Below are 54388 nucleotides of genomic sequence, written 5' to 3' on the forward strand. Positions count from 1 at the left end.
CTGGCAGGGCACCCCCCCCCCTAGCCCGGGGCCCCAAACCCCCCCCCCCCCACCCGCGGGGCCCCGCGCCCCCCCGCCACCGGCCTCAAAACCCGGGGCCCCGGGTTTGCGCGGGGGCCCAGAAGGGGGTGAATACCGAAAAGGGCGCGACGGCCGGATAGTGGCGGGCGAACCGGGTGGCCCGCCCGCCCGCGCGGATCAGCCCATCGGCATGTCGACGCAGATCAGCTTGCCCAGCACGTAGAAGCAGCCCGGCGGGAGCGGATCGTCGAACGCCAGGGCGACCGAGGGCGCGAGGGCCGACAGCGCGAACAGCGCGGCAACTGCGATCTTCTTCTTCATCGATGCACTCCTCCGATTGGTGGAGCGATCAGGCTATCGGCTGCGGGGGCCGGCTCAAGCGGCCGGGGCCGATACCGACAGGTTTATTGGCACCGAAACGGGGGCGGCGCGGGCCGGAGCCCTGCGCCGCCTTTTCGGGACTTAGAAGTGCGCGATCACGCCGGCCATCGGGCGGAAGCTCTTGGCGTCGCCGAAGGTGTTGATCTCCATGCGCAGGCGCACGCCGCTATTGCCGGTGAGGCCGCCCAGGCCGATGTCCTTGGGGCCGACCTCGACGCCGGCGCCATAGGTCATCGCGTGGAAATCGCGGCTATTGTCGCCGAGCGCGGCGAAATTGACCCATTGATAGCCGACCTTGCCATAAATCATGCCGCTCTCGCCCGCGCGCAGGCCGAAGCGGCCGGCGGCGCCATATTCCCAGTCGATATCGCCCTTGAAGCCCTTCACGACATTGCCTTCGGCGCCGATGAAGACCGGGCCAAGCGGCACGTTGATGCCGGCGACGCCCTGGACGAGGCCGCCGTCATAGGCCTTGCCATCGGCCGGGAGCGGGATGCCGGCATTGGCCTGCTCGTCGAACCGCTCATAGCCGCCAAGGATGCCGACATAGGGCTCGATCCCGAAGGCGCGGGTGCCGTCGGGCGCGGTCTCGGCGACGCTGGTGGTGGTGGCGGTGCTGTCCGTGTCCTGCGCCTGGGCGGCGGGGACGGCGAAGGGCAGCGCGGCGAATGCCGCGGCGGCGAGGATGTTACGCATGTTGGGGGAAACCTCGTGATTACTTCAGACACACGCCCCGCCAATGCCGCCCTGGATACGCGGGCGCTGGCGGCGGGGCTGTATGGGAAATGCGCGAGGAGTCAGTAGGTTGCGGGGTGGGTTTGATTGCGGTGGGGGTGTTGCTTGGGGGACACGGTTGGAAATACCAGCCATCACAACCCAAACATATTGCCACCCGTATTATTCACCACCTAGCCCCCGAAGGATATCATCAAGCGCTTTATCGGCACCAACAGCCTTCCTCCGAGCTGACCGGCGGAGAACAGACATCAACTGATAGTAATTAGCAATACCCTCGTAACCATCAACCATATCTGTTATATCTGTGTCGTTAAAACTATCCACAATCTGATCAGAACTATCTTTTAGCTCCAATATCTCAAGGGGCTCACCATCCGCATCCCTAGTATATTTCAGATATACGTATCTACCAGAAAGCGTACAATATAGATCGTTATTAAAACCAATTTCCCAATCAACATCACCAGACATCGTCTTTTCAAAAAGACGGCGCACGAGAGTTTGATATTTTTCCTTGAGCGTGGCCATCATCCAATATCCTTTTCAAGGATAATCTTAATCGCCGACAAGGTCTCGTAATTAGACCTAATTGTAGAAGCGACCTTCACTGCGTTAGGAAACGCGCCCTTGCCAGCAAGGGCTGCATCAACCTTATTACAAAACGAAGTAGTATGCTCAGATATCTGGCGTATCTGATCCATCATACCTTCAGACAATCCTAAAGATGCATGTTGAACCCGAATCATAGCCTTCCTCGCAAGGTCGTAGCTATCCGATGCATGCCTCCAACTTTCAGCTTCCAAGTGCCGCTTACAGGCATCCATGGCGAATTCCGCCTCGGATATATCTCGATAAGCGCTGTACCTATCCAATTTAAACCGGAACGATTGAACAGCGTCTTTCGCCGCATCTGCCGCTGTGGTTGCTTGGTCTGCTGATCGCTTTGCATCTTTCGCCTGCAAATACGTTAGCCTTAGCCCCCACACGGTTAGTCCGAAGCCAAGAATTCCCAGAGCCAAGCCGACAAGGCCAAGTGATGCCGAACCGGCTGGGCTTATTAGCCAGTTCCACATCGAATTCGCCTCGTCTTCCCTTTACTCCGCCGCAACCCCGGACCCCGAGAACATGTCCGGCCCGCCTTCGGCCGCGTCCTCATTGGCCACCGGGGTGGCCTTGGCCTTCTGGCGCTTGTCGAACGAATCCCAGACCTCGCCCCAGTTGCCGCGGGTCGCTGCCTTTGAATATTCGGTGGCGCGGGTCTCGAAGAAGTTGGCGTGCTCGACGCCGTTGAGCAGCGGGGCGAGCCAGGGGAGCGGGTGCTCCTCGACCATGTAGATCGGCTTCATGCCGAGCTGGCCCAGGCGCCAGTCCGCGATGTAGCGGACATACTTCTTGATCTCCTTGGGCGTCATGCCGTTGACCGGGCCCATCTCGAAGACGAGGTCGATGAACGCGTCCTCGATGCGCACCGTCTTCTGGCACATGTCGAGGATGTCGTCGCGGACCGCGGGGGTGAGGCAGTTGCGCTCCTTGCAGAAGGCGTGGAACAGCTTGATGATGCCTTCGCAGTGCAGGCTCTCGTCGCGGACCGACCAGCTGACGATCTGGCCCATGCCCTTCATCTTGTTGAAGCGCGGGAAGTTCATCAGCATCGCGAAGCTGGCGAAGAGCTGCAGCCCTTCCGTGAAGCCGCCGAACATGGCGAGCGTCTTGGCGATATCCTCGTCGCTGTCGACGCCGAAGGTGCTGAGATAGTCATGCTTGTCCTTCATCTCCTTGTACTGGAGGAAGGCGGCATATTCGGTCTCGGGCATGCCGATCGTGTCGAGCAGGTGCGAATAGGCGGCGATGTGGACCGTCTCCATGTTGCTGAACGCGGTCAGCATCATCTTGATCTCGGTCGGCTTGAACACGCGGCCGTATTTCTCGTGGTAGCAATCCTGCACCTCGACATCGGCTTGGGTGAAGAAGCGGAAGATCTGGGTGAGCAGGTTGCGCTCGTGATCGGTGAGCTTCTGCGCCCAGTCGCGGCAATCCTCGCCCAGCGGCACTTCCTCGGGCAGCCAGTGGATCTGCTGCTGGCGCTTCCAGAAATCGAACGCCCAGGGATATTCGAAGGGCTTGTAGGTCTTGCGGGCTTCGAGAAGCGGCATGGGAGTTACTCCGGGATGAACTTGGGAAAGGAAGGAAGGGCGGGCGCGAGCGGGGCGGTCATGCCGCGCCTCCCGCCAGGGTGAAGACGGCGGCGAAACCGCCGAGGAACAGGCCGAGCGCGAGCAGCATCATGCCGGCGATGCGCAGGGCGTAGGTGGTGGCCTCCGCCTCGGGCAGGCCGAGCGCGGCGCGCGCCGTGGCGGGCCTCACCAGCGTGGTGAGGCCGGCGGCGCCCGCGGCTCCGGCGATGCCGGCCATCAAGGCGAGGCTGCGGGTCATTCGTGGTCGATCACCGTGGTGTCGCCGCGGCGGACGGTGCGGTCGCGGTAGACGACCCTGGTCACCCGGGTGCCGCGATTGGCGCCGACGCCGAACACGCAGATGCCGAGGAAATAGCCGAAATCATACCAGCCGCCATTGTTGGGCACGGCATAGACCGCGACGTCGGGCACGATCAGCGAGAGGAACCACGCCACCGGGAAGATGAAGCCGTGCCAGAGGCCGAGCAGGAAGCCCGGCGCCTCGGGCTGGACGGCCGTGGGTATCTGCTTCGCGCAGGCGGCGAGCAGCAGGAAGGCGGCGACGGACAGAGTGCGGAACGGCTTCATGCAATCCCCCGAACGGGTGAGTGACAGGCTGCACGCGCGGCTGCATCGTTTCCCCGCCGCGCGCGTTGAGCGTGCGAAACCGTCCCCCAAGGAGAATGGCGATGACCGACGTGAGTGCAATCAAGGAGCATATGGAAGTGATCGGCGCCGACGGCGTCCATGTCGGTACCGTCGACCATGTCGAAGGCGAGCGCATCAAGCTCACCAAGAAGGATAGCGGGGCCGAGATCGAGGGCGCCGAGGGCTCGCATGCCGGGCACCACCACTACATCTCGCTCGGCCTGGTCGCCGGCGTGGAAGGCGATCAGGTCCGCCTGAGCGCGAACGCCGATGTGGCGGTCGAGATCTTCGAGGAAGAAGCCTGAGCTCAAAACCCCTCTCCCTTTGGGAGAGGGGCAAGCCGCGAAGCGGCGCGGGGTGAGGGTGAGCGCGATGCAGCTTGCGATTGGCGACCCTCACCCTTCCCACTCGGCTTCGCCGAGCGGGCCCCTTCCCTCTCCCAAAGGGAGAGGGAAATTTGGGCGATCACGCCGTCGGCGTTTTCCAGCACATCGTTGTTCCAGAACCGCAGCACGCGATAACCCTCGGACTCGATAAAGCGCGTGCGGCGCGCATCATATTCGACGGCCTCCGCATGCTGGCCGCCATCCACCTCGATCACCAGACGCTCGGCGAAGCAGAGGAAATCGACGCGATATGGCCCGACCGGGGCCTGAAACCGCCACTTCCTGTCGGGAAAGGCAGTGCGCAGCGCGCGAAGCAACCTCTTCTCAGCTTCCGTGGCACCCCGCCGCAACTCTCGAAGCTGCGGCACCGTGCCTGACGGTTGATCCTGATAGAGGCGCACTCGCCCTCACCCTTCCGCCGCTTCGCGGCTCCCTCCCTCTCCCAGAGGGAGAGGGATTATTGCCTCACTGGCACGCCAGGCATTCGTCGTAATCGGTCGACTCGCCCAGGTTGAACTGCGGCTTGTCGATCGTGTTGTCGGCTTCCACGCCGCCCGCGAAGCCGGCGCGCTGCACCGACTTGGAACGCAGATAATAGAGCGACTTGATGCCGAGCTCCCAGGCGCGGAAGTGGAGCATCAGCAGGTCCCACTTCTCGACATCGGCCGGGATGAACAGGTTCAGCGACTGCGCCTGGTCGATATAGGGCGTGCGGTCGCCGGCGAGTTCGAGCAGCCAGCGCTGATCGATCTCGAAGCTCGTCTTGTAGACGTCCTTCTCTTCCGGCGTGAGAAAGTCGAGGTGCTGGACCGAGCCGCCCTGCTCGAGGATCGAGTTCCACACCGCATCCGAGTTCTTGCTCTTCTCCGAGAGCAGCTTCTCCAGATACGGGTTCTTGACCGAGAAGGAGCCCGACAGCGTCTTGTGCGTGTAGATGTTGGCCGGGATCGGCTCGATGCAGGCCGAGGTGCCGCCGCAGATGATCGAGATCGACGCGGTCGGCGCGATCGCCATCTTGCACGAGAAACGCTCCATCACGCCCATGTCGGCCGCGTCCGGGCACGGGCCGCGCTCGACGGCGAGCGCCATCGAGGCCTGATCGACCTGCGCCTTGATGTGCTTGAACATCCGCAGGTTCCAGCTCTTGGCCATGGCGCCTTCGAACGGGATGCCGCGTGCCTGGAGGAAGGAGTGGAAGCCCATCACGCCGAGGCCGACGCTACGCTCGCGGCTGGCCGAATAGGCGGCCTTCTCCATGCCGGGCTCGGCGCGGTCGATATAATCCTGCAGGACGTTGTCGAGGAAGCGCATCACGTCCTCGATCAGGTTCTTGTCGTCCTTCCACTGATCCCAGGTTTCCATGTTGAGCGACGAGAGGCAGCACACGGCGGTGCGCTCATTGCCCAGATGGTCCTTGCCCGTCGGCAGCGTGATTTCCGAACAGAGGTTCGAGGTCGAGACCTTGAGGCCCAGATCACGGTGATGCTTGGGCATGTTCGAGTTCACGTGATCGCTGAACACGATGTACGGCTCGCCGGTGGCGAGACGGGTCTCGACCAGCTTCTGGAACAGAGCGCGCGCATCGACCTTGCCGCGCTCGGACTGGTCCTTGGGCGAACGCAGCACCCACTCCTCGCCGTTGCGCACCGCTTCCATGAACGCGTCGGGGATCAGCACGCCGTGGTGCAGGTTCAGCGCCTTGCGGTTGAAGTCGCCCGACGGCTTGCGGATCTCGAGGAACTCCTCGATCTCCGGGTGCGAGATGTCGAGATAGCAGGCGGCCGAACCGCGGCGCAGCGAGCCCTGCGAGATCGCCAGCGTCAGCGAATCCATCACGCGGACGAACGGGATGATGCCCGAGGTCTTGCCGTTGAGGCCGACCGGCTCGCCGATGCCACGCACCGAACCCCAATAGGTGCCGATGCCGCCGCCGCGCGAGGCCAGCCAGACATTCTCGTTCCAGGTGTCGACGATGCCGTTCAGGCTGTCCGGCACCGAATTGAGGAAGCAGGAGATCGGCAGGCCGCGGCCGGTGCCGCCGTTCGACAGAACGGGAGTGGCGGGCATGAACCACAGCTTCGAGATATAGTCGTAGATGCGCTGGGCGTGCGCCTGATTGTCGGCATAGGCCGAGGCGACGCGCACGAACAGGTCCTGGAAATTCTCGCCAGGCAGCAGATAGCGGTCGCGCAGCGTTTCCTTGCCGAACTCGGTGAGCAGCGCGTCACGCGAATGATCGACCTCGACATCATACGCACGCGGCGCGACGGTCTTGGAATCGGTCTTCTTGCGCAGCTTGGGCGCGGCCTTCTCGGCAGCGGCCTTGGCTGCCGCATCCGTGGCGGCCTTGACGGCAGCGGTGGGGGCTTCGGCGACGGTATCGTTCACGCTGTTTTCCGTGTCCCTGAATTCCATGACAACACCCCTGATAAAGCTTCACGCGCCTCTCGCATTGGAGAGACATCAAATCCCGACTCAAGGGGCGCCGATACTATCACCGGCTCGGTCGATCGCGAAGAACAAAACATGTCCATCACACCTCGTCCCAGGCACGAGTCGACCCCTTCCGCATATGGGTATGCGGCGGAGAGTCCACCAGTGCTTGAGCTTGCCCCTCAGTGCAACCACAACAGATTGTGCCAAACCGAGTCCGGGCACAAGAGCCGAAATGGTTAATATCCACAACGCTTCGTCGCTAAAATGACTCGCTTCACAGCAGCTGCGCAACTGCTGCAATGCCGCGACGCGCGGACTTTCCTAGGGTTTCCGAAAGGCAAGGGAACGAACGCGGAACGTAAATTTTTTTAACGTGGAGGACTCATGGCGACCACAAGGGCTTGTGGTTGACCGTTCGGAAGCACCGCAGATGGTGGCTGTCCGATTGTTCCCGGCGAAAGCCGAAGCCCGGGGTCACACGCAGCATGGCAAAGAAACCCTGGGCCCCGGCTTTCGCCGGGGAACCGGGTGCCCGGATGCCCGCTCACCCCAATGAGCGACGGCGTACTACACCGCGCGGCAATTGCTGATTGCGCCGCAGCCATGCGACTATACCAAGGTGCGCTTGCGGATCGTTCCGCCGCATGCGGAATTATATCGGGATGGCAACGAACGGGGCAGAAGCGGAGGATCGGGACGCCTGGCAACCGGCGCCGCACGAACGCTCGCCCATCCCCGGATCGCCGCCCACCCCCTGGCACCCGCTGTCGCGGCGCATCGCCTATTTCTCGGTAGCGGTGCTGGTGGTGATTTCGGGCTCGCTGGGCAATGCGATCGTCACCGCCAACCTGACCACGCTGCAGGGATCGCTGGGGCTCTATTCGGCCGAGATCCAGTGGCTGCCGACCGCCTATGTGATGACCAATGTCTGCGCCAACATGGTGCTCATCAAGTTCCGCCAGCAATTCGGCATAAGGCTGTTCACCCAGATCTTCCTGATCGCCTTCGCGCTGACCACCGCCTCGCACCTGCTGGTCCACAGCTTCGCCAGCGCCGTCGCGGTGCGCGCGATCAGCGGGATCGCGGCGGCGGCATGCAGCACGGTGGGGCTGCTCTACATGGTGCAGGCCTGGACGCCCGAGCACCGGCTGAAGGGCATCGTGCTCGCCGTATCGCTGCCGCAGATCGCCGTGCCGCTGGCCCGGCTGTTCCCCAGCGAGGCCTTCGAGCCCGATCGCTGGCAGACCATGTATCTGTTCGAGCTGGGGCTGGCGCTGTTCTGCCTGGCCGGGGTGCGGCTGCTGGTGCTGCCCCCGGTCGAGCGGATGAAGGCGTTCGAGCCGCTCGACTTCGTGACCTTCCCGATCTTCGCGGTGGGCATCGCATTGCTCTGCGCGGTGCTCGGGCTGGGCCGGTCGGTCTGGTGGTTCGAGGCGCCCTGGGTAGCGCCGGCGCTGATCGGGGCGATCGTGCTGATCCCGATCGCGGTGGTGATCGAGCATAACCGCAGCAATCCGCTGCTCAACACCCGCTGGCTGGGCAGTGGCGACATCGTGCGCTTCGCGCTCGTCTCGATCCTGACCCGGGTGGTGCTTTCGGAGCAGTCGATCGGGGCATCGGGCCTGCTGACCGTGCTCGGCATGGGCAATGACCAGATGCGGATGCTCTATCTGGTGGTGCTGCTCGCCACGTTGGCCGGCATCGTGATCGGCGCGCTGACCATCGATCCCAATTTCCTGGGTGGGCCGATCCTGGTGGCGCTGGCGCTGATCTGCGTCGGTGCGCTGATCGATTCGGGATCGACCAGCCTGACCCGGCCGCACGACTTCTATTTCAGCCAGGCGCTGATGGGTTTCGCCAGCGCGCTGTTCATCGGCCCGGCGCTGCTGATCGGGCTGACCCGGGCGCTCAAGGAAGGGCCGACCCATTTCGTCAGCTTCTCGGCGCTGTTCGGCATCACCCAGAATCTGGGCGGGCTGTTCGGCAGCGCGATGCTCGGCACCTTCCAGGTGATCCGCGAGCATGCCCATAACAATGCGATCGTCGCGCAGCTGGCGGATGGTGACCCGCTGGTGGCGCAGCGGCTGCAGCAATATGCCGCCGCTTATGGTCGGGTGCTGATCGACCCGGCACTGCGCCAGGCCGAGAGCGCGGCGATCCTGACCCAGACAGTGACGCGCGAAGCCAATGTGCTCGCGTACAACGACACCTTCCTGCTGGTCGCGGCGATCGCGGCGGCGACGATCGTCTGGGCGAGTTTTCACATATTCCGGATCCGGCGCGAGAATCTGCGCCGGGCAGCGGAACAACAGGCGGGAGCATCCTGATGGCAGACGGGCAAGAACCGGCCCCTCCGGCAACCAGCGAAGGCGCCGATCCGCCACCGGCGCCAGCGGCGGCCGCGCGGCGCTGGAAGCCGCCGAGGCTTTCCTGGCTCTCGATCGCGATCGCGGCGGCGCTGATCCTGATCGGCGTGACCGCGGTGCTGATGGCGTGGCAGGCATGGCCGTTCGGCGGGCGCAGCCAGTCGACCGAGAATGCCTATGTCCGCGGGCAGGTGACGATCATCAGCCCGCAGGTGAGCGGCTATCTGACCAGCGTGCCGGTACAGGATTTCGCGCGGGTGAAGGCCGGCGACGTGCTGGCGACGATCGACGACCGGATCTACGCCCAGCGGGTCGACCAGGCGAAGGCGAATGTCGCCAGCGCCGATGCGGCGCTCGCCAACAATCCGCAGCAGGTGGCGTCGAAGACCGCGACCCTGGGATCGCAGCAGGCAGCGGTCGCCTCGGCCCAGGCGCAACTCGCCAAGGCGCAGGCCGATTATGCCCGGATCGACGCGCTGGCGAAGGACGGCTTCGTCACGCGCAAGGACCGCGATGCGGCGCTCGCCACGCTGCGCACCGCCCAGTCGGCGGTGGCGCAGGCCCAGGCGGCGCGGACGGTGGCGACGCAGGACATCCGCAGCGTCGATGTGAGCAAAAGCGGGCTGGTCGCCTCGGTCGACGCCGCCAAGGCCGCGCTGCGCCTGGCCGAGATCGACCTGGCCAATACGGTGATCCGCGCCCCGGTGGCCGGGCAGCTGGGCGAGATCGGCGGACGGCAGGGGCAATATGTCACCGCCGGCACTCAGCTGATGGCGCTGGTGCCGCAGACGCTCTGGGTGACCGCGAACTTCAAGGAAGCGCAGACCGCGAAGATCCGGCCGGGCGCGAAGGCGAGCTTCAAGGTGGACGCGCTGGGCGGGGCGCGGCTGACCGGGGTGGTCGAGCAGCTGGCGCCGGCGGCGGGGTCGGAGTTCGCGGTGATCCGCAGCGACAATGCCACGGGCAATTTCGTGAAGATCCCGCAGCGGATCGCGGTGCGGATCCGGATCGACCCGGACCAGCCGCTGGCCGGCCGGCTGCGGCCGGGCATGTCGGTGGAGGCGAAGGTGGAGCTTGGGCGCTAGCGGCTACCCTTCCAGCGCGAGGAGTGGGGCGCTAAGGCTGGTCGCGAAACGAGATTCGGGGACGGCATATGCGCACGGGACTGACGGCTTTGGCGGTGGCACTTGCCTGGGCATCGCCCGCTTGGGCACAGGAAGCGCCCGCTCCGGCGCCCGGGGCCGCGCCGGTGATTACCCCGACGCCGCTGCCCGCCGACGCGGTGGTGGTCAGCACCGACGACAATCCGGCCAACCTTGTCGTCGAGAAGTCGATCGACGAGCTGCAGGCGATGCTCGCCGCCGGCAAGGTCGAGGCGTGGAAGCTCGCCGACCTCTATGTCGAGCGGATCGGCAAGGTGGACCGCGACGGGCCGACGCTGCGCTCGGTGATCGTCACCGCGCCGGCCAAGGACCTGCGCTATGACGGCCGCGCCAGCGACGACCGGCGCAAGGCGGGCAAGACGCTGGGGCCGCTCGACGGCATCCCGGTGCTGATCAAGGACAATATCGAGACGCAGAACATGCCCACCACCGCGGGCAGCCTGGCGCTTGCCAACAACGATACCGGCCGCGACGCGCCGCTGGTGGCGAAGCTGCGGGCGAAAGGCGCGGTGATCCTCGGCAAGACCAACCTCAGCGAATGGGCGAACATCCGCTCGAACCATTCGATGAGCGGGTGGAGCGCGGTCGGCGGGCTGGTCAGGAACCCCTATGCGCTCGATCGCTCGGCCTGCGGCTCGTCGAGCGGTTCGGGCGCGGCGGTGGCGGCAAGCCTCGCGGCGGCGGCGGTGGGCACCGAGACCGACGGATCGGTGGTGTGCCCTGCGGCGATGAACGGGCTGGTGGGCCTCAAGCCCACGCTCGGCCTGATCAGCCGCACCGGGGTGGTGCCGATCAGCCATAGCCAGGATACGCCCGGGCCGATGGCGCGGACGGTCAAGGACGCGGCGATCCTGTTCGGCGCGATGATCGGCAGCGACCCCGGCGATCCGGCGACCAAGGATGCCGACAAGCACAAGGCGGACTATGCCGCCGGCCTCAGCCCCGATGCGCTGAAGGGCATGAAGATCGGCTATTGGAAGCCCGAGATGGCCGCCGACCTCGCCGCGCGCTTCGACAAGGCGCTCGAGGAGCTTACCGCGGCGGGCGCGGTGCTGGTCGAAGTGAAGATGCCCGAATTGAAGGGGCTGGGCGAGGCCGAGGGGCTGGTGCTCTACACCGAGCTCAAGGCCGACATGGCGGCCTATCTCGCCACCACGCCGGCCAGCGTGGGCCCGAAGACGCTCGCCGACCTGATCGCGTTCAACGAAGCGAACAAGGCGAGCGAGATGCCGTTTTTCGGGCAGGAGACCTTCCTCAAGGCCGAGAAGACCAAGGGGCTCGACGATCCCGACTACAAGGCGGCGCGCGAGAAATCGGCACGGATGGCGGGACCGGAGGGGATCGACGCGATGCTGGCCGCCGGTGGCGTGCAGATCCTCGTCACCCCGACCTATGGCACGCCCTGGCTGAGCGATCCGGCCCATGGCGACCAGTTCCAGGGTCCTTCGGCGAGCGAATTGCCGGCGGTGTCGGGCTATCCGCACCTCACCGTGCCGATGGGGCTGGTGAACGGGTTGCCGGCCGGGCTTTCGTTCATCGGCACGGCCTATTCGGACGGGCTGCTGCTCATGGCCGGCTATGCCTATGAGCAGGCCACGCACGCCCGGGTGGTGCCGCAATATCTGCCGACGATCCCGGCGGACCTGGGGCCGCGCAAGTAACCCGTCGCCCCGGCGACGGTTACCGCTTCTTCTCGAGCTCGAGAAGTTCCTCGCGCACATGGATCGCCTCGAGCGACATGCGCACCTCGACCAGGAAATAGATCAGCCCGGCCATCAGGAGGAGCATCGAGATGATGAAGCTCGACGCCACCCAGATGCCGACATGGAGATTGGTCAGCCGCGCGACGAACATCATCGCGACGACGAGACAGATCGCCAGCGCGCTGGCGGTGCACAGGAAGATCGCGTTGTTGATGACCGAGATGCGGCGATCGATGATGCGCAGTTCCCAGACATGGCGGTCATGCTCGGGCCCGGTCGAGCGCGGGTGAAGCTGCTCGATGTTGCGCGCGCGATCGACGATCCGGGCAAGCCGCCCGACCATCACGTTGAGGAACGCCCCGATGCCCGCGAGCAGGAACACCGGTGCGATCGCGGCCTGGATGGTCTCGGAGACCGTGGAGAGATAGGGGCCTTCCATCGTTATCCTTATGCCGGGTGCGAAACGAGGAGTGAAGACGCGATGATGACCTTCGAGACCGATACGCAGGCAGGCGTCGTCGAGTTCCTTGTCGATGGCGGTGTGACCCGCGCGGACTATGATGCGGGCGTAGCCGCGATGGAAGCGGTGATCGCGGACAAGGGCAGCCTTTCGGCGCTTGCGGTGATCCGTAATTTCTCCATGGAGCTGGGCGCCTGGTGGAAGGACATAAGCTGGGGCGCCACGCACATGGGCAAGATCCGCCGCGCCGCGATCGTCACCGACAGCGGCTGGATCGAAATGGCGACCCGGGCAGGCAGCATGATGGTCTCGGCCGAGGTGAAGCTGTTCAAGCCCGATGCGGTGGAGGAGGCGCGGGGCTGGGTGCGGGAGGGCTGAGGGGCATCCAGGTGCAACCTAATCCTCCCCCGGAGGGGGAGGGGGACCGCCGCGAAGCGGTGGTGGAGGGGTAGCGCGCCTCAAGCTTCAAAGCCCGTGGAGAATACCCCTCCACCAGCTTCGCTGGTCCCCCTCCCCCTCCGGGGGAGGATAGCAGTGGGATCCGGAACCACACGCCAAAACCCGTCATCACCGCTTGGTAACGGGTAGCGTAGTACAAGCACCGCATGTCGAAGCCGATGCTGCTCGAGGAATTCACGCGCCTGCCGCCGGCGCTCACCGTCGATTGCGTGGACGGCCTGTCCGGCGCGATCGACGCAGTAGCGACGCGCGCGGCGCCGTCGCACCGATTCCTGCGCTATGGCTGGTTCGCCGCGGGGCTGCGCGCCTATGGTGGCCATGCCCGCACGATCACCGTGTCGCGCGAGGGCGAACCCGTCGCCGCGCTGCCGATCGTCCCCGCCGGCCCGGCCTGGGCGAAGCTCGTCGCCATTCCAGGCTGCTACTGGCCGTTCCGCAGCTTTCCCGTGCGCGAGGATGCCGGAGTGGAAGCCGTCGAGGCCCTGCTCCCCCGCCTGGCCCGCGAGGCCCGGGCGCTGCGCGTCGGCCCGGTCTATGACGGCGATCCGGGACTGGAGTTGTTCAAGGAAGCAGCGCGCAACCAGGGCTGGGCGCTGCTCGACCGCTTCGTGGCGGACAGCTTCGCGCTCGATATTGCCGCCGAACGCGCCGAAGGCACCTGGCCGCGCAACTCGACGCTGAAGAAGAACCGCTTCCACGAGAAGCATCTCGGCAGCCATGGCGCACTCGACTGGAGCTTCGTCAGCGGTGGCGACTGGAACGCCGCCGCGTTCGATGCGCTTGCCGAGATCGAGGAGAAGAGCTGGATCGCGGCGCGGACCGACGGATCGGACGCCAAGTTCACCACGACCGGCCACGGCGCCTTCTGGCGCGCGGCGGCGGAGGATCCGGTGCTGGCCGGCATGATGTGGGCGGCGATGCTGCGCGTTGACGACGCACCTTCCGCCTTCTCGTTCGACATGAACGCCGGCGCACTCAAATACGCGATCGCCAACAGCTATGACCCAGCCTTCGCCAAGCATTCGCCGGGCAAGCTGCTCTATTATCGCAACCTGGTCCGCGCGATCGAGGACGGGATCAGCGATGTCGACTGGGGTGCGGGCGACAGCGGCTACAAGCAGGTGATCGGCGCGGCCAAGGGCCCGGCGATCCGCGACTGGCTGTTCGTGCGCCCGGGCATCGACGCGCTGGCCGGCAAGCTGCTGCGCGGCGCGTGGAAGCGCACCGGCAGAAGCGAGACAGGCTCAGCGCCGGCTGAAGCGGAGCGCGTCCTCGATGCTGAGAAAGGCGACGACGCCCGTGAAAAGCGCGAAGGCGCCGACGACTAGGTAGAGGAACATCGCATTGCTCCATGCTGGCAATGTGTTCGCCATGCCCCCTGGGACAATCCGCCGCTTTGACGATTCTCAAATGGCGGCCATAGTAGGGGCATGACCGCTGCCCATATCTGCTCCGACTGCGCCGTGCGCGACCGGGCGCTATGCGCCAGTCTCGACGACGCGGAATTGAACGCGCTCAACACGCTCGGCCAGCGTCGGACGCTGCAGCGTGGCCAGGCATTGATCTGGGCGGGCGAGGAAAGCCCGGTCTGCGCCAATCTGATCTCCGGTGTGCTCAAGCTGAGCGCGACCACCCCCGACGGGCGCGAACAGGTGGTGGGTCTGCTCTATCCCGCCGATTTCGTCGGCCGTCCCTGGGCCAACACCGCCGATTTCACAGTGACCGCACTGGGCGAGGCCGAGCTCTGCGTGTTCCCGCGCGGCCCGTTCGAGCGCGTCCTCGAGGATCATGTCCGCATGGAGCGGCTGCTGCTCCAGCGCACCCTCGCCTCGCTCGACGAGGCACGCGCCCGCATGCTGACGCTCGCCCGGCTCTCGGCACGCGAGAAGCTGGCGGGCTTCCTGCTCGACCTGGCCGATCGCTCGCATGGCTGCCGCGCCACCGCCTTCGGTCCGGTGACCTTCGACCTGCCGCTCACCCGCGGCGAGATGGCCGACGTGCTGGGGCTGACGATCGAAACGGTGAGCCGCCAGCTGAGCAAGCTCAAGGCGGAAGGCGCGATCAACCTGATGGGCGCGCGCGGGATCACGATCCGGGATCGCGCCAAGCTGGAGGCGAGCAGCCAATAGGCTGCCGCACCGGCGCCAATATCGTCATCCCGGCGCACGCCGGGACCTCAGGCGAAGGCGCCGGGAAGGAGCCGCACGAGATCCCTGCTTCGCCGGGATGATGGATGACGCGGCGCAGGCTAGCCCGCGATCTTCCGCAGCGCTTCCACGAAGCGATCGACCTCATCGATCGTCGTCGCCAGCGCCGGCGTCACCCGCACGCAGCTGCCCGAGGCCAGGCCGTCGCGATGGACGGTGAAGATGCCATGTTCGTCGAGCAGCCGCTTCGCCAGCGCGACATTGGCCGCATGGCTGGTCTGCCCCTTCAGCCGGAACGCCGTGATCGCGCCGAAGAAGAGAGGATCGTCGGGGGTGAGCACTTCGATCCCCTTCATCTCGCGCGCCAGCAGCGCCCAGCGACAGCGCAGCATCTGGAGACGGGCCGCCTTGGCCTTGATCCCGATGCTCTCATGAAAATCGAGCGCGGCCGGCACGGTGAGTTGCGCCGCGAAATCGAGCGTGCCGGTATGCACGCGGCTGCGGATGTCGGCCGGCTCCGCGCCGAGTTCGGCAGGGTCGACATCGATGTCCGCCAGCCGTCCGCCGCGGATCACGATCGCCCCGACGCCCAGCGGCGCGCCGAACCATTTGTGCAGGTTGATGCCGATGAAGTCGGCGCCGAGCTCCGGCAGCCTGAAATCGAGCTGGCCGACGCTGTGCGCGGCATCGACGATCACATCGATCCCGTGCAGCTCCGCCATCGCCGCGATGTCTGCGACCGGCAGGACCAGCCCGGTCCGGTGGCTGACATGGGTGAGCAGCACCATGCGCAGGTTCGGATGCGCGATGAACGCCTTGGCATAGGCATCGATCACCGACTGATAGGTGGCCGGCTCGGGCAGCGCGATCTTCACCACCTCCACTCCGCGCCGGGCGTGCAGGCTCTCCATGCAGGCCTGCATCGAATCATAATCGAGATCGGCATGGAGCACCGCGTCGCCGGGGCGCAGCTTGTTGTAGCCGAGGATCAGCGCGCGCATCGCTTCGGTGGCGTTGCGGGTGAAGGCGATCTCTCCCGTCGCCACGCCGAGCGTCGCGGCTACCCGGGCGCGGATCGCCTCGATCTCGCCGGGCATCTCGCGCCGGGCATAGAAGCTGGTGTCGCGGTTCACCCGCTCGACATTGGCACGATAGGCGGCAAGCACCGGCCGGGCCATCATGCCCCAATTGCCATGCTCGAGCTGCACGACCTTGCGGGTGATATCGTACTGGGCGGCGATCTTCAGCCAGCGCTCGTCATCGGCGGCGAAGGCGGGCACGGGAGCGACGGAAGCGGCGGCGGCGGCGCCGAGCAGGGTCCTGCGGTCCATCATCTCCCCTCCCCTGTTCAGACCCGGATGTAGCGGAAGTACCAGACTTCGTGGCCGAGCCGCCGCGCCTTGCGCTCATACCGCGTCTCGGGCCAGTCGTCAGGGCGGGTGAGGAAGTCCTGCGCGGTCTTCGCCTGCCACTCGAAATCGCGGCGCTGGTTCATGATCATCATCGCCCAGCGGACATAGACCGGATGATCGGTGCCGAGGCGGAACTCGCAGCCCGGCTTCAGCTTGGCGGCGATGATGTCCATCGGGCCGTGATTGACCATGCGGCGCTTGGCGTGGCGGGCCTTCCGCCAGGGATCGGGGTGGAGGAGATAGAGCCGGTCGAGGCTGGCATCGGGCAGCCGCTCGAGCACTTCGAGCGCATCGCCCATGTGCAGGCGGACATTCTGCAGCGCGCCGTCTCGGATATGGCCGAGCGCGCCGACGACGCCGTTGAGGAAGGGCTCGCAGCCGATAAAGCCGTGATCGGGCCGCGCGGTCGCCTGGCCGGCGAGATGCTCGCCCGCGCCGAAGCCGATCTCGAATTCGAGCGGCCGGCTGTCGCCGAAGAGGATCTGGGAATCGAGCGGGCCGGATTCGGGCACGCTCAGCTGGGGCAGCAGCGCCTCGACGAGCTCGGACTGGCCCTGGCGGAGCTTGTGGCCCTGGCGGCGGCCATAGAGGCGGCGGATGGAAACGGGATCGGACACGGGCCGCCTGTTAGCGTGCCGCGCGGAGAGAACAAGCTTTAGAGCGCCTGGGCGATCGACGCGGCGGCAACGGGACGGGTGGCCCCGCTGCGCTGGTGCGCGGCAAGGCGGCGATGCTGGGGCACGGTGACACGCGGTTCGCGGCGGGCGATGTGCGGGCGCGGCAGCGGGTGCGCCATCGCCGGCGCGATCCAGTCGCCCTGCATGTGGCGGATGCCCATGGTGCCGAGCATCGCGAGATCCTCGCGGCGGACGATGCCGTTGGCGATCAGCGTCACGTCCATGTTGCGAGCGAGCCGGAGCACGCCCTCGACGATCACGCGGCGCGAGCTGCTGTCGGAGATGTTGCGGACCAGCCCCGAGTCGAGCTTGACGAAGCGCGGGGTGAAGCGGCCGAGCAGGCGGACGGCGAGCGGGCCGACGGCGAAGCTGTCGAACGCGATGGCGATGCCGCGATCGACGCATGCCTGGGCGAGGCCGGCGACATGGTTGAGATCCCCGCGCTCGTCGGCATTGATCTCGACGACGATGCGGTCGACCGGCACGCGGTGCTCGATCGCGGTGCGGAAGAGATGGGCGAGCAGCGCGTCGGGCGCGCCATGCGCGGCGCCGACCGGGATGGCGAGCAGCGCCTCGCCCTCGAGCAGACCGGCATCGACCGCGCCGGCGATGGCGGCGCTGATTCGCGCCATCTCGAGGCGGGGGCGGTCCGCGGGGGCAAGCGCGGCGGCGATCTGCGGGAAGCTGCGGCCCTGGGCGGTGGCGATGACGGCCCAGGCGAAGGGCAGGCCGGTGGCGGTGGCGACCATCGGCTGGAAGGCGATGGCGAGACCGGGCTGACTGGCGTGCGAAACAGGATCGGCGTGCATGGAGCTTCCTTTCTGAGCCCCTTTAAAGATGGTTAACGATACCAACTCCATTCCGTGCGGTTGCGAAGGGGGATTCCCCCCATGGGGATTCTACCAAGCGCGACTCGCATGATTCCGCTTGAACCGCGGATTCCCGCGAGTCGCGGGCCGGCGAAGCGCACAGGCCGTAGCGCACGGATGCGGGCCAGGAGCCGCAAGCCTTTGGGTTTTATTGCAGATTTTTGTCCGGAGCGCCCGCGAATCAGGCGGCGTTGCGCGTCGCCGTCTGGGGCAGGATGCCGGCAACCGGTGCGCCGACATAGCTGCCCTGGACCAGCGGCACGCCGAAGCTGCGCAGCCGCTCATAGGCCGATTCGCTGTCCACGCCCGCCGCGACGATGCGCAGGCCGAGGCTCTGCATGCGACGGACAAGGTCTTCCATCGCGATCCGGCGCGACCAGCTGGAACCGACATTGCTGACCAGGTCCGGCTCGATCGTCACCATGTGTGGGGCGAACTTGCCGCAGGCGGCGAGGCCCGACTCGTTCGGGCCGATGCCGTGGAACGCGACGACCGGGCCGAGCTTGTTGAAGACATGCATGATGTCGGCAAGCTGCGAGTTGGTGATCGACTGATAGTGATGCAGCGAGAACACCAGCCGCTCCGCGACGATGCCGTACTGGCGGGCGGTGAGCAGCGCGGGCTGGATATGCTCGGCGGGATCGCCGATCGCGGGCGCGCTCAACGGAATGGCGAGGCGGCCGCCCGAAGTGGCGAAGCCGGCCGTGGCGGCCCAGCGGATCGCGGCGACGGCGCAGCGGCGATCGACATCGCCGCGCTGCTCGGCCGAGAGCTGGTCGAAATCCTGCGCGGCCGGCGCGCCGTTGCGCAGCACCTGCGCCTCATAGGCGTGGATGCGGCTGCCGGCGATCTCCGCGATGGGCTGGAAGGCGATCGCGAGGCCCGCGCTGGCACCTGCGGATGCTGCCCCGGCTTCCGGACCCATCATCGAATTCTCCGTCTCCACCGACTCGCTCCTTTCCATTCCTTCCTGATGAAGAATTGCGGTTGCTCAGTGCTTTATAGGCGCCTCGGGACGAATACGGAGCCGCGCGCAGCGGATTTTGTCGCGGCGTCGAGCAGATATGCGCCGATCTCAGTCGCTTCCCGCATGCTTCTCAGCAACGCGCCCGGACAAAGAAAAAGCCCCGCGCCGGTGGTCCGGCGCGGGGCTCCTCATGACTTGCCGAAGCGAAGGATCAGGCCAGGGCGGCCTTGAGGTCCTCGACCAGGTCGGTCTTCTCCCAGGGGAAGAAGTCGCCTTCCGGCTTGCGGCCGAAGTGACCATAAGCCGCGGTCTTGCTGTAGATCGGCTTGTTGAGCTGCAGATGCGTGCGGATGCCGCGCGGGGTGAGGCCGCCCAGCTTCTCGATGCCCGCGATCGCGGCTTCGATCTTGTCGTCGGCGACGGTGCCGGTGCCGTGGGTGTCGACATAGAGCGACAGCGGCTTCGACACGCCGATGGCATAGGCCAGCTGGATCGTCACGCGCTTGGCGAGGCCGGCGGCGACGATGTTCTTGGCGAGATAGCGGGTGATGTACGCCGCCGAACGGTCGACCTTGGTCGGGTCCTTGCCCGAGAAGGCGCCGCCGCCGTGCGGAGCCGCGCCGCCATAGGTATCGACGATGATCTTGCGGCCGGTGACGCCCGCGTCGCCGTCCGGACCACCGATCTCGAACGAGCCGGTCGGGTTGATGTGGTACTCGGTGGCGTCCGAAAGCAGCGCCGCCGGGATCACGTCCGCGACGACCTTCTTCACATAGGCCTTGAGCTCGGCTTCCTTGTCGCCTTCGTCATAGCCCTTGCCGTGCTGGGTCGAGACGACGATCGCGGTGGCCGCAACCGGCACGCCATTTTCGAAGCGCAGCGTGACCTGGCTCTTGGCGTCCGGCTCGAGGAACGGCGCGGCGCCCGAGTGACGGTCGGCCGCCATCTTGGCGAGGATCTTGTGGCTGTAGTCGAGCGTCGCCGGCATCAGATCCGGGGTCTCGTCGGTGGCGAAACCGAACATGATGCCCTGATCGCCGGCGCCTTCGTCCTTGTTGCCCGAAGCATCCACGCCCTGCGCGATATGCGCCGACTGCGGGTGCAGGTTGTTCTCGAAGCGGAAGCTCTCCCAGTGGAAGCCGTCCTGCTCGTAGCCGATGCGCTTGACGGTGTCGCGGACGGTCTTCTCGACCTCTTCCTGCACGCCCGGGGCCCAGTTGCCCTCGGTGTCCATGATGCCCTTGCCGCGGATTTCACCGGCGAGGACGACCAGCTGGGTGGTGGTCAGCGTTTCGCAGGCGATGCGGGCTTCGGGGTCCTTCGAGAGGAACAGATCGACGATGGCGTCGGAAATCTGGTCGGCCACCTTGTCGGGATGGCCTTCCGAGACCGATTCGGACGTGAAGAGATAGTTGGAACGCATGGTTTTCCTCAGACAATGGGAGGAAAGCGCGGCCGTTGCCATGCCATATAAAGCTTTCCTTATATCCTGCCCTAGCGGGCCAGACGCCGGAAGGCAATTGCCAACACTACGCAAGCGAGCGCGGCGAGCAGCGCCAGCCAGTTGCCCAGGCGGGAGAACAGAGTCGGCGGCGCCGCCCGCGGGAGCGGCGCTTCGATCGCTCCTTCCTGCTCCGCCGGCACCGTGCCGAGCAGGCGGCCGCGCGCATCGATGATCGCGGAAATGCCGGTAGGCGTGGCGCGCAGGATCGGCAGCCCCTCCTCGATCGCGCGTAGCCTTGCCTGCGCCAGATGCTGCACCGGCCCCCAGCTGCCGAACCAGGCATCGTTGGAAGGATTGAACAGGAAATCGGGCCGGTTGCGCTGATCGATGATCTGGCCGGAGAAGATGATCTCGTAGCAGATCGCCACGCCCGACTTGCCGAATCCCGGCACGTCCAGCGTCTGCGGGCCCGGGCCGGGCAGGAAATCGAAGTCGCCCATCACCACCCGAGCGAGGCCGAGCGGCGCGAGTAGCGTGCGCATCGGCAGATATTCGCCATAGGGCACCAGATGCGCCTTGTCGTAGCGCTTGCCGAGCATCCCGGCGGAATCGACCGTCCATACCGAATTGCCGACGCCGGCAAGCTTGCCTTCCGAGAAGATCAGCGCGTTGCCGCCGACCATCACGCGATCCCGCGGCCCCAGCAGCCCGCCGATCCGCCCGCGCACCCAGCGGGGATCGGCGTCGCGGTAATAGGCCTTGGGATAGCCGTCCTCGATCAGGTAGTTGACCATGCCCTCGGGCCAGACGACCAGTCGCGGCACCGCGCCCGGCTGGCCGCTCCAGTCCGCCAGCTTGTTGAGCACCCGCGGTGCATAGTCGGGCTGATCCACGCCCACCTGGCCGATATTGGGCTGGACGATGCGGACATGCGGGCGGCTCATATCCTCGGCCGGACGACCGGGATTCAGCGCGAAGCCGGCGACCAGCAGCAAAGCGGCAGTGGCCAAGGGCGCGCGATACTGGTGCTGGCTGGCAAGATAGAGCGCGCCGGCGGCGAGCAGGGTGACGCCCGACAGCGCATAGGTGCCGGTGAATGCCGCGAGCTGCGCGATCGGCGTCGGCACCCAGATCACGCCCATCGGGTTCCAGGGATAGCCGGTGAACAGCGTGCCGCGCAGATATTCGGTGACGATCCAGGCGCCGGCGGCGGCAAGGACAAAGCCGAGGTCCGGCTCGTCCCAGCGCGCCTTGACCAGCCGGGTGAAGCGCCAGGCCAGGCCCATGGCCACCGCCGGATACACCGCCAGATAGAGCGCCAGCAGCACCACCGCGAAATAGCCGAGCACCGGCGGCATCTTGTCCTGGAAATCGAAGGCGTGCTGGATCCAGTTATTGCCGAGGGTGAAATGCCCGACCCCGAACAGCCAGCCGCGCAGCAGCGCGCTCTTCGTCGTCGGCGCGTGCCAGGTGAGGTGCAGCAGCACCGCGAGGCAGATCAGCGTTACCGGCCACCAGTCGAGCGGGGCGAATCCGGTAGCGGAGAGGAAGCCGGCGATCAGCGCGATGAGCAAAGGGCGGTTGAGCATCGGGTGGGTGCTTACCCGATCCCAAAATACCCTGTCATGCTGAACTTGTTTCAGCATCCAACGTGCGGCTGACGACACCGCCCGATCCTCCAGGCCACGGCCCGGCCCAACCTTGGACCCTGAAACACGTTCAGGGTGACGAAGTGGGGAACGGATCGGGTAGCGAATCCCCCTCGACCGCACTACATGGCGCGCCATGACCGAGATCACCGTCGCCGCCCTGCAGCTCGCCTTTTCCGACAATATCGACGCGAACATCGCGAACGTGTCGCGGCTTGTCCGCGAGGCGGCCTCGCGCGGCGCGCAGGTGGTGCTGCCGCCCGAACTGTTCGAAGGCGAATATTTCTGCCGGGTCGAGGACGAGGGCCTGTTCGCCAATGCGAAGCCCACCTCCGAGCACAAGTCGGTCCTGGCGATGCAGGAACTGGCGCGCGAGCTGAAGATCCACATCCCGACCAGCTTCTTCGAGATGGACGGTCATCATTACTACAACAGCCTCGCGATGATCGATCCGGACGGCAAGATCGCCGGCGTCTATCGCAAGAGCCACATCCCCGACGGCCCCGGTTACGAGGAAAAGTTCTACTTCCGCCCCGGCAATACCGGGTTCAAGGTTTGGAACGGTCCCGACAAGACCACGCTCGGCGTCGGGGTGTGCTGGGATCAATGGTATCCCGAGACCGCGCGCGCGATGATGCTGATGGGCGCCGACATCCTGTTCTACCCGACCGCGATCGGCAGCGAGCCGCATGACGACAGCCTCGACACCGCGCGCCTGTGGCGCCGGGCAATGGTGGGCCATGCCGTGTCGAACGTCGTCCCCGTGGTCGCCGCCAACCGCATCGGCACCGAGCATGGCCAGACCTTCTATGGCACCAGCTTCATCACCGACGAGCGCGGCGACATCCTGGCCGAACTCGACCGCGAAGAAGAGGGCGTGATCACCGCCAAGATCGACCTCACGCTGGCCAAGCGCCACCGCGCCGCCTTCGGCTTCTTCCGCGATCGCCGCCCGGAGCTGTATGGTCGCCTGGTGCAGGATATCTGATGCGCAGCAAGCGCCACCTCGAGCGTCACCTGGTCTCTCGGATCGGTTGGCTGCGCGCGGCGGTGCTTGGCGCGAATGACGGTATCGTCTCCACAGCAAGCCTGATCGTCGGCGTTGCTGCGGCAGCGCCGGACCGGTATGCGATCCTGGTCGCGGGCGTGGCAGCCTTGCTTGCCGGCGCACTTTCGATGGCTGCAGGCGAATATGTCTCCGTGAGCTCGCAGGCAGATACCGAGAGAGCCGATCTTGATCGCGAGCGGACCGAACTCGCAGAAATGCCCGAGATGGAGCTGGAGGAGCTTAGCCAGATCTATATCTCTCGCGGGGTCGAAGAGAAGCTTGCCCGCGATGTTGCGGCCCAGATGATGGCGCATGATGCTCTGGAGGCCCACGCACGCGATGAGCTCGGCATCACCAGTCATCTTGCCGCTCGGCCGGTCCAGGCGGGAATAACATCGGCGCTTACATTCGCGGTCGGTGCCGCCGCGCCCTTGCTGGTCGCGCTGCTTGCCCCGACTGCGATGGTGATTCCAGCCGTATTCATCGCCTCGTTGCTCTGTCTTGCCCTGCTCGGCGCGCTGGGCGCCCGCACCGGCGGCGCCGGCATCGGCCGAGCGGTGATGCGGGTGGTGTTCTGGGGAGCCGTAGCGATGGCTGTCACCGCAGGAGTGGGAGCGTTGTTCGGCACCAATCCAGGCTGACACGCGTTCGCAAAGGGCCTAATCTTTGCGGCAACTGCGACTGGAACCGCAAGCATGGACGACCCCGAACTTCCCGACGACAGCAAGCTGACGCTCTCCAAGCAGCAATGGGCGAGCCAGGGCAAGTTCCTGACCGGTCATATCGCCCGGCCCGAGGAGGAGCGCCTGCCGCCCGGCCAGCACCTGACCGTCAAATGGCCGGTGCTCGATCTCGGCCGCCAGCCCGACATCGCCCGCGAGCGCTGGAAACTGGAAGTGACCGGCATGGTCGCCAGGCCGGTGACGCTCGACTGGGCCGGGCTCATGGCGCTGCCGCAGACGCGACTGACCAGCGACATCCACTGCGTCACCAGCTGGTCGCGCTACGACAATGACTGGCAGGGCGTGCTGACCCGCGACCTGCTGGAGCATGTCGAGCCGCGCGACGAGGTGCAGGCGGTAATGCTTCACGGCTATGACGGCTATACCACCAATGTGCTGCTCAGCGACTTCGCTGCTCCGCAAGCGATCGTCGCGCATGGCTGGGCCGGCCAGCCGCTGGCGCGCGACCATGGCGGCCCGGCGCGGCTGGTGATCCCGCACCTCTATTTCTGGAAAAGCGCCAAGTGGATCCGCAAGATCGAGCTTATCGGCGCGGACAAGCCCGGCTTTTGGGAAGTGAACGGCTATCATATGCGCGGCGATCCCTGGACCGAGCAGCGCTACAGCCGGGATTAGAGCATTCTCTGGCCGCGCAGGTTCAGCGCTGCTTGTCGCCCAGTTCGTCGGCGATCTTCACGGGCTTGTCGCAACCGTCTTCCGTACGCTGCACGGCAAGGAACAAGCCGGCCTTCGGTTCCCGACCGAGCGTGCCCGCGCGCACCGGGTTACCGAAGGTGGGTATGGCATAGCCCATGCGTGCATTCTGGCACTCGACCTTGGGTGCCGCAGGCAGCGCAAGGTGCGAAGCCGGAACCGATACGTCCCGCTCACCGGCGAAAGCGGGGACAGGCGTGAGGGCCAGACAGAGAAGCACGATACGCATGGGCACCTCCTTACCTGGAGCCATGCTAGCAGAGTTGCCGCCAACCGGCGTACCGCGAGATGTCACCGATCCGGTGCTATGCGTCGCGGAGCGCCACGGCACGGGCAACCACCGCCTCGAGCATCTCGGGCGTCAGCCGCCCGGTATTCTGGTTGTAGCGCGAGCAGTGATAGCTATCGAGCAGCAGCTGCCCGCGGTGCATGCGATGCTCGGCGCCATGCGCGAAGCGATGCTTGGGGAGCTTGCCGCCCATCGCCTTGACCGCCGACTGGTGCGCGACCTGACCGAGCGCGATCACGATCGGCGCCTTGAGCTCGGCGGCCAGGAACGGGCGGCAGGCATGGATCTCGGCCGGCTCGGGCTTGTTCTCGGGCGGCAGGCAGCGGACGGCATTGAGGATCACCACGCCCCTGGGCTCGCCCGCCTCCGCCAGCCCGAACCTGGCGAGCGTCGCGAACAGCAAGTCACCCGAGGCATCGCCGGTAAAGGCGCGACCGGTGCGGTTCGCGCCATGCTTGCCGGGGGCGAGGCCGACGATCGCGATCGGCGCATCGGGCTCGCCCAGCATCGGCACCGGCGCGTTCCACCAGTCGGGATGTGCCGCACGCAGCTCAGTGCGGAGCGCGACGAGGCGCGGACAGAGCGGGCAATCACGGCTTGGCTCGAGCATCCGCGCGCGATAGTCGCCGAAGCGTGCCGAGGACAAGCTATGCCATCGCGATCGGATCGAACCGGCCGGGCCGCCATGGCGGCCCGCGGCGCGAGGTGCTGGCGGCGATCGCGGCGCTGGAGGGGGTGCGCGCGGTATCGCCGATCCTCCACACGCCGCCGCTCGGCCCGTCGAAGCGCCGCTTCGCCAATGCGGTGGCGTTGATCGAGAGCGACGACGAGCCTCCTGCCCTGCTGCGGCGATTGAAGGCGATCGAACGCAGTTTCGGCCGGCGGCGCGGGCAGAGCTGGGCGGCGCGGGTGATCGACCTCGACATTGTGCTGTGGTCGGGCGGCAGCTGGGGCACGCCCGGGCTCACCGTGCCGCACCGCCTGTTCCGCACCCGCGATTTCGTGCTGGCGCCGCTGCTGCGGGTGGCGCCGGAATGGCGCGATCCGATCACGGGCCTGAACGTCCGGCAGCTTCACGCCCGGTTGACCCGCCGCAAGCCCGCATCTAGGGGCAGGGCCGGTGTGGGTCCGTAGCTCAGTCGGTAGAGCAAGCGACTTTTAATCGAGAGGTCCCGGGTTCGAATCCCGGCGGACCCACCAGACAGCCGGTTCACGGCGCATCATCCCGGCTCACGGGATTGCTTTTTCTCCAGAAAACAGCCCTTTCCTCCAATCAGCGAGGTTCAACCGGACTCGCCCCAGATCGCCCACGCTGGGGGTATCGCTGGGGGTATCAAGATTGGATTTGGGGGTATCTGTGCCGCTGACCGACAAGCAGTGCCAGAATGCAGCGCCCGGCGAGCGCGATTACAAGCTCGCCGATTCTGGCGGCCTGCACCTGTTCGTGACCACAAAGGGCGGCAAATCCTGGCGCCTGAAGTATCGGTTTGGGGGCAAGGAAAAGCTGCTGACCTTCGGCTCCTACCCTGACGTTCCGCTCCGTGAGGCGCGTGATCGACGAGACGCCGCCAAGCGCCTGCTACGCGAGCATCGCGACCCGGCTATCGAGGCTCGCAAGGTGAAGGCTGCGGCGCATTTGGCGGCCGGCGCCACCTTCAAGATTGTTGCCGAACGCTGGTACACCGCCCAGCTCGGGCGCTGGTCGAAGGTGAATGCCACGAAGATCGCCCAGGCACTCAAGCGCGATGTCTATCCAGCGATCGGCGCCCTCCCCCTCACCGACATCGATGGTCCCGCAGTCCTGACACTGCTGCGCAAGGTCGAGAAGCGCGGCGCGATCGAAACAGCCAAGCGCATCCGCCAGCATATCTCGGCGGTTTTCGGCTACGGCATGGCCGAGGGCCTATGTCAGATGGATCCGGCCGGCCGGCACTTGGTCAAGGCGATGCTTCCCACGCCGGTAGGCGGCAGCCAACCGGGCCTGAGCAGCATTGAGGAAATCCGGGAGCTGCATGCGACGATAGATGCGTCCTCCGGCGGCCCGCTGACCAAGCTGGCGTCACGGCTCCTCGGTCTCACCTTCGTCCGGCCGGGCCTGATCCCGACCGCACGCTGGGAAGAGTTCGAGGGGATTGATTGGTCCGATCCGACCGGCGCTGGCGATGCGGCAGAGCCGATCTGGCGCATCGCCGCTGACCGGATGAAGCTCGAGCTTGAGAACAAGGCCGATGACGCATTCGAGCACGTCGTGCCGCTAGTGCCGCAGGCGGTCGATGTGCTGCGCGCCGTGTATCGCCTTTCAGGCCGCTTCCCCTACCTTTTCCATAGCGTCCGCTCGACGCATCAGCCGATGAGCCCGAACACGATCGGGTACCGCTACAACCAGTGCGGCTATCGGGATCGGCACGTCCCGCACGGTTGGCGCACGGCATTCTCGACGATCATGAACGAGCGTGCCACGCAACTCGGTACAGAAGGCGACCGCCCCATCATCGACGCGATGCTGTCCCACAAGCCCAAGGGCGTCTCTGCTGCCGAGATGGCCTACAATCGGGCCAGGCATATGCCGCGGCGCTGGGAACTGGCTCGCTGGTGGGCGGACGAGACTATGAGGGGACTGCCTCCGGCCAGCGAACTGCTGACTGGTTACGGGCGAGCCGGCTGATCGACTGTTAATCGAGCGGCCGTAGGTTCCAATCCTACTCAGGGAGCCACCTGAAAGCCTTGAAAATCTGCGGTTTTCTTCGCGTCCGTGACCGTCTGGTCCCGGCGCGTTTTGACAAGCATTTTGACATTCGCGGTCTGTTCCAAGCCTGCCGGTGTCAGGGCAGGATCGGCCTTTAGGAATTCGGGTTTCTCAATATCGATGCCTTGATCTAGTACCCCCTTCAGGGAGGGGCAGAATGGTCGAACAGGTCGGCGCACAACTGAGTGCGCGATGAAGAAATTATCTGAAGAGGAAAAGCTCGAGCGACTACGCGTCGCCCGACGTCGAGAAGCCAGGACCCGCAATAGAGTCTTGCGAAGAGCGCAGACCAAGGCCCAGCGCGCAGCTTTTCACCGGGAGCTTGTTTCCTTCACCCAGGCGCACAAGCTGAAAATGCCCACCGACGTTGATCGGGTGCCAATCCTGCTGCCGAAGATTCTTTCTCTTCGCGACAACTATGCGGCCACGGTTTCTGCTATCGCCGAGCTCAGAGATGCTGTGTTGCTTCGCAACACCCCGGCGATGCTCTATTTTGATCATGTGCAGGAGATTGAGCCCGCAGCGACACTTCTACTCGTTGCGGAGGTGTTTCGCTGTCGGAACTTGCGCCCGTTTGGGGGTAAAAACCGAATGGTCCACGGGACATACCCCGCAAAGATGGATGTCTTGCTCCAACTGCGAGATATGGGCTTTTACGACCTAATCGGGATCAACCCTCGCAACGAGCTACCGGACGACCGCGAGTCGGAGCATCGGCGAGAGTTCCTTCCCTTCCATTCGTTCAACCGCGCAATGCCCTCCGTTCCGCGCGAGTTGTCCGACTGGATCAATGATAATGCGATCCCCATGTCGGACGTAGAGCGGCGACGCATGAACGAGGCCCTCAAGGAGGCAATGTTCAATGCGATCGATCACGCCTATGCCGAGGCTGGCAAATTCCCCCGCATGAAGAATCGTTGGTGGTTGGGCGGCTTCATCCACGCGGAGCGCCAGGAGATGATGCTGATTGTCTTGGACCAAGGCATCGGCATTCCCCGCAGTCTTCAGGCCAAGTTCAGTGAAAAAGTGGTTTCGTTAGTCACGACATGGACCCTGCAACCCAGCGATGGCGAGATGATCAAATATGCCACAGAGCTATTCCGAACGTCGACAGGCCAGAGTGGTCGCGGCCGGGGGTTTCGTGATATGAAGCGATTCGTTGATGAAAGTACGGATGGCGAGCTTAGGGTTCTGTCAAACCGCGGCGTCTATCACTACATGAAGTCCGGTGAACGCGTCGACGATAACGAGCGTTCGATCGGCGGCACATTGCTTGAATGGCGAATTCGCAAAGCTGTCGAGGTTAAGGAAGTGGAAGATGCTTAAACTCGGTGTAGCACGGGATTTCAGCCCCGACCCCGGCCCGCGCAAAGCTTCGCAGGGACAGCACAGCGGGGAGGCGTTTCGCCGTTTGCTGATGCGTAAGCTGGCCGCCAGCGACCTCGTTGAAGTCGATCTGGATGGTACTTCGGGCTTTGGATCGTCTTGGCTCGATGAGGTGTTTGGCGGGCTGATACGTGATGAGGGCATGTCGGCAGCAGAGGTGCGCCGCCGAGTTCGCGTCAAATCGATTGCTGACGAGACGTATCTCTTCATCATCGAGGAGGCGATCAACCTTGCGCGCCCGCGAGACGCAGCAGCGCCGGTGGCCGCGTAACATTGCCTCCAGAGCTGAGCGACTCACCACTCGCGAACGTCGTGGTTCCAAGCGGTAATTCCGTAATTCAACTCGTCCAAAGGACGGAGGGAAAGGGACCGCTCGATTTCGCAACGTACGCTCCGGCGGTGCCCGGTGTCTTGGTGGCTTTGCTGGGCTTTTGGTTGGCCCACGCGTTAACCGTTAAAAGGGAGCGGCGGAAGGAAGCGGGCGAAATTTGCGAACAGATCGAGGAGCTGGCGGAAAAGGCTCTTGAATCAGCTCTAGCCGGCTGGGGGGCCGCGATCGGTGCAGAGCGAACCAGTGCTACCTACCGAGCAAAATGGGATGCCCAAAAGCTCGGCTTGGCCGTTACGCGTCTACATAACAAGACCTCGGACGCCTTTCATACGGGCATCAACCTGATCGAGGCAGCGGCTACATTTCGAACTGCCCTCTTTGACGATCCAACAGAGGATTTCTTCGATTCTAGCCGCGCCTCCATTGGCGGCAAAGAAGCTGCGCTTCACGGCGCAATGAGCACGTTCATCGCGAGAGCCAACCAACTCAGAGATATTGTGCTGCGCTGAGTTAATCTTGGATAGCGCTTGCCGCCTCCATGGCGCCATCGGAAACGCGCCCAATGTGGGCACGCCTGGCGCGGGCGATGCGGCGCGCTTACCCGGCTTTCTCCTCGTGGATCTTGGCGGCTTGATCTAGGAGTCGCCGGAGTTACGCCGCAGCCGAAGGCCCTATTTCCCAAAGCGCCAAAAAATCGTCGCTGGCACGGATGCCGATGCGCCACTCGCGAAAACCAAGGCGCGGGCCTTGCCCTTCGGGCTCTCCATCGAGATTCACCGTCACTCTCTGGGAGAAACTCGTCCGCCCCCTGTATTCAGCAAGCACGCCCAATCGGTCGCCTCGCCGGACCAGGGTTAGTGGTTCCTTCTGCTCATCGTCGGGCGAATAAGCCGATGCCGGGTTCACTTCGAGCGACACTCCAGCGATTGCCATACCAGCCCAACGCTCGGCGTCCGCAAGATCGAAACATTGGCCCCTCCACTCTCCGCCTAGGAACACAGCCCAACGCTGCCCCCCGCCGCTAATCAGCATCGGATTACCTGGATAATTAAGTGGGACGAAAAACGCCGGCCCCTCGACGTCCGATATTTCACGATAACTCGCCAAGTTTGGGTCTATGAACGTCATCGTGAGCCAACCCCTGAGATTTCGATCAATGGGAAAAGCGGTCGACCGACGGCCGCCGCCCCCCCCCAACGCGGCCCTGCGAGCGGACGCTTAAGCCGTAGGATCGTCGCAGTTGAGGCGATCTGTACGTGCTTCCTATTCGTCCAACAACAAGGACGTGAGCGGAAAGGTTTCGCTGAGAGGCTTGCCACCGCTTTCAGCGAACCACTGACAATGCGCCTTATTCTTCGGGTCATTTTCCGAAGAATAGGCTCCAGCGGTCAGAAAAATGACCGTCATTGCCGGGCCTCCAGACTTGAGGCGAACAACCGAGCCTTCCTTGATCTCGTCCATCGGAACTCCTCGCATGCGATTGCCGTACGGAGGTTCGGGCGGCGCCGAACCGCCGCCCTCCCCCACTTCAGTCCTCGGCTAGGTAGTCGAGGTTGTTCAACTCTCGCCCGTCCGGGTTCGAGCGCAGGTGCGTCTTGGCGCCCTGACGCCGCACCACATGGGCGCCAATTATCTCCCCCCGGTCAGCCATAGCGATAGCTCGAGAGACAGAGGTGAAGTTGCGATTGCCTTTGAGCAGCACGTGGGACACGGTCCCATCCGGCGCATTACGCGCGTCGACGATCTTGCGACTCATGACGATCTGCTCTTACTTACCGAGATACTGGCGAACGGCTGAAGTCATCACCCCCACCTGCCGCACAGCGTGCTCGAGCTGTTGCCTGGTGACGCCGAACTCGCGCGTCCACCAGTTCAATTCCCACGGTTCGTGAACGTTGATCCGCAGACGATCCTGCGGCTGTCGTATCTGAAGGTTATCGCTCATTCTTCTACCTTTCGAACTCTCGAAAGGAGCTTCGCAGCGATCAGCGTGCACACGCGGTGTTGACGACGCTGTCAAAATGACGTTAACAACACCACGTGATCACAGCTGAGCTGCGAAGCTCCAGCACCAACCATGGGCCGATCGGAAGGTAACGACTTCTGGTCGGCCCACTTCGTTTCGGACGAAGCACCGTTTCAAATACCCGACCGAAACTACGCCTCGCAAGGGTGTCAACGAAAAATTAACCACGATCCATCTTGGATAAGACCATAAGTATTTGACAATACTTGAATAATGCGCCGATATTGTGTGTGGATAACCCGCCGCGTCGGTGCGATTGCTGCGGTCAGCACTCAAGTTCGCGAGTGCCAACTGTGGCGATCGTGGCCTCAAACGTTCTCGTTTTGAGCGGTTCGCGAATCAGGTGATTCGGCCTCGGACGACTTACCCATGTCCTTCATAGACGGGTGCGGCCGAAAGCCCTGCGTCAGCCTCTCGGTCCCATCGATGATTGCTTCGATCGCGCGGACTTCACCCATTCCAACACATCGGCGACCGCAACCATCGCTGCAAATCGCTCTCGTACCAAGCGACTACGTTGGCACTGATCTTCTGCCGACGGGGGAACTCGCCCTTGAGTTCCTTCCGGCGAATAGTGGCCTTCGATAGACCCGTCCGTTGAATGACCTGGGGAAGTCGGACGAAGGCGTCCGCGCTGTTCGTCGGGGCCGAGGCCACTATGCAGCTCCTTTCGGGTTGAACGGCAGAACCTGCCCGGTCGTAGGCGGCCGCTCTTTCCAGTCCGCGCAGAAGCGGCTTTCGTGTGTCTCAGGGTAGAGACTGACAGCGAAGCCTCCGCTGACCTGCACAACCACAGGGGCGCGGAGTTGGCAGATGCCAACATCTGTGCGCGCCGACGGGTCTCGCTTTGCGTTCGCGAGTTTCGGTGCCGATCGCTGCCACCAGAAGCACGTGGCGCAAGTTCGTTCGTCTAACATGGTATCCCTCCTTCCCGTCGAGCGCGTGGTCCGCTGGCGGACATGCGACGTGGATAGTGGCGACAGGCGCCGGCGCACATGGCCGCCGAGGCGGCCAGGAGATCAGCCGAGGCGTCTGTGACGCCCCGGCTGAGGAAGTGCTCGCCGATCGAGCAGATCATCAATTCACCCGCGAAGGCGCAGCGAGCCGCTCGAGATCCGAAAAGATGATCTCCATCTCCTCCTTCTCGAGCGTGCCGTACTCTTCCCGAACGATTCGAACCTTCTCGAGAACACGCGCGGAAGTGAATGCGGGTAGCGCAAGGAGCGCGTTCACCACATCACTGCAGCGCTCGAGCGCCGCTTGCGTATCAAGCTCAGCTTGCTCAGCCCCGGAGGATCGATTGATCTCATCGCACTCGGCCGCCCAAGCTTTCTTGAGCGCATCGTACTCCACCCAGGCAGGATTCTCGCGTAGCTTCGTTGCCTTGATCTCGGCGATCGTCGCATTCTCGATGTCTTCCAGACCGAGGAACTTGGGACCGCTTGGCTGGACCGGGGCTTCAGGTCGCAATGCGTAGTAGCGTTGCTCAGCTTCGCGCTCGATTTCAACGAGGCGCCGATATTCGGCCTTCGCTTCGCGCAACTCGGAAACGAGGCGGTCCCATTGCGCGTCCTGGAACGCGCGAACTACGACCTCACCAACCTCCGACGCCCACGCGAAATGCTTTGGATCGGACCTCCAAGCCGCCGCACCGACCTCAACCAGAAGCCCGTTGATAGGCGAATCCTCGACGATCCCGCTCAATGCGATTTCGGCCAAGAACTCATGCCCCTCGACCAGAGGACCGAATGATCCCTCATCCGTCAGCTCGACCGCCGCGACGTACGACTTGAAAGCCGCGTCGTCAGTGTTTTGCGGTCGAGTGCCCTGGAGCGCTTGAACGTTCCGGGCGTTCTCAGCGCACAGCGCGGAACCCGCCTCGTCGCTTTCATGCCGCGTCGTAAAGCGGGCTGCCGCCTCCCCCCACTGGAGGAAAAGCGGGTACCATTCCGTCGACAGGAGTCGGCGCGCTGTTGCGATCAGCTCACGCGTCTTTTCGCGGAGGGCGGTCTCCTCAAGAGTACCGTCCCGCACCTCCGCCGGCAGCTGATCGAGCGCCTTGCGGATAGTCACGACGGCCGAGTCCTGCGGCCGGGGCAGCATCGGCGGGCTGAACGCCGTGGCGAGAGCGAACGGGGATGCTGCGGTGATCTGACCGAACTGGAACGTCATGAGCTTGCTCCTGCAAGGGTTACCGCAGGAGATGCCCGAATTTCGCTGGGGGCGAATTGGCTGTCTAGCTGCGGGTCACCACACGACCAGCAAGGTCATGGGGACGACGCAAGTATATGCGGCACAGATGCCGCGTCAATCGATATTTGCGGCACGCTTGCCGTGCGGAGTCAGAGCGTCTTCAAGAGAAATGACCCGGTTCATCTCGTTGACATTGTTTCTTGGAAAGCGGAACCGAATATCAGGCGAAAATTGTCGAAGTATAAAATCATTTCCATCAATGCCGACTAATTGCCGTAACATGAAGGCAAGGCCGGGACGATCTCCATCGGCAGACGATTTCTCTAATCGAAAAACTGCATAGTCTCCAATCTCTACCGCTTGAGAAACCGAATATACCACGAGCTCTCCTTTTCGAAACCTCGGTAGCATAGAGTTATCTCCACATAAAAATCCGTGGAATTCTTCTACATTCATCCACGTCGGCAAAGCGAAAAAGCCAACCACCCTAGACCGTAGAGCAAACATCTGAACGGCGGCAGGCTCTCCCGACTCAGTTACCACAGATTCAACTGATAGTGCCCCGGAATTCATGATAGGGCTCTCAGCAGAAATTTGGTTCTTTTTTAGATAATACATCTCCGCTATCGCCGTGTCATGGAATAGGTCCATGCCAGCCATCATCTCTTGCTGAGCGCCGGTTGGATTCGGGTCGTCGGTAAGCCCCAGCAAATAGTCCGAAGACGTTTGAAGCACTCTCGCGATGGCGATCAGCCGCCGCAGCCCAGGCATTGCCCGGCGCGTGCGAATATACCTCAGAGCGTCGGGTTTCCCTGTTGCTTGCAACGAAGCGGCCCGCTCCGTGATCCCAAGCGCCTCTAATCGCTCGGATATCCGACCGATCATCGAATCAAAATCATTGCTCATGCCGCACTATGCCTCATTCTGCCGCGCCTGACCTCCGGCAAATATGCCTTGAAGTGCGGCATATTTGCCGTATCATTGGGGAATGACGACATTCCGGCTTCATCTTTTAAACATTGCCGCCGCGTACGATCGATGTGCTGGCGCTCGAAACGGACGGTCACTTGCACGCGTCGCAACCCTAGTGGTGAATCGCGGCTCCTTTTTCGGAAACCTCAAGAAGGGCGCAGATTGTTCGCTCAGAAACTTCGAACGGTTCATTTGGTTTTTTTCTGAACCAGGAAATTGGCCAGACGGGAAAATCCCGGATGACGCGATTGCAGCGCTGAAGGGGGTAGGCGCGCAAGATATCTCGCAGGACACTTCGTTCACGAATTTTTGCGCACCTAATCATTGTCGGCGACGCTCCCTCGCAACACCTTCACGAGGCCCAGCATGATCGCCTGCGCCTCGCCAGACAGCATCGCTTCGAACCCATCTTCGAGCTGGTCGAGGAAGTGATGCGCCACGTCATTCGGCACGTCCGCCATCTTCATTGCGTCGATGACCGCACCCAGAGCGACGCCCAGCGCGGAAATCGTCATGACGCCCATGCGGCGGGCTTTCTTGTCCTTTGCCATGGTCAGGGAGCTACGGCATGAGCGCACCGCACTTCCACGGTGAGCGCGGCAACTTGCCCGCGTCGGACACGGGCACCGCCGCGCTCCCCACTAGGCAGCTAGCTCATCGACCACTGCCACGCCTTGTCCAGTTGCTGGTTCAGCGTTTCCTTCTCATACGCGGGCACGGGCGCGCCCTCGATATCGCGCTTTATCGTGTCCAGGACATTGGCGAGCGCGGCGTCCTTAAGCGCGCCCGCTTCTTTCAGCTCGCCGCACAGCGCGACGAGTCCGGCGAACGCCGCGTGGCCGGCGAGCGCTCCCTGTGTCGTACTCAGACCCTTCTTTTCTTCTGGCATTTAGCCTCTCCTTCGCATCGGACCTCCGAGCTAGGTTCACGCAACCAGGATTTCATCCCCGGCAGCGACGAACGCCGGAGAATCGGGGTGATGTCGTGAACGCACCGTTCCACGGGCGCAGGCGTACGCTCACCGCGTCTGGTGCAGTCGATGCGCAGAACGCGATCCTGACCGCGATCAAGACGGAAGACGGTGCGACTTGGGCGGACATTGGCCGCGTCCTCGGCAAGTCCGAGGACCGCGCCGCCGCCTACGCCAACACTGCGGCAGCCATCGATCTCCCGACGTTCCTCGCCGGCTGCCATGAATGGGGCGGTCGGTTCGCCGACCCGTTGCTCAGCCTGGCAGGCGGTAAGTGGGCCGAAGCCGGGGCGTATTGCACGAGCGATGAGAAGGCTGCCCTCACCCTCGCCTCACTTCTTCCCGCGATCATCGAGGTTGAGGCGGATGCCCTGACCGAAGCGCGCGAACTGGTGCCGCATGAGACACTGATCCGCCGCGTCCACACGCTTACCGCGATGTGGCTGGAGATGATCGCCAGCGAGCGAGGCGCCAACTGATGACCCGTCAGAAGATGCTTCGCCCGGCCCCTGATTATCCCGCGGAACTCCTCACGGAAGACGGTGAGCTGGGGATGCTTGCGATGCTGCTCACCGATAACCGCCGCGTCGACCAGGTCGCGGATATCCTGCGCGCCGAGGACTTCTCCGTCCCATATCTCGGGAGGATATACGGTCGCGTGTGCGAACTCGTCACCGCGGGGCAGCAGGCAAACCCGATCACCCTGAAGCCGCTACTCGAACAGGACGTGGCGTGGGAATCTTCCGGCGGCACGGCGATGCTTGCCCAGCTGACCGGCGGCTCCGCCGCCGCTTTCATGCTGGTGAAGGCGAAAGATCAAGCTGCCGTCATCACCGAACGGGCAGCCCGCCGGCGCCTCGTTGCCACTGCTCGCGAGATTATCGGCACCGCCTCGGACCCAGATCGCTCTGTTTCGCAGCTGGTTGACGACGTTGATGCCGCCTTGGTCGCATCGATCGAGAAGCGCGAGGCCAGCACCGACGATACGCTCTACACGAGCATCGGCCGCGCCCTCGACCGTATCGAACAGATCAAAGCCAACGACGGACGCATCGGTGCCACCTCGGGCATAGCTGATCTCGACGACCTTCTTGGCGGGGTTGAGCCCGGGCAACTCATCATCGTTGGCGCGCGCCCAGGGATGGGAAAGACGGCTTTGGCGTGCAGCCTGGCGACCGGCTACGGAAGCCGCGGCCACGGCGTCCAGTTCTTCAGCCTGGAAATGCGGAGCGAGGAACTGGGCATGCGCATGGTCTCCGACCTGTGCTGCCGGGGCGTTGGCCAATGGATCCCGTTCAAGTCGATCGTGAACGGTGACGTCACCGGCGAGCAATTCCGGCAGCTGCGTGCTGCTCGCGACGAGTTCCGCGCCCTTCCTGTGCGCATCCGTGACTTCAGCGCGGCAACGCTGGCGCGGCTCTCCCTGTCAGTACGGCGTGCGAAGCGGCAGATGGCAGCAAAGGGAGGAAAGCTCGAGGTTGTCATCGTCGATTACCTGCAGCTCCTCCACGCCGATAATCCGGGGGCATCCGCCTACGAGGCTGTCTCGCAGATCAGTCGGGGCCTGAAGGCGCTGGCGAAGGAGCTGGAGGTCGCGGTGATCGCGCTCGCCCAGCTAAGCCGGGCCGTCGAGCAGCGCGAGGACAAGCGCCCCCAGCTCTCCGACCTTCGTGACAGCGGCCAGATCGAACAGGACGCCGATGCGGTGCTCTTCCTCTATCGAGAGGAGTATTATCTTGAACGAGCCAAACCCAAGGCCGGCAACGAAGACCTGCACGAGCGCGCCAAGAGCGATGCAGCTGGCCTCATGACCCTGATCCTCGCGAAGCGCCGCAACGGCCGCGTCGGCAACGCGACCTGCCAGTATCTCGCCGCCTACCAGGCGGTACGGTCGTTCGACTGGGGGCGGTGATGAGCGCACGCCACTACCACAAGCGGTACCATAGCGATGCACTGGCAGGCTTCATGTCGCTCAACCTGGAGGAGCGCGGCGCCTACCAGACGCTCCTCGACATGATCTACGATCGCGGAGGCCCGATCCAGGATAATGAGCGCCTGATCGCTGGGTATATGGGATGCACCGTCCGGAAGTGGCGTAGCTTGCGCGACGACCTGATCGCCAAGGGGAAAATCCAGCTCACCGACAACGGCGAGATCACCAATCTCCGCGCGGAAAAAGAAATCGAAAATCAGCTGAAAACGAGCCGAAAACACGCTGAAAACGGATCGAACGGTGGCCGAGTTCGCGCCGAAAAGTCAGAAAAACCCAATAAAAACAATCAAGGCGCTCAAGCCGGGCTTAAGCCAGAAGCAAGCCATACCAGATACCAGATACCAGAAAGAATAGAAGATAAGTCAGAATCCAGAACCGCGCGCGCGCCCGAGCCGCCGAGCGAATTCGAGCTGCGATGTCGTGCTGTGGCTGAAATCATCGGGCTCACCCGGCCCATTGGCCCCGCCGACCGCGACGTGATGCGTGGCTGGCTCGACGCCGGCTTCAACTTCGACTGGCACATCGTCGAGGGCGCCAAGGCCATAGCGGCCCGGGAACACGGTCGCGGCAATGCCATCACCGGGTTCAAATACCTCGACGGCGGGGTGCGCGATTACCACGAGGCCTGGCTCCGGGAGAGCGAGCATCTCAAATCGATAGCGAAGAGGACTCACTGAGTGAGCGCGAACCGAAAAGCCGGACAGAAAATGCTGGCGAGCGTGGCAGCGCACGTGCCGCCCAGGACGATCGCGCAAGAGCGGATGGGCCCCACGCCCGAGCAGCGCCGGCATGGCAACTACCAGCTTGGCGACGTGATCGACAAAGCCGAAAACGGCGTCGCGATCAAAGTCGGCAAGGCCTATCGACGCGAGCCGTTGTTCGAAACGCTGGCCAAGGATTCGCGTTCGGGCATCGGCGGCGATGCACTGCGGGCGCTTCGCTACTACCGTGCCCGGTTTGAAGAGACTGACAAGTCGCTGACCCGCTGCGCGCTCGATGTTCAGGGACGCGGCGGCGGCGCTTCGGCGCCGCTACCGCGCGGCGTGGATTCACAAATGGTCGTCGGGATCAGCGCGAACCGGACGCTCGAACGCCTCGACCAGGCGCTGGGGTCTGTGGTCGACACGATGCGCGGCGTTGCCATTGAAGATCGGAGCTATTCCGAGCTGGCTATCGCGCGCTGGGGAAGCCGAAAGCAGAGCTGGATCCAGCAGCCCGCGGGCAAGCGGAACGGTGCCAAGGCGGCGTTCGTCGAGAAGATCGTGCCGAAGTCGGGCCGTCATCGAGAGATCATCCGCCAGGAGTTCCTGCTAGGGCTCAAGCGTCTGGTGGAAGCTGTGCGGATCATGACCAGCAACCCGGCCGAGATTTTGCGACAACCATTGCCTACTGCGGAGGTAGTCTCAGAAAAAGAACCCCGCTTTGATCGAACGCAGGCAGGCCAGGCGCAGGTAGACCCTGAGTTCCTTAATGAGCAAGGCCTCCTCCGCGAGTGGAACGAAATCGCGAGAATCATTCGAGACCGTTGTACATGAAATTGCCCATGAAACGGGTGGCGAGTGCGCGGTAAGCATGAGCGGGCCAGAAATGGCGAACCATCTGCACCGACAGCCGCGCCTGCCTCACCGCGGCACTCGGGCTGCGACTGGGCTGACACTGGATGCCATTCAAGTTTGACGCCTATCCGGACGAGCAAGCAACCAGAATACGGTAGCGACGACCGCGCCGGCACCGATCATGACCGCCATCACTGGGTAAAGGGAAGAAAGAGGTTGCGATGTCTGACTTATTAAAGCTGGACCGGCGATGATGACCAGCACCGGCAAGACAGCCGAAATGGCGCCGGCAAAAATATAGTGGAAAATGCTACACCAAGACAACCTGGTAAGAACCAGGTGTATAGGCACACCCACAATTGCCGAGGCAATATATGAAACTACAGCAATTGCTCTAGCCGACCAAAATCCCTCCCAAGGATCACCTTGGGCAACCGCGATGAAAAATACCACTGCCGCTGGCGTGATAGGGGCTATTAGAAATCCTTTTAGAGCTCTGTTCATAATATAACCTCGCGGCCTGATAACACCTGATCCCTCTTTAACATGTAACGGGCATTCCCATGGTTTTAACGCAAGGTGCCGGTTGATTTGGATCAGAGGGCCTCATGCTTGACCATTGCCACACGCCGTTGATCGATCCGCGGAACGGAGACCAATCCGACTGGAGCACTCCATTCCCCTCACCATAGTTTTGGATAGTCGACGTCCCATCGGGATTAGGCGTAACATCACGAACAACCACCCCATTTCCTAATGGGTGCCCAGGCAAAGCGCTCACGAAGATTTATACGATATCGGCTTAAACGTCGGTCGCGAGGCTTGCGCCGGGGCAGCAGATATGGCACCTCTAATGTCATTGGAACTGCGCCCGCACCGCAAGGTGGCCGGGCGCTTTTGTTATTCTCTTTTACAAAGAGACTTCGCCAAGCCCAACCGCGCGGAGCTCTGGCTCAGTTTAGCGTTTGAAAAGGCGTGACAGCCAGCGCAGCGCAGCCCTGTCCGAGCGCCTTTGCTGCTCGCGACGCCTGACCAGTCGCAAGGCTCTCGCGATCTGCATTTCGACGGCCTGATCCCGCGATCTCTCGCGCTTACGAGAGACCATGGCCGTTCATAAGCTGCGGCTTTGGACTGGATGCGATCAGGGCCTGGAGCTTGCGCTCATATGCGCGGGCAAACTCGGTATGGGCGCGATAGCTGGATGGATCGCTGGCATGCTCTGCCTTGTCGCGCTCCTCCTCTATTCTCCTGCTAAGATATTCGATCTCCTTCTCGGTCGTCATCTCGAGCTCCATGCGCCCCCGGTGCTCAGTCCAATCATACAACTGGATTGCAGTGCCAACCGTAACTTAAGTTAATCGCTAAGCCGTTGCAGAGCATGTGTCTCGGCTGGGCGTGATTCATATTCCGATCAACGCGCTCCAAATACCACCACGAGCGACCTGCCCGGGGGTCTGGACGGTAATCCATCAGCGACACACCCACTCCCTTGGGTCCTTCCAGGACCCGAGGGTAATGCGGGGGGCGAAGGCGCAGACAATTTCTAGGCACAAGATCGCCTATACTTCTTCCTCCTTGGGCTAGAAATCGGCGGTTTTCTGCAGGTTTGCGGTCAGTCAGGCAGGGAACTGGTGGAAATCAACCTCGACGAGCCCACTCGGCCCCAGCTCGCCGCCCTGTTCGGCAAATCCAGCCGCTGGATCGGCGAACTTCGCTCAAAGGGAGAGCTTCCGGATGACGGTGCTTCCTGGGCCGAGAACCTCGAGATGTGGATCGACCGGCATCTACCCGAGCAGGGCGGCGCTGCCGATGGGCTCGACCTTGATCGCGAGCGTGCGCGTCTGGCGAAAGAGCAGGCAGATTCCAAGGAGATGGACAACGCAGAGCGCCGGGGCGAACTCGTATCGCGGCCCGACATCACCCTCGCCTTCGCGAGCGTGATCGCTCTCGCTGTGTCCCGGCTGCAACTCGTCCCCGACGTCGTCGCGAAAGGCGATAGCAAGCTCCGCCAACGGATCGAGACCGCGATGAACGACGCGCTCGAGGAGTTGAGCATGGCGCGCGTTGAGGAATCGATGGGCGGGGGCGTTGATGAGGAAGACGACCTCGAAGCCCCGGAAGGTCTCGGCAACACCGCCGCCCCTGAAGCCGATCCAGGCCCGAAGCGCAGAAGTCGCCGAAGCGGTTCGTGAATGCCTAGCGGCCTTCAAGCCCAGGCGGCGCATGCCGCTTTCCGCATGGATGGCAGAAAACTCGCGGCTCGACGACGGTAGCAAATTCCGCGCGTTCCCGTTCCAGAACGAGATCGCCGACGCCTTCACCGACCCGGAAACCGCGCAGATCTCGGTCTGCAAGAGCAGCCGCATCGGCTATTCGACGATCGTCCAGGGCTACGTCGGTTACAGCATAAGCGCCGATCCCCGCCGCCTGCTGATCTATCAGCCCACGATCGACGACGCGGAGAATTACAGCAAGGACGACCTGGAGCCCGTCCTGCAATGGCCAGCTGTTCGGAAGGTTGCGACTTTCAAGCCTCGCCACCGCGACAACCAGATCCGCGCCAAGCGATTCAAGGGTGGCTGGATCCAGATCAAGGGCGCGAACAGTCCGAAAGAATTCCGGCGCGTCACGGCCGACAGCGTGTTGCTCGAGGAGCCGGACGGCTATCCTTGGTCGGCAAAGGAAGAAGGCGACCCTGCCCGCCTCGCGTATAAGCGCAATCTGACTTCGCCGCGCCGGTTCAGTGCAGCCGGCTCCACCCCGAAGATTAAGGGATGGAGCCGCATCGATGCGCTGTTCGAACAGGGTACGCAGGAGCATCGGTACGTGCCGTGCCCGCATTGCGGCCACATGCAGATCCTGGTGTTCGGTGACGGCACCGGTGCCGGTATCCGCTGGGAGCCAAAGAAGAAGCCGACCCGCGCCTGGTACAAGTGCGAAAACAACTGTGACATCGACGAGGCCGATAAGCCGTGGATGGATGAGAACGGGGAATGGCGTGCCCATAACCCCGATGCCGGCCCCCGGCACCGTTCGTTCCATATCTGGGCAGCCTATAGCCAGTTCGCCGGCGCGTCCTGGCTGGAGATCGCGAAGGAATTCACGGAGGTCTACAAGGACCCCAACCTCCTCAAAACCTTCGTCAACCAGGTGCTCGGCCTAGCCTTCGCCGAGAAGGGCGAAGCTCCTGATTGGGAGCGGCTCTACGAGCGGCGCGAGGTGACGATGCAGCTCGGCGTACCGCCGGATTGGGCAGGAATTCTCGTCGGATCCGCGGACGTTCAGCGCGGAGGCGGCGGACGCATCGACCTCGATATCTGGGCATTCGGCCCGAACCGCGCCCGAGCGTTCGTTGAGCGCATCGAGGTCTTCGGACCGATCGCGAGCGCGGACACCTGGAAGAAGCTCGATGCAGTGGTCGCCCGCGAGTGGACCACCGCCAGCGGAAACCGGATGCGGCTCGCGCGCGTCGCCATCGACACCGGCGACGGTGAAAATACGATGGAGGTATACCGGTGGGCTCGCCGTCACCCCGGTTTCGTGATGGCGGTGAAGGGGCGCCAGAGCATCGCCGCACACCAGGCCATCGGCTCGCCGAACTGGCAGGACGTCACGGTCGGCGGGAAGAAAATCAAGAAGGGCGTCCAGCTGTGGAATGTCGGCACCTCCATGTTGAAGATGGAGCTGTTCGGCGCCCTCGGCCTCGACAAGCCGGTCGATGGCGAACCCTATCCCGACGGCTACGTGTACCTGCCCGACGGCACCTCTGACGAATGGATCAAGCAGCTGGTCGCGGAGGAGCTCCGCTTTCATCGGACGCGCGCCGGCGGGGTGCGGCGCGAGTGGCATAAGACCCGAGACCGAAACGAAGCGCTCGACAACGCGGTCTATGCGCGCGCCGTCGCGACCAGCCTCGGTGTCGATCGATGGACCGCGGCGCACTGGAAGAAAATCCGGGGCGAAGCGCCCAAGCCGGCGAAGCAACCTGCGCCGCAGCCATCCGCCGAGAATCCTCCGCCCAAGTCGGCGGCATCGCCCAGGTCGGCACCGCGCAAGCGGCAGCGGCCGAACCCGTTCACGTCGCGAGGGAGATAGGTATGGCCTGGACGAACGCCGACCTCACGACCATCCGCGTGGCCATCGCCGCCGGCACGCGCAAGGTGACCTTCGCTGACGGTCGCTCCCACGAGTACCAGTCGCTCGATCAACTCATCGCGGCCGAGAAGGTGATCGCGGCAGCGCTGGTCATGCAGACCGCATCCGGCAGCGGTGTCCGTCGGCGCCGGGTGCCGTTCTACCAGAGCGGCCTGTAGCCGTGGCGCGCAGGAGCATCATCGACCGGCTGCTCGGCCGGAACATGCCGGCTGTCCCCGCCGAACCGGCGGCCAAGCGTATCCTGATGGGTCGTCCGCGCGCTCAGTATGACGGGGCGACGGAAGGGCAGCGCGCCGCAGGGTGGCGCCGCTCGATGAAGGACGCCAACGGCGAGCTAACGCCGCGTGCGCAGCGGCTGCTGCGTTCGACCGCCCGCGATCTGGTGCGTAACAACCCGTTTGCAGCGCGAGGACTGGCTTCGATCGCGGGCAACATCGTTGGCACCGGCATCACCTTCCAGGTGTACCGCAACGGTGTCGTGGATGATCGGCTGAATGCCATCGCCCGCGCCCACTTCGACACCACGGCATGCGACGCGGCTGGTCGGCATGATCTATATGGCCTGCAGCTTCAGGCGGCCCGCGCGATCGTCGAAGGCGGCGGTGCGATCCTCCGTCGCCGCTGGCGCCGGGTGACCGACCGGCTACCCGTGCCGTTCCAGCTGCAGGTCCTCGAGGCCGACTACATCGACCCAATGCGCCATGGCCCGATGGCTTCCGCACCCGGGGCAGTCGCCGGCTACTCTGTTTATGGTGTCCAGTTCAGCCCGATCGGCAAGCGGGAAGGCTATTGGCTCCATAATGCCCATCCGGGCAGCCTCGTAACGGGGAGGATGGGCTCCACTTTCGTATCGGCCGCCGACGTCGCGCATATCTTCCGTGCGGACCGGCCCGAGCAGGAGCATGGCGCGACCTGGTTCGCCTCGGTTATCGTCCGCATGAAGGACTTCGCCGACTTCGAGGACGCCGAGCTCACCCGCCAGAAGATCGCGTCGGCATTCGTCGGCGTAGTCACCGGCAATGACCCTGAGGCGCGCGTCCCCGGCATCGCATCCCCGGGTGACGAAGATTATGACGGCGTCGGTGCAGACAGCTCGGAGCGCGAGCAGCTCGATTATATAGAGCCGGGCACCTTCCAGTATGCGCGAGACGGTGAGTCGGTCACTTTCTCCACGCCGCCCAAGGCGGATGGCTATCCCGACTATTCCAAGGTTTCGATCCGCGCGATCTCTGTGGGGCTTGGCTTGCCATATGAGGAGCTGAGCGGCGACCTTTCGAACGTCAGCTTCATTTCGGGCCGCCTCGGTCGGCTGTCATTCCGCCGGGACATCGCCACCTGGCAGTGGCTCATGTTCATCCCGCAGTTCTGCGGATCGGTCGAGCGGTGGTTTCTCGACGGCCTGGAGGCTCTCGGCGAGGATGTCGCCGGTGTTCGCATGGAGTGGACGCCTCCACCGGTGGAGATGCTCGACCCATCGCAGGAAGTGCCGGCGATCCGCGATGCAATCCGCGCTGGGCTCTCCACGATCTCGGCGGAGGCCCGGAAGCGGGGTGAGGATCCGGACAAGTTCCTGTCGGAGTGGGCCGCTGACGCTCAGCGCCTCGATGCGCTTGGCCTCACCTTCGACAGCGACCCGCGCAAGGTCACCTCGGTCGGTAACGCCGTGACCCTCCCCAAGCCGGACAATGCGAAAGGCAAGTAGATGACGGAAGTCCTGATCTACGGGATTGTCGGCGACAGCTGGGACGGTCTCGATGCGGCGACGCTTGTGCCGCTCATTACCGAGGGCAACGACGACCTCGATATCCGGATCAACTCGCCGGGCGGTTACGTCATGGAGGGCCTGGCGATCTACAACGCCATGATCCGGGCGGCCGCCTCCGGTCGCAAGGTCACCACCCATATCGACGGCCTAGCAGCGTCGATGGCCTCGGTTATCGCCATGGCCGGCAGCGAAGTCATCATGGCGGACAACGCGCTCGTGATGATCCACAACCCCTGGGATTGTGCCTGCGGCGACGCCAACGAGTTGCGCCGCGCTGCAGACCAGCTCGACCGCCTCCGCGATCAGATCGTCGGCATCTACGCCAAGCGCACCGGCCTAGCAGCGGACGAACTCGTCGCGATGATGGACGAGGAGACGTGGTTCTCCGCGGCCGATGCGCTCGACAAGAAATTCATCACGTCGGTGTCGGAGGGCCTCACGGTCGCCGCGTCGAACGTCAAGCCATTCGGGTTCCGCAAGGCCCCCGATAGCCCGCTCATCACCGCGATGGCGATGGGCACCAAAAGGGCGCCCGCGCCCGCGCCTAAACCCAAGGACACGATCATGAACCTTTTCACGACCCGCGTGGCGCTGGTTGCCGCCATCGCTGCATTCATCCCGCCCGGTACGCCGGAAGAAATCAGCAAGATCCGCACCTCCGCAGTCGCGCTTGACGCGATGGATGCCCTGCCCGCCAGTGGCCCGCTCGCGCTCATTGCTGCCAACCCCATCGCCCCCGAGGCCACCGCCCCGGCAGCGCTCAGCACCACCGACGTGCAGAACGCTGTCGCGGCGGAGCGCACCCGCGTTTCGTCGATCCGCGCGCTGGGCAAGAAGCACGGCATCGCCGACGAATTCATCGACGAGCTTGTCGCTGGCGGCAGCGCCGTCGCGGCGGCCGGCGAGAAGATCCTCGACAAGCTCGCCGAGCGCGACGACGCTCAGGGCATCGGCCACAGCGGTCCGAGCGCCCGCATCACCAAGGACGAGCGCGACAAGTTCTCCGAAGGCGCTCAGAACTGGATCCTGGTGCGCGCCGGCGTGGCCAACTTGGTCGAGAAGGCCGCCAAGGCGCGCGGCGAGACCCTGAAGATCGACCCGGGCGAGTTCCGCGGCGTCAGCATGGTCGATCTCGCCCGTGAATCGCTGGTGCTGTCTGGCACGCGCATGACCTCGCGTGCGCCGCGCGAGATCATGGGCCAGGCCTTCACCGCCCGCAACGCGATCACCCAGGGCACCGGCGACTTCCCGCTGCTGCTCGAGCAGGCCCTGCACAAGGTGCTGATCGCGTCGTATCAGGTCACGCCGGACAAGTGGTCACGCTTCTGCGGCAAGACTACGGTCACCGACTTCCGCGCACACAACCTGTATCGCCGCGGCACTTTCGGAGTGCTGGACGCCGTCGATGAGAACGGCGAGTTCAAGCAGAAGCCGATTCCCGACGGTGCTCGCGAGCAGCTGATCGCGTCGACCAAGGGCAACATCATCACGATTTCGCGCCAGGCGATGATCAACGACGATCTCGGCGCGTTCTCCGACCTCGCGGTCGATCTCGGGCGGGCCGCCAAGCTCACCATCGAGGTCGATGTGTTCGCCTACATCAACTCGAACCCGAACACTGGCGACGGTCAGCAGTTCTTCTCGGCTGCGCACGGCAACCTGCGCGCTGCCGGCGGTCCGCCGACGGTTGCCGAGGTCGATGCGATGCGCCAGCTGATGGCGTCGCAGAAGGACATCAGTGGCAACGAGTTCCTCGAAATCGATCCGTCGATCTTCCTGGGGCCGCTGTCGCTGGGCGGTCAGGCGCGCGTTACCAATGGCAGCCAGTACGATCCGGATGCGGCCAACAAGCTGCAGCGCACCAATATCGCGCTCGGCATCTTCGACGACATTGTCGATACCGCGCGGCTCACGGGCACGCCCTGGTACACCTTCGCGGATCCGGGCGTCGCCCCGGCCATCGTCGTAGGATTCCTCGACGGCGTGGAGGAGCCGTTCCTCGACAGCGAGGAAGGCTGGAAGGTCGACGGGACGGAGCACAAGGTGCGCCTCGATTACGGCGTTGCCGGCGTAAACCCCGCCTCCGCCGCCAAAAACGCCGGCGCCTAAGCCCACCGTAACCGGCGGGGCGGCGCGGCGTGCCGCTCCCCCACATCGGGAGAATTCCCATGTCCAAGATCGTGATGCTCACCGTCGCAGCCGCCTACGTGAACGGCGTTATGCGACATCCGCACGAGGGGCCTCGGCACCTCGAGGATAGCGAGGCCGACCGCCTCATCAACGGCAAGGAGGCCGTCGACGTGACCTCCGATTTCACCGCCGAACAGCGCGAGACCATGCCGGTCGAGCCGACCGCCGCCGAACCGGTGCCGGCTGCTGTCCTGCTCGCAGCCGACGCCACCGACCACCAGGCCAACGTTCCGGCGACCGAGCCCGCTGCTGCGGGCGAGGCGCCGAAGTCGAAGAAGGAGACTTCCAAGTGAAGGGTTATATCCAGGACGGGGACACCCTCCCCTTCGTCGCGCCCTATGACGTCGCCGCGGGCGGCGGCGTGCTGGTCGGCGCAATCTTCCTCGTCGCCATCGCGGCGGTGCTCACCGGCAAGGGCGGCCAGGGCCGTCGCCGCGGCGTCATGGACATCGCCAAGACCACCGGCGAGGCATGGACCCAGGGGCAGAAGCTCTACTGGGACAACGCGGCCAAGAAACTGACCACCACGGCCGCCGGCAACACGCTGGTGGGCGCAGCGGCTCAGGTGCAAGCCGCCGGCGACGCCGTCGGGCGTGCGATGATCACCGGCCAGATCGCCTGATAGGCGAGTTCGCGGGCGGCGGGCCGATGCCTGCCGCCTGCACCCATCGGGAGGTGCGCATGGATCCGTTTCAGGCTGCCCTCGATGCCATTTTCAATGGGCCCGGCTCGCTGGCGGCATCCTATCAGCATTCGACCGGAGATTTTCCCACCATCCGTGTCTTGCTCGCGCGTCCCGATGAAGCCGCGACCTTTCGAGCATCTCGGATCGTCCAGGCAACCTATGAAGTCAGTGTCCGAAAATCAGAGATCTACGCCCCCATCGCGGGCGCCGAACTGACCATCCCCGGCCAGGAATTCCCGCAGGCTTCGGGGGTGATCACTGATCGGCTGCGTCTCACCGGTGATCCGATGATCGACGCGGAGGGGCTGACCTGGAATTGCGGCGCCGAGCCTATCTGATGCGCGTCACTGCCGGGTTCGGCGACCTCCGCCTCCTCGCCGACGATATCGAGGGCGATGTCGCCGGTGCCGCGACCGAGGCTATGCGGGAAACCACCTACAAAGCCCTCCTCACGCTCAGGCGCCAGGTGGTGTCGGCCGGCCTCGGCCAGCGCCTTGCGAACACCTGGCGCGATCGCGTCTATCCCGAGCGGCGGCGCAGCATGAACCCCAGCGGGTACATCTGGTCGAACGCCCCGGACATCATCGAAGCCTTCGGCCGGGGCGCCCAGATTGTGCCGCTTGCCGGTCGCCGATACCTCGCCATCCCCAGCGACAACGTGCCACGCCGCCGGGGCGCGAAGCGCATGACGCCGTTCGAGGTGGAGAACGCCTTCAACCAGGACCTCACCTTCCTGCGCGGCAAGAACGGGCGGGTCCTCGCCTTCATCGAGGCGGTGCGGTCCCGCAATCGCCGCGGCTATCGACCAGGTACCAAAGGGCGGCTGGCGCAGGGACGCCAGCTCGACCGCATCCTGATGTTCACGCTGGTCCCGACCATCCGCATGCCGAAGCTGCTCGATATCGACGATGTCGCTGCCAGCTGGGCGGCGAACTTCGAAGCTCGGTTCCTGTTTCGATTGGGGGCAAGATGAGCCGTCGCCTCGATGTCCTCTCCGCCCTCAAGGCCCTGATCGCCGCAGCGCTGCCAAACGCCGACGTGCTCGGCCTGGACAATGATGCGAGCCCGCCCGCGCGGATCTATCCCGGCGGCCGGGCAATCGTTCGCAGCGGCGACCCAGGCGAGCCCGATATCGACCTCTGTCCCCTCGCGTACAACTACGCCCACCGCGTGCCCATCGAACTGCTCGCCACCGACGAAGCGATGCTCGACACGATGCTAGTCGCGATCGGCAGCGCCGTGGAATCGGATCGCACCCTGGGCGGCCTTTGCGACTGGCTGGAGCCCATCGCGCCGGAGACCGACGAGATCGCCGCCGCCAATGCCGCTGCCCAGCGCGGCTGCGAACTCATGATTATCGCCAGTTACGTCACCACCAATCCCCTGACCTGAAGGAGTTCGTCATGGCTTTGACGCCCACCACTCGCGCCCGCGGCTCGAACGCCAAGGTCATCGGGTGCTTTGAAACCACCCCCGGCACTGTTCCCGCCAACAATGCCGGCTGGGGCACGATCCCGCTCGTCAGCCATTCGCTCGGCGAGGAGCGCCCGCTCATCGAGAGCGACCTGCTCGGCCAAGGCCGCGAGATGCAGGATCCGATCACGGACGTTGCCACCGATGACGGCGACATCGTCGTGCCGGTGGATGTGCGAAATTTCGGCCGGTGGCTGAAACTCTTCTTCGGCGCGCCGGTGACCACGGGCGACGCTGAGGATGGCTATGCCCACATCTTCACCTCTGGCGCTGCGGCGCTCCCTTCGATGTCGATCGAGGTGGGCTCGCCCGAGGTGCCCGCCTTCACCGTAAACCGGGGCGCCCGCGGCAATCAGTTGCGCATTTCCATGGCCCGCTCGGGCCTGCTCAACGCGACCTGCAGCCTGATCTGCATCGGCGAGACAGATCCGGTGAATGCCTCGGTTGGCCCGATGGGGCCCGCCGCGCTCGCGGTGACGCGCTTCGCCCAGGCCACTGGCTTCGTGAACAAGGACGGCGCCGCGCTCGGCAGCGTGGTTGCCGCCGACCTCACCTATTCGAACAACCTCGAGAAGGTGGAGACCATCCAGGCCGACGGCCGCATCGAGGACAGCGACCCGGGAATGGCGCAGATTTCCGGGTCGATCACGGTAAAGTTCGCCAATACCGCCCTTCTCGCTGCCGCGACCGCCGGGCTGCCCATCGACGTCGAGTTCGGCTGGACGAAGGGTGAGTTCTCGCTCGTATTCCGAGTCGAACGCCTGTTTCTCCCGAAAGCGAAGCGCCCGATCACTGGGCCGAACGGCATCCAGGCGCAGTTCAACTTTCAGGCGAGCGCGCCGGCGGGCGGGCACTGCTGCGTCGTGACGCTCGAAAACGACGTGGCGACCTACTGATGCTGGTTGCACCGCGAAAGGCCGCTGGGCCTGAATGGCTGAAGGTGATGGGGGCGGAGGTATTCTTCCTCCCCATCACGCGCTCCATGCTGCGACGCGCGCGGCGTGCCGCACTCAAGAAACTGGGGCGTGAGGGCGAAGCAGAAAGTGAGGCGGATGCTGCCGAGCAGCTTGAGGATCTCGGCGACGCGCTCAGCGAGGCCCTGATCATGGAGGGCGCTCGGGATTGGCGCGATGTCGCCGAGCAGGTTTTCGACGAAGACGGCGAGCCGGTGCTGGACGACGAGCGCAACCCGACCTTCAAGGCTTTGCCCTTCTCGACGGAAAGCTTGGCAATCATGCTGAGTGACCCGATCGTCTTCGAGGCCTTCGACCTCGCGTATGTTGTGCCGTTCGCGCAGCGCCAGCGCGCAAAAAACGGCTCCGCCGCCTCTCCGAATGGCATTGGGGAGGCGGCGACGCCGGCCAGCGTTACTGCCAACTCTCGTGCTCGGCGGCCGAAACCGGACGCTGCGAAGCCTGTCCGTACGAAGTCGAGGCCGCAGAAGGCGACGAAGAGGAAGTCGTCTGGGAAGTCCTGACCACCTGTGAGCGCCAGCTGCGCGTCGCTGGCATGGGCCAACCGTTCGCGCTCGACTTCGGCGCGGTGATCTCGGTCGGCTCCGCCCTTGGCGCCGATCTCGAGCTACTGGTCGAGGTGCTGCCCGATGCGGAGCGGTCGATCCTCGCCGCCCTCTCTGACGATGCCGACGCCGAATAGGAGGCCCGGACATGCCCCGTAACGTAGCGATCCGCCTCGGCACCGAGGGCAAGGCGCAAGTCCGCGCCGACCTGGACGAAATCGCCAACAGCGGGGACGCTGTGGCAAAGCGCTGGTCACGTTCGTTCGAGCGTGCCGGCGACGATGTCCAGGCCGCCATGCAGCGCCAGGCGAACGCCGCCGCGAAACTCGCAATGATCATGCCACAGTCGTCGATGCAGATGCGCATCAACGATGCCAACGGTACCGGCTTCGGGCAGTGGGAAGGGTCTGCCCGGCAGTCCGCTGCGGCATTCCGGGAGCTCTATGCCGAACAGGAGCGGCTCGAGGCGGGTGCCCGTGCGCTGCGCGCAGCGATCGACCCCGCCGTTGCCGCGCAGGACCGCTTCAATGCTGAGATGGCAGAGGCGCGCACGCTGATTGCCGCCGGCAAGATTTCACTCGACGAGTACGTCGCCAAACTTCGGATCGAACGCGCTGCGCTGAATGAGAGCGCCGAAGGGCACCGCCGCAACGGGACAGCGATGGCTGCGCTTGCGCCCCAGTTTCAAGATATCCTCACCCAGGCGAGCATGGGCGCGAACATCTTTCCGGTGCTCGCGATCCAGATCGGGCAAGCTGCCAGCCAAATGATCTACATGGAGGGCGCAGCCGGAAAGTTCGCGAGCGTGATGATGAGCCCCGTGGGTCTCGCCATTCAGGGCGGCCTGGTGTTGCTCGGCATGCTCACCAGCAGCCTCTTCGCCTCCGGCGACGCGTCGGACGATCTCAGCAAGCGGCAGGCCTCGCTTGCAAATGAACTCGACCGCACAACCGGCAAGGTCAAGGAGCAGGTTACCTGGCTATCCATCCTCGCCGGTGCGCGAGACGCGGAGGCGAAGGCCGCTGCGGCGAGGGATGGATATCAGGCCGCGCGGCGCAGCCTGCAGGTGAATGGCCAGAATGCAGGCCAGACGTTCGTGCCCGATGAGAACGGAGGCCACTGGGTCGACGGTGTTTCCGGGCGCGGCCGCGCCATCATCGATCGCGAGCTGGCGCGTTATAACGGCGGCTATGGTGGCGGTATCAACGCCGAGACGCTGGTCAGGAACCTCCAGGCCGCAGCGAAAAATGATCCCTCCATGAAGGAGGCTGTCGGCACGATCGAGCAGCTCGCCTTCAAGGTGAACGACGCTTCGAACAAGTCGAAAGACCTCCAGGTAACGCTGGCTCGGACCGCCGTGGCCATGGGCGCGGCCACCGAAGCCCAGCGTCGCCTCGTTGCCGCGACCACCGAAGGCACCGCCAACGACAAGGCGATGATCGAGGCCAAGGCGAAGCTGGCCGGCGCCACCACTGCGATGGACCGGGCGCAGGCCCAATACACGCTCTCGATCCGCGAAGCCGACCAGGCCTACGAGCGGAGCAACAAGACTGACGCCGACAAGGCCAAGCTGCTCGCCGCGCGGACGTCTGCGGAGCACGCGCTCAACGTCGCTCAGGATGCGAACCGCAAGGGCGGCGATCGCCATGCCCAGTCGTTGGGCCGTCAGGCCGCCGCGATGGAGGTCAGCGCCTCAGCGGCCCTCGATCTCGCGAAAGCCTACCTGGCCGGCGGCGATGCCGCGATCCGCGCCGAAGCAGCGCGCAAGGGCCTGACTGATGCCACCCGCAAGGGCATCGACGGAGACGCCCAGACGCAGCGGCAGCTCGACATCATGATCGGCGACCAGCTGGCGGACGGGGCCAAGTCGGTGGCGCAGCTGCGTGATGAGACTGCGGCGCGGCGTTCCGTCAACGCGCAGCTGCTCGCCGGCACCATGTCGGTCGATCAGATGAGCCGGGCTCTTTTGGACGAGGCCGCGCTCCGGCCCCTGCTCAAGCTGCAGACGCTGGCGCAGGGCGATGCGCTGAAGGTACTCACCGAGGTGATCGAGCAGTATAAGGCTGCGTTGGCAGAAGCACACGAAGAGGAAGCGGAGGGCGCTGCCTTCCAGTCGATCGAGGCGACCAAGCAGCGTGTGGCCGAGATCAAGGCGTCCATTCTGGATCTCAGCAAGTCGCCCGAGCAACAGGCGATCGCGGCCGCCCGCCGCGCGGCCAATGCGGAAGCAGACAGGGGAAAATTCAGCGATGACGACCGCAAGCTGCTGGTCGAGCAGCGTATCCTTGAGGCGGTCGCCACCTCGCGCGCCAACCAGGCCAAGTACATCATCGACGCGATGCGCGGGCAGCAGGACAGCATCGCGCTTGCCCAGCGCGAGCTGCAGCTTGCCGGTGCCAACGACAACTACCGGTCTGTGGAGCTGGAAAAACTCTCCAAGATCCTCGAGATCCGCCGCGACCTCCCCACCATGGCCCAGGCTGACATCGATGCCCAGCTGCGCGGCATTGAAGTTCTGGCAGGCCTTCACCACCAGATCGATCTCGCGAAGGCTTCGATGGAAGAGCTGCGCGGGTTCGGAGTGGACTTCGTCGACACGGTGCTGAGCGAGGACACTTGGTCGAGCTGGGGCAACGCCGGGAAGACCATCCTCAAGATGATCCAGGACGAGTTCATCAAGCTCGCCCTGCTCAACCCGCTCAAGAACCTGATCAACGGCAATGATGCCCTACCGACGGTCACCTCCCTGTTCAGCAGCGTCAGCAAGCTCTTTGGAGGCGGCGGGTCTGGCCTGAATCTGGTGCATGAGATCGGCCACAACGCGGCCGGCACTGAGTATTGGTCCGGCGGCATGTCGCTCGTCGGCGAGAATGGCCCGGAGATCGTCAGCATGCCGCGCGGCTCCGCGGTAACGCCGGCGGGTGAGACCCGCCGTCTGCTCAGCGCGGGTCAGCAGCCGGTCAAGGTGTTGGTCCAGGTGGCTGCGAACGACTATTTTGACGCGAAGGTTGCCAGCATCTCGGGTGCTCAATTGGAGGCGGCTGCGCCTCATATCGCAGCCGGCGCAGCCACGCTCGCTGGCGTGCAGCAGGCGCGCAAGGCGCGCCGTCGCCTGGTGGGAGGCTGACATGGCAATAGAGCTGCCTCAGCCGCGCCTTCCCAAGGTCGCGGTCCCCAGATTGCTCGACTGGGGGGCTGACCAGAAGGCTCCGCAGGGTGGCGCGTATCAGCGCCTCAATCGACTTGGGAATCGCTTCGCCCTCGATATTTCCTATCCCCGACTCAAGCCGGAGCCTGACGGCAGGATCCTCGCGAGTCGCCTTCGCCGGGCGAAGGCTGAGGGTGCACTATTTCCAGTTCCCCAGCCAGGGCTTTCGGTCGGCGCGCCCGGCAACCCGGTGGTCGATGGCACTGGGCAGGCAGGGTCGGCGATCCTGCTGCGCGGCTTTACGGCTGGTTACCAGGTGCGTGAGGGCCAGTTCTTCAGCATCATCCATGGTGGCCGGCGCTATCTGCACTGTGCGAGCGCAGACGCGGTAGCCGCCGGTGATGGCA

At 64.4% G+C, this 54388-nt stretch carries 63 protein-coding genes and 1 tRNA gene (1 of these 64 cut by a window edge); 35 read left to right on the plus strand and 29 right to left on the minus strand.

From position 1 onward, the window contains the following. Window positions 1-198 precede the first annotated feature (198 nt). The 7 genes from AAHM44_RS05820 to AAHM44_RS05850 form a co-directional block, all read right to left on the minus strand. Window positions 199-342 carry a hypothetical protein gene (locus tag AAHM44_RS05820; RefSeq protein ID WP_342249338.1) on the minus strand — a complete coding sequence of 48 codons (144 nt, stop codon included), beginning with the start codon at window positions 340-342 and terminating at the stop codon, window positions 199-201. 141 nt (window positions 343-483) lie between these two features. Further along, window positions 484-1098 carry an opacity protein gene (locus AAHM44_RS05825; RefSeq protein ID WP_342249339.1) on the minus strand — a complete coding sequence of 205 codons (615 nt, stop codon included), beginning with the start codon at window positions 1096-1098 and terminating at the stop codon, window positions 484-486. A 201-nt stretch (window positions 1099-1299) separates the two neighbouring features. After that, window positions 1300-1668, minus strand: coding sequence for a hypothetical protein (locus AAHM44_RS05830; RefSeq protein ID WP_342249340.1), 369 nt, complete (start codon window positions 1666-1668; stop codon window positions 1300-1302). Then, a complete protein-coding gene (locus AAHM44_RS05835; RefSeq protein ID WP_342249341.1) occupies window positions 1668-2213 on the minus strand; it encodes a hypothetical protein in 546 nt (181 codons plus the stop codon). Before AAHM44_RS05835 ends, AAHM44_RS05830 begins: the two co-directional genes overlap by 1 nt. 21 nt (window positions 2214-2234) lie before the next feature. Beyond that, window positions 2235-3293, minus strand: a complete 1059-nt coding sequence (locus AAHM44_RS05840) for a ribonucleotide-diphosphate reductase subunit beta (protein ID WP_342249342.1) — start codon at window positions 3291-3293, stop codon at window positions 2235-2237. A 58-nt stretch (window positions 3294-3351) separates the two neighbouring features. After that, on the minus strand, window positions 3352-3573 hold the full coding sequence (locus tag AAHM44_RS05845) for a hypothetical protein (protein ID WP_342249343.1): 222 nt from the start codon (window positions 3571-3573) through the stop codon (window positions 3352-3354). Next, the gene (locus AAHM44_RS05850) at window positions 3570-3902 is read right to left on the minus strand and encodes a hypothetical protein (RefSeq protein ID WP_342249344.1); all 333 of its coding nucleotides are present in this window, start codon (window positions 3900-3902) and stop codon (window positions 3570-3572) included. The genes AAHM44_RS05845 and AAHM44_RS05850 overlap by 4 nt, the downstream gene beginning before the upstream one ends. 101 nt (window positions 3903-4003) lie before the next feature. Between AAHM44_RS05850 and AAHM44_RS05855 the strand changes: the two genes are divergently transcribed. Next, on the plus strand, window positions 4004-4267 hold the full coding sequence (locus AAHM44_RS05855) for a DUF2171 domain-containing protein (protein ID WP_184161445.1): 264 nt from the start codon (window positions 4004-4006) through the stop codon (window positions 4265-4267). Between the two features lie 2 nt (window positions 4268-4269). Here the strand turns inward: AAHM44_RS05855 and AAHM44_RS05860 are convergent, their stop codons facing one another. Both AAHM44_RS05860 and AAHM44_RS05865 read right to left on the minus strand, forming a co-directional pair. Continuing rightward, a complete protein-coding gene (locus AAHM44_RS05860; protein WP_269573847.1) occupies window positions 4270-4749 on the minus strand; it encodes an endonuclease domain-containing protein in 480 nt (159 codons plus the stop codon). Window positions 4750-4813: 64 nt separating this feature from the next. After that, complete coding sequence (locus AAHM44_RS05865) at window positions 4814-6763, minus strand: ribonucleoside-diphosphate reductase subunit alpha (RefSeq protein ID WP_184161451.1); 1950 nt, start codon at window positions 6761-6763, stop codon at window positions 4814-4816. 683 nt (window positions 6764-7446) lie between these two features. Between AAHM44_RS05865 and AAHM44_RS05870 the strand changes: the two genes are divergently transcribed. The 3 genes from AAHM44_RS05870 (at window position 7447) to AAHM44_RS05880 (ending at window position 11974) form a co-directional block, all read left to right on the plus strand. Next, a complete protein-coding gene (locus AAHM44_RS05870) occupies window positions 7447-9111 on the plus strand; it encodes an MFS transporter (RefSeq protein WP_342249345.1) in 1665 nt (554 codons plus the stop codon). Continuing rightward, on the plus strand, window positions 9111-10235 hold the full coding sequence (locus AAHM44_RS05875; RefSeq protein ID WP_342249346.1) for an HlyD family secretion protein: 1125 nt from the start codon (window positions 9111-9113) through the stop codon (window positions 10233-10235). The genes AAHM44_RS05870 and AAHM44_RS05875 overlap by 1 nt, the downstream gene beginning before the upstream one ends. Window positions 10236-10303: 68 nt before the next feature. Continuing rightward, the gene (locus tag AAHM44_RS05880) at window positions 10304-11974 is read left to right on the plus strand and encodes an amidase (RefSeq protein ID WP_269573844.1); all 1671 of its coding nucleotides are present in this window, start codon (window positions 10304-10306) and stop codon (window positions 11972-11974) included. Between the two features lie 19 nt (window positions 11975-11993). On the opposite strand, the gene AAHM44_RS05885 is transcribed toward AAHM44_RS05880, so the two are convergent. Further along, window positions 11994-12455, minus strand: coding sequence for a DUF2721 domain-containing protein (locus AAHM44_RS05885; RefSeq protein ID WP_184161462.1), 462 nt, complete (start codon window positions 12453-12455; stop codon window positions 11994-11996). Between the two features lie 45 nt (window positions 12456-12500). Between AAHM44_RS05885 and AAHM44_RS05890 the strand changes: the two genes are divergently transcribed. The 3 genes from AAHM44_RS05890 (at window position 12501) to AAHM44_RS05900 (ending at window position 15064) form a co-directional block, all read left to right on the plus strand. After that, complete coding sequence (locus AAHM44_RS05890; protein ID WP_342249347.1) at window positions 12501-12854, plus strand: STAS/SEC14 domain-containing protein; 354 nt, start codon at window positions 12501-12503, stop codon at window positions 12852-12854. A 227-nt stretch (window positions 12855-13081) separates the two neighbouring features. Next, window positions 13082-14263 carry a GNAT family N-acetyltransferase gene (locus tag AAHM44_RS05895; protein WP_184161467.1) on the plus strand — a complete coding sequence of 394 codons (1182 nt, stop codon included), beginning with the start codon at window positions 13082-13084 and terminating at the stop codon, window positions 14261-14263. A 102-nt stretch (window positions 14264-14365) separates the two neighbouring features. Then, on the plus strand, window positions 14366-15064 hold the full coding sequence (locus AAHM44_RS05900; RefSeq protein WP_184161470.1) for a Crp/Fnr family transcriptional regulator: 699 nt from the start codon (window positions 14366-14368) through the stop codon (window positions 15062-15064). 119 nt (window positions 15065-15183) lie between these two features. Here the strand turns inward: AAHM44_RS05900 and AAHM44_RS05905 are convergent, their stop codons facing one another. From AAHM44_RS05905 to lnt, 6 genes are all read right to left on the minus strand, one after another. Then, entirely contained in the window at window positions 15184-16413 is a 1230-nt protein-coding gene (locus tag AAHM44_RS05905) for an aminotransferase class V-fold PLP-dependent enzyme (RefSeq protein WP_342249348.1), read from the minus strand. A gap of 17 nt (window positions 16414-16430) precedes the next feature. Further along, window positions 16431-17111, minus strand: a complete 681-nt coding sequence (gene trmB / locus AAHM44_RS05910; RefSeq protein ID WP_342249349.1) for a tRNA (guanine(46)-N(7))-methyltransferase TrmB — start codon at window positions 17109-17111, stop codon at window positions 16431-16433. A gap of 38 nt (window positions 17112-17149) precedes the next feature. Next, a complete protein-coding gene (locus AAHM44_RS05915) occupies window positions 17150-17980 on the minus strand; it encodes an EAL domain-containing protein (protein ID WP_269573839.1) in 831 nt (276 codons plus the stop codon). Window positions 17981-18221: 241 nt separating this feature from the next. Continuing rightward, entirely contained in the window at window positions 18222-18986 is a 765-nt protein-coding gene (locus AAHM44_RS05920) for an EAL domain-containing protein (RefSeq protein WP_269573838.1), read from the minus strand. 232 nt (window positions 18987-19218) lie between these two features. Then, entirely contained in the window at window positions 19219-20430 is a 1212-nt protein-coding gene (metK, locus tag AAHM44_RS05925; RefSeq protein ID WP_184161484.1) for a methionine adenosyltransferase, read from the minus strand. Window positions 20431-20501: 71 nt separating this feature from the next. Further along, window positions 20502-22040, minus strand: coding sequence for an apolipoprotein N-acyltransferase (gene lnt / locus AAHM44_RS05930; protein WP_342249350.1), 1539 nt, complete (start codon window positions 22038-22040; stop codon window positions 20502-20504). A 196-nt stretch (window positions 22041-22236) separates the two neighbouring features. Between lnt and aguB the strand changes: the two genes are divergently transcribed. From aguB to AAHM44_RS05945, 3 genes are read left to right on the plus strand one after another with little or no spacing between them, the layout of a single operon-like run. Next, complete coding sequence (aguB, locus tag AAHM44_RS05935) at window positions 22237-23088, plus strand: N-carbamoylputrescine amidase (RefSeq protein WP_269573836.1); 852 nt, start codon at window positions 22237-22239, stop codon at window positions 23086-23088. Then, window positions 23088-23789 carry a VIT1/CCC1 transporter family protein gene (locus AAHM44_RS05940; protein ID WP_342249351.1) on the plus strand — a complete coding sequence of 234 codons (702 nt, stop codon included), beginning with the start codon at window positions 23088-23090 and terminating at the stop codon, window positions 23787-23789. Before aguB ends, AAHM44_RS05940 begins: the two co-directional genes overlap by 1 nt. 54 nt (window positions 23790-23843) lie before the next feature. Continuing rightward, window positions 23844-24506, plus strand: a complete 663-nt coding sequence (locus AAHM44_RS05945) for a sulfite oxidase-like oxidoreductase (RefSeq protein WP_269573834.1) — start codon at window positions 23844-23846, stop codon at window positions 24504-24506. Between the two features lie 22 nt (window positions 24507-24528). Here AAHM44_RS05945 and AAHM44_RS05950 read toward each other — a convergent pair whose 3' ends face one another. Next, the gene (locus AAHM44_RS05950) at window positions 24529-24813 is read right to left on the minus strand and encodes a hypothetical protein (RefSeq protein ID WP_342249352.1); all 285 of its coding nucleotides are present in this window, start codon (window positions 24811-24813) and stop codon (window positions 24529-24531) included. A 76-nt stretch (window positions 24814-24889) separates the two neighbouring features. Further along, a complete protein-coding gene (locus tag AAHM44_RS05955) occupies window positions 24890-25483 on the minus strand; it encodes a uracil-DNA glycosylase (RefSeq protein WP_184161496.1) in 594 nt (197 codons plus the stop codon). Window positions 25484-25506: 23 nt separating this feature from the next. Here AAHM44_RS05955 and folK point away from each other — a divergent pair, with 23 nt between their 5' ends. The 6 genes from folK to AAHM44_RS05985 all read left to right on the plus strand — a co-directional run bounded on the left by folK (window position 25507) and on the right by AAHM44_RS05985 (window position 29845). Then, the gene (gene folK, locus AAHM44_RS05960) at window positions 25507-26007 is read left to right on the plus strand and encodes a 2-amino-4-hydroxy-6-hydroxymethyldihydropteridine diphosphokinase (protein ID WP_269573832.1); all 501 of its coding nucleotides are present in this window, start codon (window positions 25507-25509) and stop codon (window positions 26005-26007) included. Then, window positions 25998-26073: transfer RNA gene (locus AAHM44_RS05965), tRNA-Lys, on the plus strand. The genes folK and AAHM44_RS05965 overlap by 10 nt, the downstream gene beginning before the upstream one ends. A gap of 157 nt (window positions 26074-26230) precedes the next feature. Beyond that, window positions 26231-27538 carry a tyrosine-type recombinase/integrase gene (locus AAHM44_RS05970; RefSeq protein WP_342249353.1) on the plus strand — a complete coding sequence of 436 codons (1308 nt, stop codon included), beginning with the start codon at window positions 26231-26233 and terminating at the stop codon, window positions 27536-27538. Between the two features lie 273 nt (window positions 27539-27811). Next, window positions 27812-28945, plus strand: a complete 1134-nt coding sequence (locus tag AAHM44_RS05975; protein WP_342249354.1) for an ATP-binding protein — start codon at window positions 27812-27814, stop codon at window positions 28943-28945. Further along, window positions 28938-29276 carry an STAS-like domain-containing protein gene (locus AAHM44_RS05980; protein ID WP_342249355.1) on the plus strand — a complete coding sequence of 113 codons (339 nt, stop codon included), beginning with the start codon at window positions 28938-28940 and terminating at the stop codon, window positions 29274-29276. The genes AAHM44_RS05975 and AAHM44_RS05980 overlap by 8 nt, the downstream gene beginning before the upstream one ends. A gap of 143 nt (window positions 29277-29419) precedes the next feature. Next, window positions 29420-29845, plus strand: a complete 426-nt coding sequence (locus AAHM44_RS05985; protein ID WP_342249356.1) for a hypothetical protein — start codon at window positions 29420-29422, stop codon at window positions 29843-29845. A 142-nt stretch (window positions 29846-29987) separates the two neighbouring features. On the opposite strand, the gene AAHM44_RS05990 is transcribed toward AAHM44_RS05985, so the two are convergent. The 9 genes from AAHM44_RS05990 to AAHM44_RS06030 all read right to left on the minus strand — a co-directional run bounded on the left by AAHM44_RS05990 (window position 29988) and on the right by AAHM44_RS06030 (window position 35416). Then, window positions 29988-30269, minus strand: a complete 282-nt coding sequence (locus tag AAHM44_RS05990) for a hypothetical protein (protein WP_342249357.1) — start codon at window positions 30267-30269, stop codon at window positions 29988-29990. 330 nt (window positions 30270-30599) lie between these two features. Then, complete coding sequence (locus AAHM44_RS05995; protein ID WP_342249358.1) at window positions 30600-30797, minus strand: YodC family protein; 198 nt, start codon at window positions 30795-30797, stop codon at window positions 30600-30602. 67 nt (window positions 30798-30864) lie between these two features. After that, on the minus strand, window positions 30865-31092 hold the full coding sequence (locus tag AAHM44_RS06000; protein ID WP_342249359.1) for a DUF3892 domain-containing protein: 228 nt from the start codon (window positions 31090-31092) through the stop codon (window positions 30865-30867). A gap of 12 nt (window positions 31093-31104) precedes the next feature. After that, window positions 31105-31281, minus strand: coding sequence for a DUF3606 domain-containing protein (locus AAHM44_RS06005; protein WP_342249360.1), 177 nt, complete (start codon window positions 31279-31281; stop codon window positions 31105-31107). A 531-nt stretch (window positions 31282-31812) separates the two neighbouring features. Beyond that, a complete protein-coding gene (locus tag AAHM44_RS06010) occupies window positions 31813-32019 on the minus strand; it encodes a helix-turn-helix transcriptional regulator (RefSeq protein WP_342249361.1) in 207 nt (68 codons plus the stop codon). Between the two features lie 420 nt (window positions 32020-32439). Beyond that, a complete protein-coding gene (locus AAHM44_RS06015) occupies window positions 32440-33534 on the minus strand; it encodes a hypothetical protein (protein WP_342249362.1) in 1095 nt (364 codons plus the stop codon). Window positions 33535-33669: 135 nt separating this feature from the next. Continuing rightward, complete coding sequence (locus AAHM44_RS06020; protein ID WP_342249363.1) at window positions 33670-34461, minus strand: LexA family transcriptional regulator; 792 nt, start codon at window positions 34459-34461, stop codon at window positions 33670-33672. Between the two features lie 383 nt (window positions 34462-34844). Next, entirely contained in the window at window positions 34845-35078 is a 234-nt protein-coding gene (locus AAHM44_RS06025) for a hypothetical protein (RefSeq protein ID WP_342249364.1), read from the minus strand. 98 nt (window positions 35079-35176) lie between these two features. Next, complete coding sequence (locus tag AAHM44_RS06030; protein ID WP_342249365.1) at window positions 35177-35416, minus strand: hypothetical protein; 240 nt, start codon at window positions 35414-35416, stop codon at window positions 35177-35179. A 95-nt stretch (window positions 35417-35511) separates the two neighbouring features. Here AAHM44_RS06030 and AAHM44_RS06035 point away from each other — a divergent pair, with 95 nt between their 5' ends. Genes AAHM44_RS06035 through AAHM44_RS06050 form a run of 4 tightly spaced genes read left to right on the plus strand, consistent with a single transcriptional unit; the run spans window position 35512 to window position 39025 of the window. Further along, window positions 35512-35976 (plus strand): hypothetical protein, encoded by a 465-nt coding sequence (locus tag AAHM44_RS06035; protein ID WP_342249366.1) that lies wholly within the window; start codon window positions 35512-35514, stop codon window positions 35974-35976. Further along, on the plus strand, window positions 35976-37409 hold the full coding sequence (locus AAHM44_RS06040) for a replicative DNA helicase (protein ID WP_342249367.1): 1434 nt from the start codon (window positions 35976-35978) through the stop codon (window positions 37407-37409). The genes AAHM44_RS06035 and AAHM44_RS06040 overlap by 1 nt, the downstream gene beginning before the upstream one ends. Beyond that, window positions 37409-38167 (plus strand): DUF1376 domain-containing protein, encoded by a 759-nt coding sequence (locus tag AAHM44_RS06045; RefSeq protein WP_342249368.1) that lies wholly within the window; start codon window positions 37409-37411, stop codon window positions 38165-38167. Before AAHM44_RS06040 ends, AAHM44_RS06045 begins: the two co-directional genes overlap by 1 nt. Beyond that, window positions 38168-39025, plus strand: coding sequence for a hypothetical protein (locus tag AAHM44_RS06050; RefSeq protein ID WP_342249369.1), 858 nt, complete (start codon window positions 38168-38170; stop codon window positions 39023-39025). Between the two features lie 132 nt (window positions 39026-39157). On the opposite strand, the gene AAHM44_RS06055 is transcribed toward AAHM44_RS06050, so the two are convergent. Together AAHM44_RS06055 and AAHM44_RS06060 are read right to left on the minus strand one after the other, a co-directional pair. Then, window positions 39158-39499, minus strand: a complete 342-nt coding sequence (locus AAHM44_RS06055; RefSeq protein ID WP_342249370.1) for a hypothetical protein — start codon at window positions 39497-39499, stop codon at window positions 39158-39160. 638 nt (window positions 39500-40137) lie between these two features. Further along, window positions 40138-40329 (minus strand): hypothetical protein, encoded by a 192-nt coding sequence (locus tag AAHM44_RS06060; protein WP_342249371.1) that lies wholly within the window; start codon window positions 40327-40329, stop codon window positions 40138-40140. Window positions 40330-40677: 348 nt separating this feature from the next. On the opposite strand from AAHM44_RS06060, the gene AAHM44_RS06065 reads away from it, so the two are divergent. The 15 genes in view from AAHM44_RS06065 to AAHM44_RS06135 are tightly spaced (at most 59 nt apart) and all read left to right on the plus strand, a layout consistent with a single transcriptional unit that may run on beyond the window. Beyond that, window positions 40678-41238, plus strand: a complete 561-nt coding sequence (locus AAHM44_RS06065; RefSeq protein WP_342249372.1) for a terminase — start codon at window positions 40678-40680, stop codon at window positions 41236-41238. A gap of 31 nt (window positions 41239-41269) precedes the next feature. Further along, on the plus strand, window positions 41270-43141 hold the full coding sequence (locus tag AAHM44_RS06070; protein ID WP_342249373.1) for a phage terminase large subunit family protein: 1872 nt from the start codon (window positions 41270-41272) through the stop codon (window positions 43139-43141). Window positions 43142-43143: 2 nt separating this feature from the next. Continuing rightward, entirely contained in the window at window positions 43144-43359 is a 216-nt protein-coding gene (locus tag AAHM44_RS06075; RefSeq protein WP_342249374.1) for a phage head-tail joining protein, read from the plus strand. A gap of 44 nt (window positions 43360-43403) precedes the next feature. After that, a complete protein-coding gene (locus AAHM44_RS06080; RefSeq protein ID WP_446745960.1) occupies window positions 43404-44903 on the plus strand; it encodes a phage portal protein in 1500 nt (499 codons plus the stop codon). Further along, a complete protein-coding gene (locus AAHM44_RS06085) occupies window positions 44904-47075 on the plus strand; it encodes a ClpP-like prohead protease/major capsid protein fusion protein (protein WP_342249375.1) in 2172 nt (723 codons plus the stop codon). Window positions 47076-47134: 59 nt separating this feature from the next. After that, entirely contained in the window at window positions 47135-47449 is a 315-nt protein-coding gene (locus AAHM44_RS06090; RefSeq protein WP_342249376.1) for a hypothetical protein, read from the plus strand. Continuing rightward, on the plus strand, window positions 47446-47778 hold the full coding sequence (locus tag AAHM44_RS06095; protein WP_342249377.1) for a DUF2190 family protein: 333 nt from the start codon (window positions 47446-47448) through the stop codon (window positions 47776-47778). The genes AAHM44_RS06090 and AAHM44_RS06095 overlap by 4 nt, the downstream gene beginning before the upstream one ends. A gap of 59 nt (window positions 47779-47837) precedes the next feature. Then, a complete protein-coding gene (locus AAHM44_RS06100) occupies window positions 47838-48179 on the plus strand; it encodes a head-tail joining protein (RefSeq protein WP_342249378.1) in 342 nt (113 codons plus the stop codon). Then, entirely contained in the window at window positions 48179-48814 is a 636-nt protein-coding gene (locus tag AAHM44_RS06105) for a DUF6441 family protein (protein WP_342249379.1), read from the plus strand. Before AAHM44_RS06100 ends, AAHM44_RS06105 begins: the two co-directional genes overlap by 1 nt. After that, the gene (locus tag AAHM44_RS06110) at window positions 48811-49233 is read left to right on the plus strand and encodes a hypothetical protein (protein WP_342249380.1); all 423 of its coding nucleotides are present in this window, start codon (window positions 48811-48813) and stop codon (window positions 49231-49233) included. Before AAHM44_RS06105 ends, AAHM44_RS06110 begins: the two co-directional genes overlap by 4 nt. Window positions 49234-49244: 11 nt before the next feature. Next, the gene (locus AAHM44_RS06115) at window positions 49245-50210 is read left to right on the plus strand and encodes a phage tail tube protein (protein WP_342249381.1); all 966 of its coding nucleotides are present in this window, start codon (window positions 49245-49247) and stop codon (window positions 50208-50210) included. Further along, window positions 50210-50791, plus strand: coding sequence for a hypothetical protein (locus AAHM44_RS06120; RefSeq protein ID WP_342249382.1), 582 nt, complete (start codon window positions 50210-50212; stop codon window positions 50789-50791). Before AAHM44_RS06115 ends, AAHM44_RS06120 begins: the two co-directional genes overlap by 1 nt. A gap of 32 nt (window positions 50792-50823) precedes the next feature. Further along, window positions 50824-50970: a DUF7697 family protein gene (locus AAHM44_RS06125; RefSeq protein WP_342249383.1), complete on the plus strand. Its 147-nt coding sequence runs from the start codon at window positions 50824-50826 to the stop codon at window positions 50968-50970. A gap of 11 nt (window positions 50971-50981) precedes the next feature. Further along, window positions 50982-53960, plus strand: a complete 2979-nt coding sequence (locus tag AAHM44_RS06130) for a hypothetical protein (protein WP_342249384.1) — start codon at window positions 50982-50984, stop codon at window positions 53958-53960. A gap of 1 nt (window position 53961) precedes the next feature. Continuing rightward, a protein-coding gene (locus AAHM44_RS06135) for a hypothetical protein (RefSeq protein WP_342249385.1) crosses the window boundary here: on the plus strand, window positions 53962-54388 show its 5' portion. Its footprint extends 170 nt past the window's final position; 427 of the gene's 597 nt are visible here — the first part of the coding sequence; it begins with the start codon at window positions 53962-53964; its stop codon lies off the right edge, out of view.

Origin of the sequence: Sphingomonas sp. OTU376, from assembly GCF_038440415.1 — a bacterium.
In the GTDB taxonomy this organism is placed as follows: domain Bacteria; phylum Pseudomonadota; class Alphaproteobacteria; order Sphingomonadales; family Sphingomonadaceae; genus Sphingomonas; species Sphingomonas kyeonggiensis_A.

Bases quoted from the DNA above. Each gene is read 5' to 3' on its own strand.
- AAHM44_RS05820 (WP_342249338.1), bottom strand. From the start codon at position 342: ATGAAGAAGAAGATCGCAGTTGCCGCGCTGTTCGCGCTGTCGGCCCTC.
- AAHM44_RS05825 (WP_342249339.1), bottom strand. From the start codon at position 1,098: ATGCGTAACATCCTCGCCGCCGCGGCATTCGCCGCGCTGCCCTTCGCC.
- AAHM44_RS05830 (WP_342249340.1), bottom strand. From the start codon at position 1,668: ATGGCCACGCTCAAGGAAAAATATCAAACTCTCGTGCGCCGTCTTTTT.
- AAHM44_RS05835 (WP_342249341.1), bottom strand. From the start codon at position 2,213: ATGTGGAACTGGCTAATAAGCCCAGCCGGTTCGGCATCACTTGGCCTT.
- AAHM44_RS05840 (WP_342249342.1), bottom strand. From the start codon at position 3,293: ATGCCGCTTCTCGAAGCCCGCAAGACCTACAAGCCCTTCGAATATCCC.
- AAHM44_RS05845 (WP_342249343.1), bottom strand. From the start codon at position 3,573: ATGACCCGCAGCCTCGCCTTGATGGCCGGCATCGCCGGAGCCGCGGGC.
- AAHM44_RS05850 (WP_342249344.1), bottom strand. From the start codon at position 3,902: ATGAAGCCGTTCCGCACTCTGTCCGTCGCCGCCTTCCTGCTGCTCGCC.
- AAHM44_RS05855 (WP_184161445.1), top strand. From the start codon at position 4,004: ATGACCGACGTGAGTGCAATCAAGGAGCATATGGAAGTGATCGGCGCC.
- AAHM44_RS05865 (WP_184161451.1), bottom strand. From the start codon at position 6,763: ATGGAATTCAGGGACACGGAAAACAGCGTGAACGATACCGTCGCCGAA.
- AAHM44_RS05870 (WP_342249345.1), top strand. From the start codon at position 7,447: ATGGCAACGAACGGGGCAGAAGCGGAGGATCGGGACGCCTGGCAACCG.
- AAHM44_RS05875 (WP_342249346.1), top strand. From the start codon at position 9,111: ATGGCAGACGGGCAAGAACCGGCCCCTCCGGCAACCAGCGAAGGCGCC.
- AAHM44_RS05880 (WP_269573844.1), top strand. From the start codon at position 10,304: ATGCGCACGGGACTGACGGCTTTGGCGGTGGCACTTGCCTGGGCATCG.
- AAHM44_RS05885 (WP_184161462.1), bottom strand. From the start codon at position 12,455: ATGGAAGGCCCCTATCTCTCCACGGTCTCCGAGACCATCCAGGCCGCG.
- AAHM44_RS05890 (WP_342249347.1), top strand. From the start codon at position 12,501: ATGACCTTCGAGACCGATACGCAGGCAGGCGTCGTCGAGTTCCTTGTC.
- AAHM44_RS05895 (WP_184161467.1), top strand. From the start codon at position 13,082: ATGTCGAAGCCGATGCTGCTCGAGGAATTCACGCGCCTGCCGCCGGCG.
- AAHM44_RS05900 (WP_184161470.1), top strand. From the start codon at position 14,366: ATGACCGCTGCCCATATCTGCTCCGACTGCGCCGTGCGCGACCGGGCG.
- AAHM44_RS05905 (WP_342249348.1), bottom strand. From the start codon at position 16,413: ATGGACCGCAGGACCCTGCTCGGCGCCGCCGCCGCCGCTTCCGTCGCT.
- AAHM44_RS05915 (WP_269573839.1), bottom strand. From the start codon at position 17,980: ATGCACGCCGATCCTGTTTCGCACGCCAGTCAGCCCGGTCTCGCCATC.
- metK (WP_184161484.1), bottom strand. From the start codon at position 20,430: ATGCGTTCCAACTATCTCTTCACGTCCGAATCGGTCTCGGAAGGCCAT.
- lnt (WP_342249350.1), bottom strand. From the start codon at position 22,040: ATGCTCAACCGCCCTTTGCTCATCGCGCTGATCGCCGGCTTCCTCTCC.
- aguB (WP_269573836.1), top strand. From the start codon at position 22,237: ATGACCGAGATCACCGTCGCCGCCCTGCAGCTCGCCTTTTCCGACAAT.
- AAHM44_RS05940 (WP_342249351.1), top strand. From the start codon at position 23,088: ATGCGCAGCAAGCGCCACCTCGAGCGTCACCTGGTCTCTCGGATCGGT.
- AAHM44_RS05945 (WP_269573834.1), top strand. From the start codon at position 23,844: ATGGACGACCCCGAACTTCCCGACGACAGCAAGCTGACGCTCTCCAAG.
- AAHM44_RS05950 (WP_342249352.1), bottom strand. From the start codon at position 24,813: ATGCGTATCGTGCTTCTCTGTCTGGCCCTCACGCCTGTCCCCGCTTTC.
- AAHM44_RS05955 (WP_184161496.1), bottom strand. From the start codon at position 25,483: ATGCTCGAGCCAAGCCGTGATTGCCCGCTCTGTCCGCGCCTCGTCGCG.
- AAHM44_RS05975 (WP_342249354.1), top strand. From the start codon at position 27,812: ATGAAGAAATTATCTGAAGAGGAAAAGCTCGAGCGACTACGCGTCGCC.
- AAHM44_RS05980 (WP_342249355.1), top strand. From the start codon at position 28,938: ATGCTTAAACTCGGTGTAGCACGGGATTTCAGCCCCGACCCCGGCCCG.
- AAHM44_RS05990 (WP_342249357.1), bottom strand. From the start codon at position 30,269: ATGGCAATCGCTGGAGTGTCGCTCGAAGTGAACCCGGCATCGGCTTAT.
- AAHM44_RS05995 (WP_342249358.1), bottom strand. From the start codon at position 30,797: ATGGACGAGATCAAGGAAGGCTCGGTTGTTCGCCTCAAGTCTGGAGGC.
- AAHM44_RS06000 (WP_342249359.1), bottom strand. From the start codon at position 31,092: ATGAGTCGCAAGATCGTCGACGCGCGTAATGCGCCGGATGGGACCGTG.
- AAHM44_RS06005 (WP_342249360.1), bottom strand. From the start codon at position 31,281: ATGAGCGATAACCTTCAGATACGACAGCCGCAGGATCGTCTGCGGATC.
- AAHM44_RS06015 (WP_342249362.1), bottom strand. From the start codon at position 33,534: ATGACGTTCCAGTTCGGTCAGATCACCGCAGCATCCCCGTTCGCTCTC.
- AAHM44_RS06020 (WP_342249363.1), bottom strand. From the start codon at position 34,461: ATGAGCAATGATTTTGATTCGATGATCGGTCGGATATCCGAGCGATTA.
- AAHM44_RS06025 (WP_342249364.1), bottom strand. From the start codon at position 35,078: ATGGCAAAGGACAAGAAAGCCCGCCGCATGGGCGTCATGACGATTTCC.
- AAHM44_RS06030 (WP_342249365.1), bottom strand. From the start codon at position 35,416: ATGCCAGAAGAAAAGAAGGGTCTGAGTACGACACAGGGAGCGCTCGCC.
- AAHM44_RS06040 (WP_342249367.1), top strand. From the start codon at position 35,976: ATGACCCGTCAGAAGATGCTTCGCCCGGCCCCTGATTATCCCGCGGAA.
- AAHM44_RS06045 (WP_342249368.1), top strand. From the start codon at position 37,409: ATGAGCGCACGCCACTACCACAAGCGGTACCATAGCGATGCACTGGCA.
- AAHM44_RS06060 (WP_342249371.1), bottom strand. From the start codon at position 40,329: ATGACGACCGAGAAGGAGATCGAATATCTTAGCAGGAGAATAGAGGAG.
- AAHM44_RS06070 (WP_342249373.1), top strand. From the start codon at position 41,270: ATGCCGCTTTCCGCATGGATGGCAGAAAACTCGCGGCTCGACGACGGT.
- AAHM44_RS06075 (WP_342249374.1), top strand. From the start codon at position 43,144: ATGGCCTGGACGAACGCCGACCTCACGACCATCCGCGTGGCCATCGCC.
- AAHM44_RS06080 (WP_446745960.1), top strand. From the start codon at position 43,404: ATGCCGGCTGTCCCCGCCGAACCGGCGGCCAAGCGTATCCTGATGGGT.
- AAHM44_RS06085 (WP_342249375.1), top strand. From the start codon at position 44,904: ATGACGGAAGTCCTGATCTACGGGATTGTCGGCGACAGCTGGGACGGT.
- AAHM44_RS06090 (WP_342249376.1), top strand. From the start codon at position 47,135: ATGTCCAAGATCGTGATGCTCACCGTCGCAGCCGCCTACGTGAACGGC.
- AAHM44_RS06100 (WP_342249378.1), top strand. From the start codon at position 47,838: ATGGATCCGTTTCAGGCTGCCCTCGATGCCATTTTCAATGGGCCCGGC.
- AAHM44_RS06105 (WP_342249379.1), top strand. From the start codon at position 48,179: ATGCGCGTCACTGCCGGGTTCGGCGACCTCCGCCTCCTCGCCGACGAT.
- AAHM44_RS06110 (WP_342249380.1), top strand. From the start codon at position 48,811: ATGAGCCGTCGCCTCGATGTCCTCTCCGCCCTCAAGGCCCTGATCGCC.
- AAHM44_RS06115 (WP_342249381.1), top strand. From the start codon at position 49,245: ATGGCTTTGACGCCCACCACTCGCGCCCGCGGCTCGAACGCCAAGGTC.
- AAHM44_RS06120 (WP_342249382.1), top strand. From the start codon at position 50,210: ATGCTGGTTGCACCGCGAAAGGCCGCTGGGCCTGAATGGCTGAAGGTG.
- AAHM44_RS06125 (WP_342249383.1), top strand. From the start codon at position 50,824: ATGGGCCAACCGTTCGCGCTCGACTTCGGCGCGGTGATCTCGGTCGGC.
- AAHM44_RS06130 (WP_342249384.1), top strand. From the start codon at position 50,982: ATGCCCCGTAACGTAGCGATCCGCCTCGGCACCGAGGGCAAGGCGCAA.